Source organism: Streptomyces smaragdinus, assembly GCF_009604385.1.
GTDB lineage: Bacteria > Actinomycetota > Actinomycetes > Streptomycetales > Streptomycetaceae > Streptomyces > Streptomyces smaragdinus.
The window spans coordinates 57,545-112,291 of the sequence record NZ_WEGJ01000020.1 but is presented as its reverse complement, the minus strand read 5'-3'; the positions used below and the strand labels follow the sequence as shown (position 1 = coordinate 112,291).

The following is a 54,747-nucleotide window of genomic DNA, read 5'->3' as shown; positions in this document are numbered from 1 at the left end:
GGGCGGACGCGCGACGGATCGGCGCCCGCCAGCGCGAAGACCTCGCGGGCCAGCCCGTACCAGGTCGTCGCCCCCGCGTTCGTACCGTGATAGGCCCCCGGCGGCGCCGTCCCCGCCACGGCCGCCTGCCCGAGGGCGATCAGCCGCGCGGCGAGGTCCGCCGTCCACGTCGGCTGGCCGTACTGGTCGTCGACCACGTCCACCGTCTCCCGCGTCCCCTCCAGCCGCAGCATCGTCCGGACGAAGTTCCCGCCCCCCGCCCCGTACAGCCACGCCGTCCGTACGACATAACCGCCCGCCGCCAGCACCGCCCGCTCCCCCGCCAGCTTCCCCCGCCCGTACGCCCCGCGCGGGCCCGTCGGCGCGTCCTCCGCGTACGGGGTGTGCGCGTCGCCGGAGAAGACGTAGTCCGTCGAGACCTGCAGCAGCACGGCACCGGTGTCCCGGGCGGCGCGCGCGAGGTTGGCGGCGCCCTGTCCGTTTACCAAAGACGCATCCGCCTCCCGGGTCTCCGCGTCGTCCACGGCCGTCCACGCCGCGCAGTTGACGACGACGGACGGCCGCACGGACCCCACCAGGGCGCCGACCGCCCCCGCGTCCGTGACGTCCAGCTCCGGCCGCGCCACCGCCACCGCCTCCGGCAGCCGCGCCAGCACGTCCGCCGCCAGCATCCCCCCGGCGCCCGTCACCAGCCAGCTCACCGCAGCGGCTCCCACCAGGCGCGGTGCTCGCGGTACCAGTCCACCGTCTCCGCCAGCCCCTCGTCGAAGTCCCGCCGCGGCGCGTAGCCCAGCTCGGCGCGTATCTTGCCGCAGTCCACCGAGTACCGCCGGTCGTGCCCCTTGCGGTCCGGCACGTACCGCACGCGGTCCCAGCCGGCGCCGCAGACCGCGAGCAGCCGCCCGACCAGCTCGCGGTTGGACAGCTCCGTGCCGCCGCCGATGTTGTAGACCTCGCCCGCCCGGCCGCCGGTACGGACCAGTTCGATGCCGCGTATGTGGTCGTCGAGATGCAGCCAGTCGCGGACGTTGCCGCCGTCGCCGTAGAGCGGAATCGTGCCTCCGTCGAGCAGCGCGGTGACGAAGAGGGGGACGGCCTTTTCCGGGTACTGGTGGGGGCCGTAGTTGTTCGAGCAGCGCGTCACGCGGACGTCGAGGCCGTGGGTGCGGTGGTACGAGAGGGCGATCAGGTCGGAGGCGGCCTTGCTGGCGGAGTACGGGGAGTTGGGGGCCAGCGGATGCGTCTCGGGCCAGGAGCCCGCGTCGATGGAGCCGTACACCTCGTCGGTGGAGACGTGCACGAAGACGTCCACCCCCGCGCGGTGCGCGGCGTCGATCAGGGTATGGGTGCCGAGGACGTTGGTGCGTACGAACTCCGCGCCGCCGTCGATGGAGCGGTCGACGTGCGACTCGGCGGCGAAGTGCACCACCTGGTCGTGCTCCGCCGTCAGCTTCCCGACGAGCTCCGCGTCGCAGACGTCCCCCCGCACGAACGCGAACCCGGGCCGGTCGCGTACCGGATCGAGGTTGGCCGGGTTCCCGGCGTACGTCAGCTTGTCGAGCACCGTGATGTCGGTGCCGGGGGCCAGGACCGTACGGACGTAGTGCGAGCCGATGAAGCCGGCGCCGCCCGTGACGAGGATGCGGGTCATGCGATCTGCACCTTGCTGTGGTCGCCGAGCACCAGCCGGTGGGCGGCGGGGTTGCGCGGGGCGGGGGTCACTTCGACGTTGCGGCCGATGAGCGAGGCCTCGACGCGGCGGACGCCGATGACGCGGGAGCCGCCGAGGACGATGGAGTACTCGATCTCGCTGTCCTCGACGTGCACGTCCCCCGCGATGGAGGTGAAGGGACCGACGTACGAGTTGCGGATCACGGTCCCGGCGCCGACGACCGCGGGGCCGACGATACGGCTGCCCGTCACCGTCGCGCCGGGGTCTATCCGTACCCGGCCGATGATCTCGCTGGCCGCGTCGACGGTGCCCTCGACGGCGCGTTCGGCGGACTCCAGCACCGAGCGGTTGACCTCGAGCATGTCGGTGACGCTGCCGGTGTCCTTCCAGTAGCCGCTGATCGTGGTGGAGCGGACGTCGTGGCGGTGGTCGATGAGCCACTGGATGGCGTGGGTGATCTCCAGCTCGCCGCGGGCGGAGGGGCGGATGTTCCGTACGGCCTCGTGGACGGCGGCGGTGAAGAGGTACACGCCGACGAGGGCGAGGTCGCTCTTGGGGTACTCGGGCTTCTCCTCCAGGGCGATCACCCTGCCGCCCGCGTCGAGTTCGGCGACGCCGAAGGCGCGGGGGTCGGAGACCTTCGTGAGGAGGATCTGCGCGGCGGGGCGGTCGGCGCGGAACTGTTCGACGAGGCCGGTGATGCCGCCGACGACGAAGTTGTCGCCGAGGTACATCACGAAGTCATCGTCGCCGAGGAAGTCCCGCGCCACGAGCACCGCGTGCGCCAGGCCCAGGGGCGCGGGCTGCGGGATGTACGTGACGCTCAGCCCGAACGCGGAGCCGTCGCCGACGGCCGCCTCGATCTCGGCGGCCGTCTCGCCGACGACGATGCCGACGTCCGTCACGCCGGCGCGGGCGATGGCCTCGAGGCCGTAGAAGAGGACGGGTTTGTTGGCCACCGGGACCAGTTGCTTGGCCGAGGTGTGCGTGATGGGTCGTAAGCGGGTCCCCGACCCGCCGGCGAGCACAAGAGCCTTCATGTCGTCATCCCCCCCAGGATTCCGGCCGCCGCGGCAGAGCATAGCCGCCTTGTCGGGTATGCGGCCTGGTTCAGTAAAAACGCCCTTGAATCGCCATCACCGGTTCACCTCGGACCGGCTGGGGATCCGCGCAGTACTGGATTGAAGGCTCCCGTCATGAGCTTCCGCGGCTTGCCCGATCCGTCCGCCCGCGTCGTCCACAGGTCTGTGGACCGGTCCCCCGCCGGGATCGCGTACGCGACGGTGTCGTTGTCGAGCCACACCGCCTGGTCGTCCACGCTGCGGCGCTCCGCGAGGGGCGTCTCGCGCATGGTGCGCAGGTCGAGGACGTGTTCGCGCCAGAGGGAGGCCCCGTTCATGACGCGCTTCTTGTACGCGATCCGCGTGCCGTCCGGCGACAGGGAGGGGCACTCGACGTTCTCGTGGAGGGTGGTCATCCTGCGCTCGCGGACGGAGCCCCGCACCAGATACGTCCGCCGGGCGGTGTTGAAGGTCGCGTAGAACGTGTCGTCGTCCTTCGCGAACGTCACGCCCCAGAAGTTCGCGTCGGCCGCCCGTACGCGCTTGCCGTCGCGGACGACGGTGAAGTCCTCGAGGTTCTTGGCGAGCTTCCCGCTGCGGGTGTCGAGGACGGACGTACGGGTGGTGAAGTACGCGCTGGAGTACGACTCCCCGCTGACGAACACCGTCCAGGCGACGAACCGCCCGCTGGGGGAGACCCGGGCGCGGCTCGGGACGCCGGCCAGGTCGTACGTCCGCACGGTGCGCAGCCGGGCGTCGAGGATGCGGGCGCGGTGGGTGGGCTTGAGGATGCCCGCCTCGGTCTGCAGACAGACGCCGGTACCGGCGGCGGCGTGCCACCGCTCGCACCTGACGCCGGACACGGTACGGACGCCGTCCGGGTCGCCGGCCGGTACGGAGACCAGCTCGTCGCGGTGCGGGCCGGGGGCGGTGCTGCGTACGACCATCCGGCCCGCGTCGGTCAGGGCGACGGTCCCCGCGGCGAACGCCGGCCCGCCCGCCCGCGGCCGGTTCGCGTCCTGTGCCCGCCCCACGGCGTACAGCACGAACCCGGCGGCGACACCCCCGAGCACCACCACCGCCACGACCAGCATCACGACACGGCTCCTCACGCCGCCACCCCCCTCAGCACCGCCCCCGCGACCACGGCGGACACCCCCAGCCCCACGGCACACCCGGCGAGCGCCGTCCCATCGCCCCACCAGGTCCAGGCGGCCCCGAACCCGAGCGAACACACGAACCGCGCCAGCGCCCGCCCGGTCCCCACCAGGGCGAGCCCACTCCCCCGCAGCTCCCCCGGCACGACATCGGCCACGGCGGCGGAGAGCACCCCGTCGGTGGCGGCGTAGAAGGCCCCGTGGAGCAGCAGCACGGCGTACACGAACACCACGGTCCCGGGCGCCCACAACAGCAGCCCGTACGCCCCGAGCAGCAGCCCGTGCCCCGCGAGGAAGACCCCCCGCCGCCCCACCCGATCGGCCAGCAGCCCGGCGGGCACGGCGAGCACGAGGAACGTGGCGGCGGTCCCGAGCGGCAGCAACGGAAACCAGCCGTCCCCCACGCCGCCCCGCCGCTGCAGCAGGAGGTACACGAAGGCGTCGCTGACGGTGGTCAGCCCGAGCAGCACCGCGCAGACGGCGAGGGCCCGCAGCCGTGACTGGCGTAGGAGCCCGAGCGCGGTACGCAGATCGACGCGGCGGACGGAGGTTCGTTCGGCCGGGGGACGGACCCTCCCGGGGACGAACAGGACGAGGACCACCACCCCCAACACCGCCACACACCCGCTGACCCCGAAAACCGCGTCATAGCTGTCCGCCGTCCCCGCAAGAATCCCGAACGCCGCCACCGGCCCCAGCAGAGCCCCGCACGTATCCATCGCCCGATGCACCCCGAACGCCCGCCCCTGCCCCCCGACAGGCGACGCGAGGGAGATCAGAGCGTCGCGGGGCGCCGTCCGCAGCCCCTTCCCCGTCCGGTCGAGCGCCAGCACCGCCCCGATCCCGCCCACCGTGTGGACGAGCAGCAGCAGCGGCTTGCACACCGCCGACAGCCCGTACCCCACCCCCGCGACGGCCTTGTGCCCCCGGGCCCGATCCGCGACATGCCCCCCGGCGAGCTGCACGAACGCGCTCACCCCGTTGTAGATCCCGTCCAGCACCCCGAACCCCAGCGGGCTCAGCCCCAGCCCCACCACCAGGTACAACGGCAGCACCGCGGTGACCATCTCCGACGACACATCGGTGATCAGACTGACCGCGCCCAGCGCGAGGACCGCGGGCGCCACCCGCCGCCCGGCCCCGCCGCCCCCACGCGCCGCCGCCCGCTCCTCGAGGTACATGGACCCCCCGCCCATGACAACCGCACACGACGGAGGCCACCCTAGAACACCCGTCCGTGATCACCACCTGAAAACAGAAATTCAGCAAATTGCCAACCCTGACCGCCTTGTCGGCCTATCGTGCGCTTGTACGCTACGAGTCGAACGCGCATCCCTCGCACGAACACCGCAGTCGCGAGGGCGGCACGTCGCCATAGGGGGGTTACGGGCAGTGTTCCGCTGCGCCGTGCCCAAGAGCTGACCGGCTTGAGTGCGGAACCGACCCGGGGGGGTTGTCCGATTTGGGGACTACGCGTATGCATGCGCTCGCGCATGCGGACTTAGCTCTCTTCCACCTGACCGAACGTCTCACCGCCCTCGCCGAGGCCGGCCTGCCGGCGATGCTCCTGCCCGGCGGCGAGGGCGTGGTGTTCACCCGCGCCGCCGTCCGCCCGGGCCGGGCCGGCCCCTGGCGGACGACACCGCGCGGCACGAGCGACCGTTACGCGGCGATCACCGCGCTGGGCGTCGACCGGCTCCCGCCCGGGCGGCAGCGCGAGGTGCTCGGCGGGCGCTCCGCCGAGGAGTTCACCGGCCTGCTGATCGAGCGCCTGCCGGGTGTACGCAACCTCGGCGACGCGGCCCTGATCTGCTGGGCGGCGGCGGAGACCCGCCACCCCAAGCTGTCGGACGCCCTCGACCGGCTGGCGGCGCTGGACGAGCCGGAGGGCCCCCGGTACACCGTCGAGGCGGCGTGGGTGCTCTCCGCGCTGGCGGCGGCCCGCGGCCAGGCGGACGTCGAGGACCGGCTGCGCGCCGCCCGCGACCGGCTGCTGACCGCCCGGATCGCCGGCGGCCCCCTGTTCCCGCACGCCACCGGCCCCGGCCTGCTGCCCCGGTACCGGGAGCACATCGGCTGCTTCGCCGACCAGACGTACCCGCTGCAGGCCCTGGCCCGTACCCACGCGAGCGGCGCCGACCCCGAGGCGCTGGCGGCGGCGAACGCCTGCGCCGCCCGGATCTGCGACCTCCAGGGCGCCGGGGGCCAGTGGTGGTGGCACTACGACGCCCGCCGCGGCACGGTGATCGAGGGCTACCCGGTGTACAGCGTGCACCAGCACGCGATGGCCCCCACCGCCCTCTTCGACCTCACCGACGCCGGCGGCACCGACCACGCCCCCGCGATCCACCGCGGCCTGCGCTGGATGACCGCCCCGCCCGAGCTGGGCGCCGACGCCGAGCCCCTGATCCGCGACGACCTCCACGTCACCTGGCGCAAGGTGTACCGCGGCGACCCGAGGAAGGCCGTCCGCGCCGCCCGCGGCCTGGCCACCCGGGTGTCACCGGGACTGAGACTGCGTCCCCTGGACGCCCTCTACCGCCCCACCTCGATCGACCGTGAGTGCCGCCCGTACGAACTGGGCTGGCTGCTGCACGCCTGGCTCGGGGAGGCCCGCGGATGACGGCCCGCCGCACCCTGTTCGGGGTGGAACTGGACGCGCTCACCATGGACGAGACGGTCGAGCGCTGCGTCACGGCCGCCCGGAACGGCCACACCCTCGAGATAGGCGTCGTCAACGCCGCCAAGCTCGTCAACATGCGCCGCGACCCGAGCCTCGCCGAGGCCGTCCAGGGCTGTGACCTGGTCCTCGCCGACGGCCAGGCGGTCGTCTGGGCGTCCCGGCTGCTGCGCGCGCCGCTGCCCGAACGGGTCGCGGGCATCGACCTGTTCGTACGGCTGCTGCGGGAGGCCGAGAAGCAGGGCCTCAGCGTGTACTTCCTCGGCGCCCGCCGGGAGGTCCTGACCCGCATGCTGCACCGGGTCGCGCGGAAGTTCCCCGCCCTCGCCGTCGCCGGCAGCCGCGACGGCTACTTCGGCGACGACGAACAGCCCGCCGTCGCGGACGCCATCGCGCGCAGCGGCGCACAGCTGCTCTTCCTGGGCATGACCTCGCCCAAGAAGGAGATCTTCACCGCCGGATACGGCCGCCGCTCCGGCGCCCGCGTCATCCACGGGGTTGGCGGCTCGTTCGACATCCTCGCCGGCGTCACCCGCCGCGCACCCGAACGGTGGCAGCGCCTGGGCCTGGAGTGGCTCTACCGGCTGCTGCAGGAACCCCGCCGGCTCGGCCGGCGCTATCTCACGACCAACGCGGTGTTCGTCGGGATGACCCTCCGGGAGCTGTTCCGCCGCAGGCCGCTCACCAGCACCGCGGGCAGGGGGATCTGATGCGCGTCGTAGTCGTCGGACAGGGGTACGTCGGGCTGCCGCTGGCGATCAGAGCGGCCGAGACCGGGCACCGGGTCGTCGGGTACGACGTGGACACCGAGCGGGTGAAGAAGCTCGGCGCCGGTGAGTCGTACGTGGAGGACGTGTCGTCGGAGCGGCTGAAGGCGGCGCTGGAGGCCGGTACGTTCCGGCCGTCGGACTCCGCGCGCGACTGCGGCGGCTTCGACGTCGCCGTCGTCACCGTGCCCACCCCGCTCCACGAGGGGGTGCCCGACCTGCGCTACATCGAGGAGTCCGCGCGGGTCCTGGCCCGCTATCTGCGCCCCGGCGCGACGGTCGTCCTCGAGTCGACCACGTACCCGGGGACCACGCAGGAGCTCTTCGGCCCGCTGCTGGAGGACGGCTCGGGGCTGATCGCGGGCGCCGACTTCCACCTCGGCTACAGCCCCGAGCGGATCGACCCGGGGAACCCGGTGTGGGGCTTCAAGGAGACGCCGAAGGTCGTCTCCGGGATCGACGGCCCGTCGCTGAAGGCCATCCGCGACTTCTACGCCGGGCTGGTCGACACGACCGTGCCCGTCGACTCGCCGAAGGAGGCGGAGCTGGCGAAGCTGCTGGAGAACACCTTCCGGCACGTCAACATCGCGCTGGTCAACGAGATCGCGATGTTCGCCCGCCACCTCGACATCGACGTGTGGCAGGCGATCGACGCGGCGTCCAGCAAGCCGTTCGGCTTCATGAAGTTCACGCCCGGCCCCGGCGTCGGCGGCCACTGCCTGCCCATCGACCCGTCGTACCTCTCCTGGCGGGTGCAGCGTGAACTCGGGCAGAACTTCCGCTTCGTGGAGCTGGCGAACGACATCAACAGCCATATGCCCGAGTACGTCACCCGCCGGCTGATCGAGGCGCTGAACGCCCGCAAGAAGGCCGTCAACGGCTCCCGCGTGCTGCTGCTGGGCCTGGCGTACAAGAAGAACACCGGCGACGCCCGCGAATCGCCCGCCCTGCGGGTGACGCGGCTGCTGCTCGACATGGGCGCGGAGGTACGGGCCGCCGACCCGCACGTGGTCGAGAGCCGCACCCTGGACGCCCGGCTGATCCGCGTCGAGCCCACCCGCGAGGAGCTGGCGGCGGCGGACGCCGTGGTGCTGCTCACCGACCACGACGCGTTCGACTACCGCCTCGTCGCCGAGGCCGCCGGTCTGGTCCTGGACTGCCGGCGGCGGCTGACCGGCCCCGGAATCGAGGTGCTGTAACCCCATGACGAGGATCGTCTGCGTCGCCGGCGCGCGGCCCAACTACATGAAGATCAAACCCGTGCTGGACGCGCTGGAGGCCCGGGGCGCCGAGGTCGTCCTCGTCCACACCGGACAGCACTACGACCCGGCCATGAACGAGGTCTTCTTCCGCGACCTCGGCCTGCGCCCCGCCGACCACTTCCTCGGCGTCGGCTCCGGCAGCCACGCCATCCAGACGGGAAAGGTGATGGCGGCCTTCGAGCCGCTGGTCGCCGAGCTCGCCCCGGACGTCGTCACCGTCGTCGGCGACGTCAACTCCACCGTCGCCTGCGCCCTGGTCACCGCCAAGGCCGGCCCGCTGCTCGCCCACGTCGAGGCGGGACTGCGCAGCCGCGACTGGGGGATGCCGGAGGAGGTCAACCGGGTCACCACCGACCGGATCAGCGACTTCCTCCTCGCCCCGTCCCCGGACGCCGTGGACAACCTGCGGACGGAGGGCTACCGCGAGGACCAGATCCACCTCGTCGGCAACGTCATGATCGACACCCTCCTCGCCAACCTCGACCGGGCCCGCTCGAGCGGCGCGCTCGAACGCTACGGGCTCACCCCGGGCTCGTACGGCCTGGTCACGCTGCACCGGCCGGCCAACGTGGACGACCCGGCCGTGCTCACCGATCTGCTCAAGGCCCTCGGGGAGGTGGCCGCGCACTGCCCGCTCGTGCTGCCCGTCCACCCCCGCGCGGCCGGGCGGCTGGCCGCGATCGGGGTGCCCGGCGGCGTCCGGACCGTGGCACCGGCCGGCTACCTCGACTTCATCGCCCTCCAGTCCGCCGCCCGGATCGTCCTCACGGACTCCGGCGGCGTCCAGGAGGAGACCACCGCCCTGGGGGTCCCGTGTGTGACGCTGCGCGAGAACACCGAACGCCCGATCACCGTCTCGCAGGGCACCAATGTCCTGGCGGGGCGCGATCCCGTACGAATCGTCTCCACCGCCCTCTCGCTGCTGGCCGACCCACCCCCCGCGCGGCGCCCGGACCTGTGGGATGGGCGGGCCGGCGAGCGGATCGCGGACGTGCTGCTGGCCGCCGGGCCGGCGCACCCCCGGCCGACATCGCGCTTAAGCCAAAGGTGACTCGAACAGTTCAACTGATCTCGAATCCACCTATGATGGCCGATGGGGGGAGGCCCATGGACCTTGCCGAAATAGCACGGGTCATGCGGCGACGGTGGCGTGTCCTGGTGCCGTTGCTGCTGCTCACGGGAGTGCTGGTCGGGGGGCTCGGCTATGTGATGCCGACGTCGTACCAGTCACAGAGCACGGTGGCGCTGGTCAACTCGCGCAAGGGATCGGAGGGGGACGGCAATCCGTTCCTGACGATGCCGCCGTCGCTGACGGGCATGGCGGACAATCTGGCGCGCAATCTGAACTCCGACGCCTCCGCCCGGGAGCTGCGGTCGCGGGGCCTGACCCAGTCGTACGAGACGAAGATCGCGGACAACGCGCTGGGTCCGCTGCTGTGGCTCACGGTCACGGGGACGGACGCGGTCGCCGTACGGAAGTCCGGCGAGATCCTCACCGCGTACGCGGCGGAGCGGCTGGAGCAGTTCCAGGCCGATCAGTCGGTGCGGCCGGAGGCGATGATCCGGATGACGACGGTCGTACCGCCGCAGCAGCCGGTGGCGCAGACGAAGACGCGGACGCAGTACATGGTGATGCTGGGGGCGCTGGGATTCGCGGTGAGTCTGGCGGCGGCGTTCTTCGTCGAGGCGCGGCGGAGGCATCAGGCGGCTTCGGTCCCGGAGGTCGCCCTTTCCCACCGCCGTAAGGCCCGAACCCCCGTCGAAGCGCCCGCCCCCGCGCCGGTCGACGACCCCACGATGCAGCTCCCCGCCGCTGCGGTCCCCCAGCCCGACCCGGACGACGGCACCCGCAAGCCGTCCTGGGCCAAGTGACGGTCCCGCGGACCCCCCACGAGGAGTCAGCCCATGGACGGGGTGCGCACCGCACCGCCGCTGTCCCCCGAGGACACCCTCGCCCTGCGACTGCCCCCGGGCCTGCAGGGCTCGGGCCTCGCCGAACCGCCCGGGTCGGGGCTGCCGCACGACCGGCTCGCGGGGAAGGTCTCGCGCGCGGCCCGCTGGAGCCTGGTCAACACCCTGGTCATGCGGCTGGGGAACTTCGCGACGGGCATCGTCCTCGCCCGCTTCGTCCTCGACCCGGCGGCCTGGGGCGTGTACGCCGTCGCGCAGACCGTCCTGATGGTCCTGCTCTCCGCCAACGAGCTCGGCGTCACCCTGGCGATCGTCCGCTGGGACGGCGACGTCCGCCGCTTCGCCCCCACCGTCCTCACCCTCAGCACGGCCTCCAGCTGCACCCTGTACGCGGCCGTCTTCTGCGCCGCCCCGTCGATCGCCGGCCTGCTGGGGTCCCCGAGCGCGGCCGCGGTGCTGCGGGTGATGTGTCTGTGTCTGGTCATCGACGGCCTGTCGCTGGTCCCGGCCGGGGTCATCACGCGCGAGTTCGCGCAGCACAAGCGCCTGGCCATCGACGCGGTGAACTTCCTGCTGGCGACCGGCATCACCCTCGCGCTGGCGTTCCGCGGCTGGGGGGCGATGAGCTTCGCGGTGGGCGCGGTGTGCGGCAATCTGTCGGCGCTCGTGGGCTGCGCGCTGGCCGCGCGGGGGATGCTGCGGTTCGGCTGGGACCGCGAGCAGGCGGGTGCGCTGCTGCGGTTCGGGCTGCCGCTGGCGGGGGCGAGCCTGCTGGCGCTGGGGGTGGTCAACCTCGACGCGATGATCGTGGGGGCGACGCTCGGGCCGGTGGCCCTGGGGCTGTACATGATCGCGTTCAATATGGCGGGCTGGCCGGTACGGATCATCTCGGAGGCCTCCCGCCGCGTGTCGTTCGCGGGCTTCTCGCGGGTCGCGGACTCCCCCCGCGACCTCGTACGGGGCTTCGCCCGCGCCCTGAAGCTGCTGGTCACGGTCACCGTCCCGATCTGCGTGCTGCTCGCGGCCCTCGCCGGGCCCGCGGTGCGGCTGCTGTACGGGGAGAAGTGGGTGCCGGCCGCGCAGGCGCTGCCGTGGCTGATGGCGCTGGGGCTGACGCGGATCGGGAGTGAGCTGGCGTACGACTGTCTGGTCGCCGTGGGCAAGCGGCGGTCGCTGATGGCGCTGCAGGGGCTGTGGCTGGTGACGCTGCTGCCGGTGCTGCTGATCGCGGCGCGGTCGGGGGACATCCGGGAAGTGGCGATGGGGCATGTGGTCGTCGCGGGCGGGGTGGTGGTGCCGGCGTTCCTGTTCGTGCTCCACCGTGCCGGAATTCCGGCGCGGGTGGTGGCGGTGGCGTGCGCGCGGGCGTTCTTCGGCGGGGCGATGACGGCGTGGGTGGTGATCCTGCTGCACCGGCGGATGGGGGACGGGACGGCGGAGGTGGTCATGACGGCGGCGATCGGGGTCATTTCGTACGGGCTGTGCACGGTGCCGGGTAGTGATCTGCTGCCGCGCACGCCGAAGGTGAAGCCGCGGCCACGGCATCGGAAGGCGCGAGGATGAGACGTAAACGGGGCGGGCGTCTGGGGACGCGGGTCAGGGTTGTGCTGCTGGGGGCGGTGCTGGTGCTGGTCGCCTTCTCCTGCTCGGCGGTGACCGGGGAGGCGGAGTGTCTGGGGGGTGTGGGGCTCTGTGATCCGGGGGAGCTGACGCGGTCGCCCGTCGCTTCTCCGTCACCTTCCGGGTCTCCGTCTTTGCCGGCGTCCCCCTTGCGGCCCGGCGAGCGCCGCGGCTCCAAGCGCGTACCGTCCGCCCCCGCCGATCCTGCCGACCGCCCCTCCGTCTGCCCGACGCCCGCCGCCTGCGACTTCCCCGATGCCTCGAACACCGGCCCGCGGACGGCGCTCAAGCAGCAACGCACCGGTGACGCGACGATCCGCGAGAACGGCGCCGTCATCAAGGGCTGGGACATCACCGGCTCCCTCGACATCTACGCGAACGACGTCACCGTCATCGACAGCCGCATCACGTCCACCAACTGGTGGGGCATCAACCTCCGCCCCGGCTACAAGGGCCTCCGTATCCTGCACACGGAGATCACCGCCGTCGCCGGCAAGGGCCCCGACAACGGCGGCGTGGACTACGCGGTGTCGAACATGGGCGGCAGCTCGATCGAGGTCGGCTGGTGCGACGTGTCCGTCTTCGGCGACGCGCTGTCGATGGGCCAGGGGAACCTGCACGACAACTACGTGCACGACATCGTCCCGTTCGTGAACCTCGGCGGTGAATGGCAGCACACCAACACGGTGATCAGCGGCGGCTCCGGCGCCGGAAAGCTGACCATCCGCCACAACACGCTCCTCAACCCCACGCCCATCGACAAGGGCGCCTCCGCCAGCGTCGGCCTCTTCGCCGACACCGGCCCCGTCAGCAACACGACCGTCCACGACAACTACATCGCCGGCGGGGCGTACGCCCTGTACGCCGGGGGTGAGGGTTCGTCGGGGATCGAGGTCACCGACAACGTCTTCGCGACGACGTACCACCCCAAGGGCGGTTACTACGGCGTCGTCGCGTACTGGAACCCGTCCGGCCCCGGCAACGTCTGGCGCGGCAACCGGATGTCCGACGGGAAGCCCGCGAAACCACAGCCGCCCTCGTGATCGGATTCTTCTGATGCCCCGGAACCGCACTCTCCGCAACCGTTTCGTCGATGCGCCCGGCTCGCTCGGGGAGCGCTTCCGCGCTGCCCGCTGGGAGCGTTTCCGTGCCTGCTTCCCGTCCATCGCCGATCTGCGGGTCGTCGATCTCGGGGGGACGGCGGACATGTGGCTGCGGGCGCCGGTGGCGCCGAAGCACGTACATCTGGTGAATCTGGAGGCGCATCCGTCGGATCTGCCGTCGTGGATCACCGGTGCGGTCGCGGACGTCACGGACGGGTCGGTGGTGGAGGGGCTGGGGACGTACGACCTGGTGGTGTCGAACTCGACGATCGAGCACGTGGGGGGCCATGTGCAGCGGCAGCGGTTCGCGGCGGCGATCGATCGGCTGGCGCCGATGCACTGGGTGCAGACGCCGTACCGGTACTTCCCGGTGGAGCCGCATTTCCTGGCGCCGGGGTTCCAGTTCCTGCCCCTCGCGGCGCAGGCGAAGCTCGTACGGCACTGGCCGCTGACGCACAGCCGTCCGTCGGACGCGCGGGAGGGGATGCGGGCGGTGATCGGGATCGAGCTGCTGACGCGGGCGGAGATGCGGTATCTGTTCCCGGCGTCGCGGCTGATCAGCGAGCGGGTGGCGGGGCTGACGAAGTCGCTTACGGCGGTGCGGGGCGAGCGGTGATCCGCGGGACGGTTGTGTCGGTTCGGCTGATCCGGGCGCCGTGGGAGCTGCTGAAGCGGGTCTTCGGGTGGCTGGTGCTGTACGAGGCGTGGAACAAGGTGCGGCTGTCGTGGACGGCGGTGGGGCTGCGGCGGTTCGAGACGCGGGAGGTCGGGCGGCTGGGTGTGTCTCCGCCGCCGCGCGCGCTGGTCGCCACCGTGATCGCCACGTACCGGCGCCCGGAGTCCCTGCGACGGGCAGTGGCGGCGGCGCTGGGGCAGACGGTGGGGGATCAGGTGGTCGTGGTGGTGGACGACGGGGCGGGGCTGCCTGATTTGCCGTCCGACCCGCGGCTGTACGCGGTGTCGCTGTCGCGGAACGTGGGGGTGGCGGGGGTGGTACGGAACGTGGGCGTGCGGCTGTCGCGGTCGCGGTACGTGGCGTTCCTGGACGACGACAACGTCTGGGAGCGGGACCACCTGGAGCGCGCGCTGGCCGCGCTGGAGGCCCCGTCGGGCGGCCCGGACGGGGTGTACACGGCGCTACGCCGGGTCTCGGCCGACGGGACCGAACTGGACGTCCTGTCGGTCCCGTTCTCCCGCCGCGACTCGGCCCACGCCTCGTTCCTGGACACGAACGCGTTCGTGGCCCGCCGCACGCGCGCCCTGCACTTCAGCCGCCTTCGCCGCACACCGTCGGTGCTGCCGCGGGAGGACTGGGAACTGATCCGCCGCTACAGCCGCCGGCATACGGTGCGGCATCTGCCCGTACCGACGGTGCGCTATCTGGCGAACCCGGACAGCTACTACACGACTTGGCTCTGATTTCCGTCCACGAGGGGGGCTCGTACATGCTCGGAAACCTGGTGAACCGCCACGACGCCGGCCGCCTGCTACGCAAGGTGGGCCGCCGCGAACTGAACCCGGTCCTGTCAAAACTCCGCATCCGAGGAAACCGCCGAGTCGTAGAACACTGGGACGCCCGAATCGACCCCTCCCTGACGGAATGGTGGGCGATCCCGGAGGTAATAACCCGCTGGAACCTCCTGATGACGGGCTCACCGTCCACCACATTCCCCGAATACGTGGCATCCAAGTACTTCGCCCCCCGCACCGACCTCCACGGCCTCTCCCTGGGCTGCGGCACGGGCGGCAACGAAGTCCTCTGGGCGGCGACGGGCACATTCTCCCGGCTGGAGGGGGTGGACATCTCCCCGGAACGCATCGAGCAGGCAACCCGCACAGCGGGCTCGGACGTACTCCACTTCCGGGTAGCGGACATCAACGCCCTGACCTCCTCAGGAACCCGCTACGACGTCCTCCTGGGCCTCCAGTCCCTCCACCACTTCGACGACCTCGACCACACGCTCCCGCGCCTTGCCGAACTCCTCACCCCAGACGGCCTCTTCGTGGTGGACGAATTCACGGGCCCAACCCGCTTCCAATGGACCCCAGCCCAACTCGACGCGGCAAACTACCTCCTCACCACCCTCCCGGAATCCCACCGCCGCCTCCCGGACGGCCGCCTCAAAACCCGAGTAATCCGCCCGAGCCTCCTCTCCATGCGCCTGGACGACCCCTCGGAAGCAGTGAACGCCGCGTCCCTCCTCCCAGGCCTACACCGATGCTTCGACGTAGTGGAGGAACGCCCCTACGGCGGCACAATCCTCCACCTCCTCTTCTCAGGCATAGCCCACAACTTCCGCGACTCAACCCCAGAAACCAAGGCCCTCCTGGAAGCCTGCTTCACCTACGAAGACAAGGCCCTCCCCACCCTGGGCCACGACTTCACGTCCTTGGTCTGCCGCCCGCGGGCCTGAACACTCAGGACCCCTCCGCCTGATCTTCGACCTCCCCGACCAGATACTCAGCCTTGTCGAGCAGGACGTCCAGATCCAACGCCTCCGCGGCAATACGCTCTGCCGCAAGCCGAGCCTCACGACGCCTTGCCCGTTCCTCAATCAGCGACATATCCATGTCACGTGCCCCTCTCCACGCCTCGCACCGATTTCCCGGATCCGCCGCCTCCCGCCACGACACGGGTAAACTCAACCGCATGAGTGACACTAGTGACACTTACGGAATCAAGGACGCCAAGGCGATACTGGGCCCGCTGGTGCGGCGCTGCGCGGTAAGCCGGGAACGGATCCTGATCACGGATCACGGCCAGCCGGTGGCGGTCCTGATGAACCCGGCAGAGCTGGCTGACCTCGAGGACGAGCTGGCGCTGACGAAGTACCAACTCGCCAAGGCCAACGGCACCTTGACGACCGATTCCCACGAAGACGTGATCGCCGCGGTGTATGCCGGAGATGCCGCCGAGAACCGTGGCGCCGCATGACCTGGCGGATCGAATACGCCGCCGGCGTCAAACAGCGAATCGTCGACTACCGCAAGACCGACCCGCAGGGCGTTGACCTGATCTTCGACGCGATCAACGCCCTGCGAGCCGAACCGTCGTGATCTTCCATGTGGGCCGGACCCCATGAGCGGTCAGTCGGTGCACGGCGCCGATCGGTCCGCCACATCCTCGAGTTCGTCAATACTCACGGCTGCCGCGGAAGAGCTCGCCTTGTCCCGAGCAACTGCCTCCATCAGCCGCCGGGCATTGGCCGGTGAGCCCAAGAGGTAGACGGTCTCCCGCCAAGCCGCGGAGTCGGCCGTCTGTGCGACATCGGGTTTCGACACGTGTCAGCCCTCCCGCCCGGGCAGCCGCATCCCGCGCGATTCCGCAACCCGCAGGACCGCATGCACTGAGCGCGCCAGCTGCATCCCCGCGTAGCGGACCTCCGTGTAGTGGGAGAGCGGGTCCTCCAGCACCTCCAGGGCCTCCCCCAGGGTGTCGGCGCCGGCCGTCAGCAGCTCCGCCTCCCTCGCGTCCGCCATACGGGAGACGAACCCGCCCCCTTCCCCGGAGATGAGGTAACACGGCCCGCCGTCCTCGGTCACCCATGGCAGCAGGCGCGGCTCGCGGTACGTCATACCGTCACCGCCTTCGCGGCGCCGACCACGTGCCGGTCGAGGTCCACGCCGAAGTCGGCGGCCAGAACGAGGGCGAGCCTGCGGCGGCGGTAGGCCAGTTGGCGGGCTGCGGCGCGGATAAGGTTGGTCATGTCGGTCTGCTCCAATCAGATCGGCCACGCCCCCGGACGTTCGCCCGTCGCGGGGGTCTCGATCGCCCACCGAATGTAGCTCATGACCTGGTGAGCCATATAACAATGTGACTCGGCAGGTGGATATAGGTCTCTAGATGTCACTCCCTGATCAGGCCAGACTGATTCTGATCATCTAGGATTTATCCATGGCTGATGCGCAGGAGTGGCACCCGGACCCGAATTCGCGGATCTACGTGTACGTACAGATCGCGGAGCACATCATCGAGGACATCCGCGCCAAGCGACTGACCGTCGGCTCCCGCCTAGCCTCTGAACCTGACCTCTCCGAGGAGTACGGCGTCGCGATCAACACCCTCCGTCGCGCCATCCGCGAGCTCCGAGAACGCGGCATCGTCGAGACGGTCACGTCAAAGGGCACGTTCGTGATCGCCGACCCCGACACGGTGACCGCCGCCGAGTAGACCCGACGGAGCGTGGAATGACCGACGCTAGGCCCCACGTCCGTACATACACCGCCCCCCGCGGAGTCAAGGCGGGTATCGCGACCGTCCTCGCCACCACCGCGGGCCTCTTCGCCCTGTATCCCGTCCTGCTGGACACGGCAACGGACTTCGGCACCGCCCTCTTCTTCGGCCTGCCCGCCGGCGCCCTCCTCTTCATGATCGTCGTGACCCTCAGAGCCGCGACGATCGTCGGCCAGAGCGGGATAACCATCCGGATGGCGCGCCTCCGGAAGGCAGCATGGCGCGACATCGTCGCCATCGAGGTGGAGCCGTACGACGACGGCCAGGGCCGCACCCGCGACCAGCTGGTGATCTACACGCGCGACGCCCGACGAACCCCGCTCCCGTACGTCACCGAGACGCACGGCCCACTGCAGACCTCGGCCCGGACGATCCGCGAGATCTGGGAACGCCAACGCGGCGAGGACTGGCTCCCCCTGCCGACCGCTGTCGCAACCGGACGCGGAAAAGCCACGCAGAGGCAGAAGTCCGCCGACAAGGCCGTCACCGCACTCCGGCTCCTGAACGCACTCGTACAGATCACCCTCTACGGCATCCTCGTCACCGCCACGATCATGGAGCTGACCGGCTAACACCGGACCACCCACACGACCCGGTGCACAACGGCGTACACAACCCCCGGCGCAAGCCCGACCCAAGCGACGACGCCCCCCACCGCCACACGAACGAGGCCAGGCCTCCGTTCACATCGCCACGGAAGGCTCCTTTCCTCCCGCACGGCCAGTCTCAAACGGCACCGCGGCGGCGGGGTTCAGCGCGCGATCGCGTTCCAGGCAGGCGACCGCGAGCGCGTCCCGGAGGCCCGCCAGCTCGGCGGGTGAGACGAGCACCGCCACCGGCGCACCCTGGTCCGTCAGCGTGATGTGTTCGCGCTGCGCCGCCCGGCGAACCAGCTCGCCCAGCCGGCCCCGCGCATCGGCAATCGGATACGAAGCACTCATGCCCCCAGGCTGCCGTCACCCGCACTTGGGGACATGCCCTTCCGCGATTCCCGTACGGCGAATCCGCCCGCGATGTACGCACCGTCCAGCGGACAGCCGGCGCGAGCAACCCCGTGATGCGGATGTACGGGTGTGATCCGGTCACCGATACCCGACACCGAGCATGTGCGAGCTCGCCGCCAGCAGATCGGGATACGGCTCCGCGAGCCGGGCGGCGCTCAGGGCCGCCCCCAGCATGTCGGTGCCGATCAGCGACTCACCCGTGTGCTGCTCGGCGGCCTTCAGCTGACCCCACGCCGGACCCTCGATCCCGTACACGGTCAGGTCCCGCAGGCCGGCCGCCGTCAGCTCCGCCGTCAGTTCGGTGGCGGTGTGGAAGTACGCGGCGGTGAAGCCCTTGCGGCCCGGGTCGTGGCGGCCGGTGGCGAGGATGTCGCGTACCGCGTCGTGGACCCGGTCCCTCACCAGCCAGGTCGTCGCGGTGTGCTCGAAGAGGGAGGCGTAGCGGTTGATCGCCGCGGCGGCGATGATCCCGCCGGGCCGGACAACGCGCCGGGCCTCGGCCAGGGCGAGGTCGCGGTCGGCGCGGTCGAGCAGGTGGTAGAGGGGCCCCAGGACGAGAGCGACGTCGCACGAACCGTCCGCGGCCGAAAGCCGCCGCGCGTCACCGAGCTCCACCGTCGCGCCGACGCTCTTGGCCTGCTCCACGTGGCGGGGTACGGGGTCGATCAGATGGACCTGGTAGCCGTCCCGGATCAGCCACTCCGCGTGGATACCGGGCCCACCGCCGATGTCGATCACCGTGGCGGGGGCGGGCGGAAGGTGGCGGCGCAGCAGCTCCTGGGTGCGGAGGAGTTCAAGGTGGCCGTCCGCGGATGAGGTGAGGCGCGTGGACTCGTCGATCGACTCGCCGTAGAACTCGAGGATCTCTGCTGCGACTTGGAGTGGGGCTGCCATGGGAGGTGCTCCTCCCTGACCGGTCCACCTGTCCACTTCCCCACCCGAGCGGAGTGTCCCTGATGGTCACGCTGAAGTACGAGCAGATCGCGGACTCGATCCGCGCCCGCATCACGGAGGGCGAGCTGCCGCCCGGCGCGCTGATCCCGTCTCAGCGGGAGCTCTGCGAGCAGTGGGGCGTGTCGCGGGCCACGTCGATAAAGGCCATGGACGTACTCCGGCTCGACGGGTTGATCGACCGCGAGCGCCAGGGTCAGGGGTTCCGGGTCGCCGAGACACCGGTCGCCCGCCCGGCAGGGGGACGCGGCGCAAGCACGTACCGCATCGAGGGCGCGCATCCGTTCCGGCGGGTGGGCCGGCCCGAACGGATGGTCCCGCCGCCGGAGGTGAGGCACGCCCTCCGGCTGGCGGACGAGGCTGTCGCGCTGCGCCGGGACAGGGTTCTCCTCCTCGACGACGGAACCCCTCTGACCTTCGTCAGCGCCTGGTTCCCGGCGGATGTCGCGGATGCCTGCCCCCGGCTGGGGGCTACGGGCCCGCTCGCCGAGGGCACCACCCGCTACGTGGCCCGGCAGACGGAACGCAGCCCCGCACGGGCCGTGGACACGACGACTGTCCGGCTGGCGACGACCGACGAGGCCGGTCATCTGTCGGTCGAACTGCCGTGCCCGGTGGCAGTCAGCATGCACACGACGTACGACGCGGACGGCCGACCACTGGTCTGCGAAATGGGCGTCACATCTGGGCAGTTGTGGGAGCGCGCGGAGGAGTACCCGATGGTTGGGTAGTTCCGAATGAGACTTTCATTGATGCAACTTGCATTGATGCAAGCTTCCTGGGAACCGACGGCGCTGCACGTCGACCCCACATCACCTCACCCCGGCTGCCCCCTGTCAGCCGCCTCGAGCGCCGTGCGGAGGGTCGCCAGCGTGGTCGCGAGGCGTTTGAGGTCGGCGGCGGGGATCGGGGTCGTCAGCGCGGCCAGTTCCTTCTCCAGCGTCGGGCGGGACGACGCGAGGACCGACTCCCCCGCGGGAGTGAGGCGCAGGACCGAGGAGCGGCGGTCCTGGGGGTGGGCCACGCGGACGCACCAGCCCGCTGTCACCAGGCGGTCCACCGCCTTGCTCACCGCGCCCACCGTGATCGCCACCTCCCGCGCGATGTCCAGGACGCGGCAGTCCGCCACCCGGTCGATGATCTCCAGGAACTCGAACTGGCCCAGCGTCACACCGTGTTCCGTGCGGAGGTGGGTGCTCAGGGCGTTGTAGAGCCTGGTCTCCACGCGGACCAGGTCGAGGAAGAGTGGGGTGACGTAGCTCACAGGGACTCCAATAGATTCCTAGGAATCAACTTCCTTGGAAGGTGGTTAGGTGGATCGTAGATGCATTCCGAGGAATACACATCCTCCCACCCGACCCACCCGGAGGCCCACCATGTCCCGCCAGCAGCGCCAGGCCATCGACGTCCTGCTCCGCTCCACCCCCCGCAGCGACACCCCCTTCACCGTCGCCCAGCAGCGCGAAGGCTTCGCCGCCGGCGTCGGGCGTCCCGCGCCGAAGGGCGTCGTCACCCGCGAGCGCACCCTCGGCGGGCGGCCCGCCCTGGATCTCGAGCCGGAAGGCGCCCTCCGGCGGGGGCGGCTGCTCTACTTCCACGGCGGCTGCTACATCATCGGCTCCCCGGAAACGCACGCCGGCCTCGTCGGCGAGTTCGCCGCCCGCGCCGGGATCCGCGCGACCTCGGTCGACTACCGGCTGGCCCCCGAACACCCCTTCCCCGCCGCCGTCGACGACGGCCTCGCCTCCTACCGCGAGCTGCTGGACGGCGGAGAGGACCCGGGCGGGATCGTCCTCGGCGGCGACTCCGCCGGCGGCGGCCTGGCCCTCGCGACCCTGCTCGCCGCCCGGGACGCGGGCCTGCCGCAGCCGGCCGCCGTGGTCCTCTTCTCCCCGTGGGTCGACCTCACCGGCGCCGGGGACAGCATGCGCACCAAGGAGGACGCGGACCCGATCTTCACGGCGGCCGAAATCCACGCGGGCGTGGACCTCTACGTCGGTGACGGCGACCGCCGCCACCCTCTCGTGAGCCCGCTCTTCGCCGACCTGAGCGGCCTGCCCCCGCTGCTCGTACAGGTCGGCGCGAACGAGATGCTGCTCGACGACTCCGTCCGCCTCGCCGGCCGCGCGGGCGCCGACGGCGTCGGCGTCACGCTGGAGATCGGGGCGGAGCTCCCGCACGTCTACCAGCACCACTTCGGGCGCCTCGACGAGGCGGACGCCGCGCTCGACCGCGCCGCCCGGTTCCTCACGGACCGGCTCGGCGCCGGCAGCTGACCTCCGGTCGCGAAATGTCGCGGTCAACGACCGAAATTTTTCGAGCAATTCGACGACTGTCGGTGTGGGAACGATGCCCGATCCGGCAGTCGTCGGCCGCCTCCACATTCATCACGCCAGTAAATCCCCGGCATTCCCGTAAGGAATCCGTCGAGAAACTTTCGTAATTTCGTCGAAACTGTTGACACCAGAACCCAGCCGACCACACTGCTGTCCAAGCGGTGGAACGCGTACCCCACCGGCCGATGTCGTCACGGCGGCCTGCTCCTGCTCCTCCCGTCGCCGCGCACCCGCCGACAGCGGCCGAGTTCCGCCGGCCCCCACGCCGTACGAACGAGGAGGCAGCAGGACCATGAACGTTCGCGCACGACGACCCGGCGACCGCAGACGCGGGCTCGTCAGGACCTTTCTGATCACCGCGATGGCGGCGATGCTCGCCCTGGTCGTCCCGAGCACCGCGTCGGCGGTCAGTCCCGGGACGGGCACCAACAACGGCTACTTCTATTCCTTCTGGACCGACAGCCCGGGCACCGTCTCCATGGACCTGGGCTCCGGCGGCAACTACTCCACCCGGTGGAGCAACACCGGCAACTTCGTCGCCGGAAAGGGCTGGAGCACCGGGGACCGGCGGGCCGTCACGTACTCGGGGAGCTTCAATCCGTCCGGCAACGCGTATCTGACGCTGTACGGGTGGACTCAGGGCCCGCTCATCGAGTACTACATCGTCGACAACTGGGGCACGTACCGGCCCACCGGCACCCGGATGGGGTCGGTGACCAGTGACGGCGGGACGTACGACATTTACAAGACGACCCGCTACAACGCGCCGTCCATCGAGGGCACGAAGACCTTCGACCAGTACTGGTCCGTACGGACCTCCAAGCGCACCGGCGGCACCATCACCGCCGGCAACCACTTCGACGCCTGGGCGCGGGCCGGGATGAACCTGGGCCGTCACAACTACCAGATCCTCGCCACCGAGGGCTACCAGAGCAGCGGCAGCTCGAACATCACCATCGGCTCCGGCGGCACCACCCCGCCCCCGACCGAACCGCCGCCGAGCGGCGGCGGCTGCACCGCGACGCTGTCCGCGGGTTCCAGCTGGAGCGACCGGTACAACCTGAACGTCTCCGTCTCCGGTACGGACAACTGGGTCGTGACGATGAACGTCCCGTCACCGGCGAAGATCATCGCAAGCTGGAACATCGGCGCGCAGTACCCGACCGCCCAGCAACTCGTCGCCAGACCGAACGGCAACGGCAACAACTGGGGTGTGACCATCCAGCACAACGGCAACTGGACCTGGCCGACGGTGTCCTGCAGCACGGGCTGACCCTGCCGCACGGCCCGCTCTTCCCCCTGCGGCTGCCCGGGAATCCGTCCCGGGCAGCCGTAAGCCCGGACACAAGGAGTCACACCCATGCGCGACACCCCCCGGCGGTCGCTACGGCCGCTGATCGCCAAGCTCTCCGTCCTCGCCCTCGCCGCCGCCGGAGCCCTCGCCGTCCCCGCCCTCCCGGCGGAGGGCGCGGCGCAGGCCGCCTGCAACGGGTACGTCGGCCTGACGTTCGACGACGGCCCGTCCAGCACCACGTCGCAGCTGCTGAACGCGCTGCGGTCGAACGGGCTGCGGGCCACGATGTTCAACCAGGGCAACAACGCGGCCGCCAACCCCGCCCAGGTCCGCGCGCAGGTCAGCGCGGGGATGTGGGTCGGCAACCACAGCTACACCCACCCGCACATGACTCAGCTCAGCCAGGCCCAGATGGACTCCGAGATCTCCCGCACCCAGCAGGCGATCAGCAACGGCGGCGGCGGTACGCCGAAGCTGTTCCGTCCGCCGTACGGGGAGACCAACGCGACGCTGCAGGCCGTGGAGGCGAAGTACGGGCTGCGTCAGATCATCTGGGACGTCGACTCCCAGGACTGGAACAACGCGAGCACGGACGCCATCGTCGGCGCCGTGAACCGGATGACGAACGGCCAGATCATCCTCATGCACGACTGGCCCGCCAACACCCTCGCCGCGATCCCGCGCATCGCCCAGACCCTGTCCGCCAAGGGCCTGTGCGCCGGCATGATCTCCCCGTCGACGGGCCGCGCGGTGGCCCCCGACGGCGGCGGCACCACCCCGCCCCCGACGGAACCCCCGCCGACCGGCGGCAGCTGTACGGCGACGCTCTCGGCGGGCTCGAGCTGGACGGACCGCTACAACCTGTCCGTGAACGTCACGGGCTCCTCGAACTGGACCGTCACGATGAACGTCCCCTCCCCCGCGAAGATCATCGCGACGTGGAACATCACGGCCCAGTACCCGAACGCCCAAACCCTGGTGGCCCGCCCCAACGGCAACGGCAACAACTGGGGCGTGACCATCCAGCACAACGGCAACAGAACCTGGCCGACGGTCTCCTGCCGCGCGGGCTGACCCGCTCAACAGGGTGCCCGGGGCCTCAGGGTCCCGGGCATTCGTAGGAGGTGGCCGGAGGAGAGGTGCGAGCCCCCGTGAGCCCCTCAGAAGGTGTACGACAGGGTGTGGCCCAGGAACGGGCCCGGGACGTAGCCCGTGTCGAACGTGAGGTGCTGGCCGTCGCAGACGTCGAGGACGAAGATCCGGGTGCCGATGCGCAGCGTGAGGCGGGTGCAGCGGCCGTCCACGATCGCGCTGTTCATCGAGCCGGTGACCCGGACCAGGCCGGTGTCCGCCGTGCAGGCGCGGTAGTTGAGGGAGACGCCGTACAGGATGACGTCGGGGCCGTAGAAGAGGCACGTCTCCGCGGTGGGGGCGGGCTTCTCGGCCGCCGCGGCCGTGGCGGGGACCGTGAAGAGCGCGGCGGCCGCGAGGAGGGCGGTGGCGGCTGCGGTGAGACGGCGCATGGCGTGGGCTCCTTCGGACGGCGTGCGGGAAATTGCCCTGAGCATGACAGGAACCCGGTAGGGGCGACAGGCCGGGACCGGACATTCCGCCGGGGGCTCAAGACAGCGCCGGGACCATCCGGAACCCCGGCTTCTTGCGTCGTCCGCGGCGCAAGTGGCAGTGTTCGGTCGACCAGACTGACGCACGGGGCGCCGAAGACCGCAGGTGGGGGATGGACGAGCAGGCGTTTGACGCCTTTTACGCCGGGAGCGTGGGGCGGCTCATCGGGCAGCTGTACGCCATGATCGGCGACCGGGCCGAGGCCCAGGACGTCGTCCAGGAAGCGTTCGTACGGGCCTGGGAGCGGCGGGGGCAGCTGGACAAGGACGGTGCCCCCGAGGCGTGGGTACGGACCGTCGCGTACCGGCTCGCGGTCAGCCGCTGGCGCCGGGTACGGACCTCGCTCAGCTTCGCGAAGCGGCAGGGGCCGCCCCCGAACGTACCGCCGCCCGCGGACCATCACGTGCTGCTGGTCGAGGCGCTGAAGCAGATCCCGGCGGCGCAGCGGCGCGTGATCGTGCTGCATCACCTGTGCGATCTGGAGGTCAAGCAGGTCGCCGAGGAGACGGGCTCGCCCGTCGGTACGGTCAAGGCGCAGCTGAGCCGGGGGCGGGCTGCGCTGGCGAAGATTCTCGCCGATACTGAGCTGGATCCGCGGACGGGCGGCCGGGTGTCGGAGGTGGAGCGTGGCTGACGACATCGGCCTGGACGAACGGCTGGCCGGCCTCGCCGCCGAGGGCCGCCGCTCCGCCGTACCGCTGGCCGCCGAGACCATCCGCGCCCGCGGCGACCGGCGCCGCAGGCGCAGGCGGGCGGCGCAGGCGTCGGGCGGGGTGCTGCTGGCCGCCGCGGTGATCGCGGGCGGGCTGACGCTGTTCGGGCGCGGGGAGGAGAAGGCGCCGACGGCCGCGAAGCCGTCCGCGAGCGCGCCCCTGTTCGTACCGCCGACGCCCGGGCCGGGCGAGGAGTACGCCGCCGAGCTCGGATACGTGTACGGGGCGAAGGCGGTGGACGGGGATCGGGTACGGGTCACCGTCAAGCAGCTCGAGGAGAAGAACGGGACGGCCGTGCCCACCGGGGTCGTGCATCAGCTGACCCTGGACTCGTTCACCGCGGTCGAGGTCGAGACGCTGACCGGCGGCAGGCCGGGGGACGCGCGGATCGGGGACGTGGTGGACCTGCTGAAGGGCGGGCCCGAATGGGTGTTCGCCCTGGACTACGACGCCGAGGGGCGGGTCCGGTCGCTGCGTGAGGTGTACTGGCTGACGGTGAAGTAGGCCCGCCAGAAATTTCCTGGGACCGGATGCAACCCGGCGGGCGGTCCGGCGCGTAGAGACCGCGTAACCCGACCACACACCGGTCCCGAGGAGAACAGACCATGCCCGCCTCCCGCCGCAAGGCCACCCTGCGCCTGCTCACCGTCGTCGCCCTCGGTGCCCTCGCCCTGACCGGGTGCGGCGAGAAGGGCGCGGACGACGCGGCCGCCCCCGCGTCCGTCGAGGCCACGGCCACGGCAGACGACGGCGTGGACCCCGCCGCCGCGGACACCGAGGCACCGGAGGAGAAGGCGCCCTTCGCCGGTACGAAGCAGTTCGTGACGATGGAGAAGGCCTGGACCGAGGGCGGCGTGACCAAGGTCTCCGTCCGGCCCGCGCAGAAGCAGAAGGCCGACGGCTTCGAGGCCTGGGAGATCATCCAGGGCACGGGCGAGTTCACCACCGTCCCGCTGGCGGAGGACGCCCGGGTGCTGCTGACGGTCCAGGTGCGCCCGGACAGCGACGAGGCGGGGCGCGGTGAGCCCGTGGAGACGCCGCAGGACGAGTTCGTCACCGACTTCATGGGGCTCGAGGAGCGGCTGCGCGAGAACGTCGGGTTCGACCTGAGCTTCGACGGTGAGGGCCGGGTCACCAAGCTGGAGTCGCTGTACACCCCGTGAGTCCGATGAGCCGAGGAGGTGGGACGTGAATCTGGAGGAGCGGCTCGCCGAACTGGCCGCCGAGGGCCGGCGGTCCGCCGTCCCACTGGCCGCCGAGCGGATCCGGGTACGGGGCGACCGGCGCCGGCGGCGCAAGCGGGCGGCCGCGGCATCCGGCGGGGTGGTGATGGCGGCGGCGGTGGTCGTGGGGGTGCTGTCGGTGGTCCGGATGCCGGAGGGGGCAACCACCGCGGCGAAGCCGACGGTGACGCCGAGCGCCTCGGCCTTCGTGACGCCGGTGCCGGGGCCCGGGGAGGAATACGCGAGCGAACTCGGATTCGTTTACGACGCGGTCGTACGGGGGAAATCCGTTCAGGTCACGGTGGCGGAAGTCCGTTACCGAAAAGGAGTCTTCAGACGCAGCGGAATGGTGCATACGGTGACGCTCCCGCCGGAAATTCCGGTTGAGGCGAAGAATGCGACCGGGGGGCGGGCGCAGGATTTGCGGATGGGTGATTTCGTGAACCTGCTGAAGGGCGGGCCCGAGTGGGTGTTCGCCCTGGATTACGACGCCGAGGGCCGCGTACGGTCGCTGCGCGAGGCGTACTGGCTGACCGTCGAATGATGCTTTGACCTGCCACTATGCACGTGACGAGATCCCGTCGATCTTCATGATCGGTCGGGATCTCCGTCGTTTCCGGGGCGCGTCGAAGGAAAATTGAAAAATACTTGGACCGGATGCAACCCGGCTGGCGGCTCAAGGCGTAGAGAGGGTGTAACCCAAACACGCCGATAAACAGGAGCCGTTGACAATGAACACCTCCCGCCGTCACACCGCCAAGGGCTGGCTCACCGTCATCGCCATCAGCACCCTCGTCCTGACCGGATGCGGCCGGCAGGGCGGCACCGACGCGATGGAGCCCGCCGGCGCGGCAAAGCCGGCCGCTTCCCCCGCCGCAAAGGCGAAGGAGAAGACGGAGCAGACGCCCTCGTCCCCGACCACCGAGCCGACCGCCCGCCCGTCGGCCGCCACGAAGAAGCCCACCGCCAAGCCCACCGCCGAGCCGAGCACCCCGGCCGCCAAGCCGTCCGCCAAGCCGAGCAAGCCCGCCCCCAAAGCCCCCTTCGCCGGCACGGCACCCTTCGTGAACATCAACAGGGCCTGGACCGCCGGTGGCCGCACCTACGTCTCCGTCCGCGTGGCCGAGAAGAAGATCAACACCCGGTTCGACACCTGGGAGATCATCCCCGGCACCGGACCCTTCACGACGGTCCCCCTGGCGAAGAACGCCCGGATCGGGCTGACCGCCCAGGTCCGCGGCGACGTAGCCGGCCACCAGGACTACGAGCTGCTGCCGTACTCGCCGACCCAGTTCGTCACCGTGTTCAACAAGCTGGACCCCGCGTTCTACAACGGCACCGGCTTCGACCTGGTCGTCGACGCCTCGGGCCAGATCACGAGCATGCAGTCACTGTTCCGCCCGTGACCACGAACGTGCGGCCGCGCTGCCCCCGGACACCCCACAGCCGGGGGCCGCGGCGCCGGCCGCACAGGTCATGGACCCCGGGAAGCCTCAGGACCCTCCGGTGCGCGCCTCCGGCGGAATCAGCCGGGTACGGGCGCCGCCACCCGACAGCAGCGCCCGCGCAGCGGCACGGCTGGGCCCCTGCCCCAGGACGGCGCGGGAGGCCTCGCGCAGGAGGACCGCCGCGCGGAACACCGCCGTCGCGGCGGCGGAATGGCGACGGCGGTAGAGGTGGACGCGGTTCAGCGTGAGCAGCGTCCACAGCCGGGGGGAGACCTGGGAGTCGCCGCCCAGATGGGTGGCGGAGGCCGTGGGTTCCAGGCGGGTGCGGAAGCCGCGGTCGCGGGCGCGGAGGCAGAACTCCGTCTCCTCGGAGTAGAGCCAGAAGGACTCGTCCCACGGCCCGCACGCCCGCAGACAGTCCCCGGACACGGCCATCAGGGCGCCCGTCGCCCAGTCCGTGACAGTCGAGCGGGCGTACGCCGAAGGATCCGTCACCAGCTCGCTCAGATACGGGAACCGTCCCGCCCGCCGGTTCCCGATCACCGCCTCCCCCAGCGCCCGGGGGATCGACGACTCCCGCCGCAGCGTCCTGATGAGGGCGCCGTCCGCCTCGTACAGCAACGGCACCGCAATCCCCGTCGAGCCGGACAGCCCGCCGACCAGCCGCTCCCCGCAGCCCTCCGCCAGCCGCAGGTCCGGGTTGCAGATCAGCACCGCCGAGTACTCTCCCGCAGCCGCCAGCGCCGCGTTGATCCCCCCGGCGTACCCGGCGTTACGGCCGGTCTCGACGACCACCGCCTCCGGAGCCCGCTCCCGCAGGACCGCGACCGTATCGTCGGCGGAGGCGTTGTCGGCGACGACCAGCCGCCAGTCCAGCCCCGCCAGCCCCTTGGGGAGGGAGTCGAGGAAGCCGGGGAGAACCTCGGCACTGTTCCAGGTCACCACGACCACGGCGACGGTCATCTCACGGCCTCCACAATAGGTACGGGTCCGTTCACGCGCGCCGCACGATGTCCGCGCGGTCGTCCTGCTTGCCGGCCGGGGGTTCGGGGGTCATCCCCCGGGAAGAGGCAGCGGCAGATCGCCGCACGAACCCCAGACAGCCCCCCGCCGCCCCCAGCAGCACGAAGAACACCCCCGCGAACATCGGAAAGCTCAACGAATCGAACGTCGCACTGATCACCAGCGACACCATCGCCGAAGCGAAGAATGCCTGCCCCAGCTCCCGGTCGTTGTCATCACGCGCCACCCGCCGGATCGCCCCACCACAGTGAATCCCCGCCAGGAACAACCCGGCCAACGCGACCAGCCCGACCACCCCCATCTCGGCCAGGACCAGCAGATACTCGTTGTCGGTGAAGAAGTACCGATCCGGAAAGAACGTCCCGAACCCCCGCCCCAGCACCGGATCCTGCCGGAAGTACACGGCGATCTCCGAGTACTTGACCGTCCGGGCCTGCGTACTGGAGTCCGAGTTCGACAGGAACTCGGAGAACAGCCCGGTGATCGTCCCGATCAGCCCCGGCACGATCACCTTGAACACCCCCACCGCCCCCACCAACACCCCGATGGCCGCCCACCGCCGCCCCGGCTTCCACCGAGGCACCATCACCAGAGCCACCACGGCCGCCCCGATGATCGACGTCCGCGACACGGTCAGCGGCAGCAACCCCCCGAGCAGCACCACCGGCCCCCACCGCCGCGCGGCCGAAGCCCCCCGCCGCACCGGATCGAACGCCTGCTGCACGGCGAACGGCAGCAGCACGGCCAGCATCCCCCCGAACTCCAGCGGATGCGCGGTGAGCGACCGCGGCCGGGTGAACGACCCCCGGTCCATCACGGAGGCCCCCGCGACGGACGTCTGCAGCCCGGGCACGGCGATCAGGTCGGCGATGCTGGTCTCCGTCACGAAGTCGTAGATCCCCAGCGCCGCCACCACCGCCGCCATCACGACCAGCCGCCGCAGCAGCACGTCCAGCCGCTCCCGGTCCCGCATCGCGGTGGCGCCCAGCACGACCAGCGTCACCCACACCACCAGCAGGATGACCGCCCGGTCGGCCCCCGAGATCTCCTCCCCGGCAGCCCCCCGCGTGGCATTGGCGACGAACGACAGCAGCACCGCCAGCGTCAGCACCCCCACGGCGATCGTCGGCGCCCGCGAACCACCGACAGGCACCAGCCGCCCCGACAGCCACCCGGCCAGATACCAGCACAGCCCCACCAGCGCGAAGGCGTTCGCCGGAGTCCCGACGCCCCCGAGCCCCGGCAGCGCGAGGTTCGACGGAATGAACAGGGCGAGCGCCAGATACACGCTGAGGACGTCCGTCGCGTCAAGCTCCCGCCCGAGGAGCACACCCCCACGCCCCGAAGGCCGCCGCAGGGGCCGACCCGAGCGAAAGCGCCCGATCGCCTCCGCCACGAACGCCAGCACGAACCCCGCCGCCCCCGCCGCCAGCACCACCGCCGCCGCGGCCTGGTACCGGGGCTTGGCCTCCGACACCGGCTGCTGCGGGGACACGATGGGCGTGGCCTGCGCGTAGTACCCCTCCGGCACCCGGGCGGCGGACTGCAGGGCCTGCAGCTCCTCCGCCGCGAAGCGGGTGATGATCTCCGTCTCGCGGTAGACGTCAGCCCGGTCGCTGCCGGTGACGGTGAGCGTCAGCAGCGGCCCCTCGGCCTTCTCCGCGAAGCCGACGGTGTACGGGTCGGTGACGCCCATGTCGCGCAGGGTCTTCGCCGAGTCCTGGGACTCGATGGTGCGGATCAGCACCTCCGCCGTACCGATGAGCGAGCCCCCGGCGTCGGCGATGGGGTTGCCGTAGCTGGGGGCGACGCGGGCGGCGGCGCGGGAGTTCAGCAGGGAGACCGAGGACTGGGACTCGTAGTCGAGGGGGACGGTCCGGTACAGCTGGAAGGCGGCCAATACGCCGAGGAGGGCGACGGGGGCGGCGACGTACCAACGGCGTATCAAGACGTAAAAAATATCCCGGATACTCATATGCCCTCCCCCCGAGAGCCCGCCGCCTGCCAGTATCGACGGTGTCGGAAGGGAAGGGGGAGCCCCATGACGCCCGAGATGTTCGCGCGGGCCCTGCTGCGGCGCTGGTACGTGCTCGCGCTCGTCGCGGTGCTGACCGCCGGAGGGGCCTGGCAGGTGCTGCGGCCCGAGCCGCGGTTCGTCAGTTCGGCGGTGCTGCTGGTGAAGTCGCCGGTCACGCAGAACCAGCCGAACCAGCTCACCAACCTCCAGCCCGCCCTGGCCGCCACCTCGTACTCGGTGATCCTCCAGCTCCGCTCCCCCGAGGGCCGCGCCGACCTGCGCCAGGCGGGGGTGAGCGGCACGTACCGCATCTCGCCCCGCAACAGCGGCACCAGCGTCACCCCGCGGTACGTGATCCCGTCCCTGCAGATCGTCGCCGAGCAGCCCGACGGCACCGAGGCGGGGCTGATGGTGCAGCGCATCATGAACGTGTACTCCGCCCGCCTGGAGAAGCTGCAGGCCGACCAGGGCATCGCCCCCGCCGCCCGGCTGACGGCCGCCGTCGTCAGCCGCCCCGGTACGGTCGAGGCCACGGCCACCCCGAGCCGGGCCCTGGCCGGCGTCGGCCTGCTGGGCCTGCTCGGCGGGGTGACCGGGGCGCTGGCGCTGGACTCACGCCGCCGGCGGACGTCAGACGCCACGCCGCGCCCAGGACCGCCACCACAGCCGCTCGCGGACGCGGTCGCGCACCGCTGAGAGCACCAGCGGCTGCAGATACGGCATGACGCCCGCCCCGATCCGCCGCCGCAGCGCGAGCGCCCGGTACTCGGGCAGCCCCTCCACCGACGGCACGCACTCGCGGGCGAAGGCGACGAGCTCGTCCACCGGCACCACACCGGTGCGCCCCCTGTCGTACGCCCGGTAGGCGCGGCGCAGCGCGTACCGGGCGAGGCGGGTGCGTACCAGCGCGGAGAGCCGGTCGGCGTCGGGCAGCCGGTCCCGGCACTTCTCCAGCGTCGAGTCGTACGCCACCAGCCGCTGCCGCAGGTCGTCGAGCTGCCCGCCGAAGTCGACGGTGGACATGTTCTTGCCGTGGACCCGGTAGTACGCCTGGTCGGCGCCGCGCACATAGCCGACGTCGGCGTGCGCGGCGAGCCGCATCCACATCTCGATGTCCCCGGCGTGCGGCAGCTTCGGGTCGTAGCCGCCGACGTGCTGCTGGAGCTTGGTCCGCACGACGACCTCCGGCGACGTGATGCACCCGGTGGCCTCGCGGAAGCGGCGTTCCAGCCACCAGTGGCCGGGGTAGACCACCGAACCGGTCGATTCGGTACGGGCCTTCGGCAGCGGCCCGCCGTGGACGAACCGCAGCGGCCGGCCGTACGCGAAGCCCGCCTCCGGGTGGGCGTCGAGCAGCGCCGCCGCGCGGACGAGGGCGCCCGGGACGAGGCGGTCGTCGGCGGACAGCAGGACGCTGTAGTCGCCGGTCGCCCAGTCCAGGAGGCCCTCGTTGTACGTGGCGATGTGGCCCTGGTTCGTCGCGTGGACCCGCACCTCGATCCGGTCGTCCGCGGCGGCCAGGCGATGCGCCTGGTCCGCCGAGTCGTCCGGGGAGGCGTCGTCGATGATCAGCACCCGGATGTCGGGGCCGGGCTGCTCGTCGAGGACGCTGCGTACGCAGTCGGCCAGGAAGTGGCCGTACTTGTAGCAGGGGATGACGACGCTGACGCTGCTCACTCAGCCTCCCGCCGAGGTGAAGACGGGGCCCACCCAGTAGTTGGTCGCGTTGTAGGTGCCCGTCGGATAGCCGATGTCGGCGCCGTATCGATAGAGCCCGTCAGACGCCGACAGCGGATACGCCAGATGGGGCGCCGAGAAGTACCCGGGATCGACGGAGTAGTGACCGTTCGGGGCGTGGTACGAGACGACGTACTCCGTCCCGGCGGTGACGGCCACGGGATCGTCGAAGGTCAGCGTCTGCCAGCCCGATTCCGTCTCGTCCGTGAACGTCCCGGTGGCCAGCTGCTGCTGACCGTCCACCGCCCACAGCGTCCCCGTGTGCGTCCCGGTGTTCCCGGCGCCCTTGTAGAACGTGACCCCGGTGACCTGACCGTCCACCGCCGACGAGAACCGCGTCCCCAGCTCCAGCGAGTTGGGGTCACCGGTGGCCTCCGCCGTCGTCGGGGTGGCCTGCGCGGGCCACAGCCGGCACGGGCAGTTCAGCGGCGGCGGTGTCGCGCTGGTGGTGAACGTCCAGGTCACCGGGGACGGCATGGCGTTGCCCCAGAGGTCGGCGCCCTGGACGGACACGGTGTACGTGGTGTTCAGCGCCAGCTGGCCCGCCAGGGCGAACGCCGCCGTCCGCGAGTCCCCGTCCAGCGCCACCGTCCCGGGGACGGTGGCCCCGCCGGGACCCGTCACCGTGAAGTCGAGCGACGCGGCGTCCATGCCCTGGCTGAAGGTCGCCGACACGGGTGCCGTGATCGCGACGCCGGTGGCCCCGGAGGACGGCGTGCGGGCGGTGACGGTGGGCGGGGTGGTGCTGGCGGTGCCGGTCTCCAGGATGGCGTCCACCCAGTAGTTGGCGCCGCCGGTGGAGCCGTTGGTGGGGAAGGCGCTGGTGGCGCTGTAGCGGTAGACGCCGTTCGCGCCGTCCGTGCCGGACTGCAGGGCGGTGATCGGGGCCAGGCCCGCGCTCTTGCCGTCGAAGTAGCCGTCGTCGAAGGCGTAGCCGCCGTTCGGGGCGTGGTACGAGGCGATGTACGTCTTCCCGGGCTTGACCGGCACCGGGTTGTCGAACATCAGCGTCTGCCAGCCGCCCGTCGTCTCGCCCGTGAAGGTGCCGGTCGCCAGCCGCTGCTGGGTCGTCGCGTCCCAGATGCTGCCGGTGTGGGTGCCGGTGTTGTACTGCGACTTGTAGAACTTCACGCCGGCGATGGACCCCGGCGTGGACGTACGGATCTTCACCCCGAGCTCGACGGAGCCGCCGTCGCCGCCGTTGGCCTTGACGGGCTCGGCGGACGCGGGCCAGACGGTGCAGGGGCACTGCTGTTCGGTGACGGTGAGCGGGACGGTGGTCGCGGCGCCGATGTTGACGCTGTCGTCCACCGAGCGGACCTTCAGCTGGACGGTGCCGGTGGTCACCGGGGTCCACTTGTAGGTCCAGCTCGTACGGCCCGTCGCCGCGTGCCAGGTGGCGCCGCCGTCGGTGGACACCTCCGTACGGGCGACGACGCCGCCGCCCGTGTCGGTCGCGGTGCCGGTGACGGTGAGCTCCTTGAGCGCGGGGGTCGAGGAGCCGGCGGCGGGGCTGGTGACGGCGACGGTGGGGCCGGTGGTGTCGGTGGACTTGGTGGCCGTGACCAGGCCGGACTGCAGGGTGGTGGGCTGGACGCCCATGTCGGCGAGCACGTTGACCGTCGCCTGCTGCATCCGGTTCTGGGTGTCGACGGTCGACTGGTAGGGGTCGTCCGCCGGGTAGTACGGGCGGTCGGTCAGTCCCCAGGACCACTGGACGGTGCCGGTGCCGAAGACCAGGGCGTTCGAGGTGCGGTCCCGGAAGGCGACCAGATGGTGGGTGGCCTCGCCGTCGCCGTACGAGTTGCCCCAGTCCTTGAGCACGTTGTCGGTGATGCTCTCGGTGGCCTCCGAGAGACGGATCTGGCCCTCGGGGCGGGAGGCGTTCTCGATGTCGCTGTCCCACTCGTAGCCGAGGGTGCCCAGGGGGAACACGGAGGTCCCGCCGGGAGCCAGATTGCGGACGGTCGTGTTGCGCCAGATCCGCATGTCCTTGTACGCGGCGGGCACCTTGATCGCCTGGTATTCGGGGCCGTTCACCTTGAACATCGACCCGGTGAGGATGTTCTCCGGCTGGTACGGGGCCCCCTGGGCGGTGCTCGCCGGGTCCATCCAGGTGCCGGTCCACTCGCTGCTGGGGTCCGGGATGCCGTTGGGGGTGGGGAGGGAGAGCTTGGTCTCCTTGTAGCAGACGAGGGTGCGGTTCGCGGTGTTCGTACCGTCGATGCTGGGCTCGAGGCGGGTCTTCCAGAACACCTCGTTGCCGCTGGCGAAGATCTGGTTCACCCCCGCCTTCCGCGCGTTCAGCACGTTGGTGAACTGCTCCTGCGTCCAGTACTCGTCGTGGCCGGACGACATGTAGATCTTGTGGTTGGTCAGCAGTCCGGGCCGGGTCGCCGTGTCGAGGCCGGAGAGATAGCTGACGTCGTAGCCGTTGCGCTCCAGCCAGGCGAGCATCTCCCACTCGGAGCCGTAGATGCCGTTGTCGCCGCCGACGTCGAGCGGCCGGTTGTAGCTCACTTTGTACGCGCGCCCGTCGGGCGCGGGGCCGTCGCCGTCGTACAGATTGGGGCTGCCCCAGTTGTTGTACGCCTGCCAGGTCTCGTCGGAGGTCTGCACGACGATGTCGGAGTGGCTGGACTCGTCCTTCACGACGAACGGGTACGTCATCACGCCGTTGCCGTCGGCCTGCTCGAAGTTGGCGATGTACAGGCCGCTGAGCGCGGTGGAGGGCACGGCCCAGGTGCCGGTGACGGGCCAGTTGCCGCAGTCCATGAGGCCGACGGAGGCGTCGTGGGTGCAGGACGCGGGGGTGCCGGTGTTGTTGGCCGGATAGAGCTGGTTGTACTGGGCGTCGGTGGACATCCGGCGGGCGCCGTCCGCGTCGTACCAGCCGAGGCGGTAGACGCGGATGCGGTACTGGCTGGGCGACTGCACCTTGAAGCGGACCGTGTCGCCGGCCTCGACGCTCATCTCGGTGGTGAAGCCCGCGATGTCGCCCCAGGCGTTCGGGGAGAACCACTCGTCCCTGGGGGCGCCCGGTTTGGAGTTCTCGCACTGGACCGGGTTGCTGCCCGCCCCGCACGGATCCGCCGCGGCGGCGGGAGCCGCCGGGGTGAGGGCGGCGGCGATCAGGGCCGCGACGAGCGCGGCCCTGCGACCGCGAAGCCATTGTCTGCTGAGCTGTCTCATTGCCGATTACCTTCCGGACGCCGTCAGGCGCCCAATGCGTCCGCGAGTGCGTCCACCACCCGTTGCTGACCGTCCTCGGTGAGCTGCGGGAAGAGCGGGAGCGAGAGGATCTCGCCGGCGGCGCGTTCCGCGTGCGGGAAGGCGCCGGGCCGGTGACCGAGGTGCTGGTAGGCGGGCGTGAGATGGACCGGGGCGGGGTAGTGGACGCCTGCGCCGATGCCGTCCGCGTTGAGTTTTCCGAGGACTTCGTCCCGGTCGGCGTCCGGGAGACGAATGACGTAGAGGTGCCACACGTGGGTATTGCCGGCGACCGTGACCGGGCGGACGACCCGGCCCGCGTCGGCGAGCGGCGCGAGGAGCGCGTCGTAGCGGGCGGCGGCGGCGCGGCGGGCGTCGTTGGCGGCGGTCAGACGGCGGAGCTTCGCGCGCAGGACGACCGCCTGGAGGCCGTCGAGGCGGCTGTTGAAGCCGGGGACGTCGTGGCTGTACTTGCTGACGCCGCCGTGGTTCGCCATGGCCCGTACGAGGTCCGCCCGCACCGGATCGTCGGTGAGGACGGCGCCCGCGTCGCCGTACGCGCCGAGGTTCTTGCCGGGGTAGAAGCTCGTCGCCGCGATGGTCCCCTGACCGGGGGTGCGGCCGTCGCGGGAGGCGCCCTGGCACTGGGCGGCGTCCTCGACGATCCGGACGTGGCCGGGCAGGCCGGCGGCCAGCTCGGCGACGTTCGCGCACTGCCCGTACAGATGGACGGGGATCACGGCGCGGGTGGCCGGGGTGACGGCGGCGAGGGCGGCCGGGACGTCGATCAGGAAGCAGGCCGGTGTGCAGTCGACGAGGACGGGGCGGGCGCCCGTGCGGGCGACGGCGCCGGCGGTGGCGATGAACGTGTTCGCCGGGACGATCACCTCGTCGCCGGGGCCGACGCCGGAGGCGCGCAGGGCCAGTTCGAGGGCGTCGGTGCCGTTGGCGACGCCGACGCAGTGCGTGACGCCGGCGAAGTCGGCGTACTCGCGCTCGAAGGCCCGTACCTCCTCGCCGCCGACGAACGCCGTGTTCGCCAGCACGCGGTCGAAGCCCGCGCGGATCTCGTCCGCGACCTCGGCGTGCGCCGCCTTGAGGTCCACCAGGGGGATCGGGTCGGTCATCTGTACTCTCCCGCCGTTTCTTCGGCCAGCTGTTCCAGTGCCTCGGGGCCCGCCTCGCGCAGCCGCCGCGCGGGGCTGCCGGCCCAGACCTCGCCGGGCGGGACGTCTCCGAGGACGACGCTGCCCATGCCGAGCAGCGACCAGGGGCCGACGGTCGTGTGCTCGCGCACCTGCGCCCCGGACCCCGCGTACACGCCGCGCCCGAGGCGGACGGCGCCGCCGAGGCGGACACCGGAGGCGAGGGTGGCGTAGTCGCCGACCTCGTCGTCGTGGGTGAGGACGCAGTGCGGCATCACCGCGACATGGGCGCCGAGGCGGACGGACGCCGTCAGGACGGTGTGCGCGAGCAGCACGCAGCCGGGGCCGAGGCGGGAGGTCGCGGAGACGACGGCGGTGGGGTCGGCGAGGGTGGCGTAGCGGTCGCCGGGGAGGCCGAGGCGGGCGACGATGCGGGCGCGCACCGCGTAGTCGCGGGGGCTCCCGGCGCAGACGACGAAGTCCACGCCGGTGAGCTCCCGGGCCAGTTCGGTGCCGCCCAGCACGGGCACGCCGTCGACCTCGACGCCGTGCAGCGCCGGATCGTCGTCCAGATGCCCCAGCAGCTCCCGCCCCGCCGCCCTCGCGGCCTGCGCGGCCTCGCGGGCGAAGCCGCCGGCGCCGATGACGACGAGGCCGTTCACCGGGTCACCGCCGCGTCCCGGAGGGCGTCGACGACGCGGTCCTGCTGGGCCTCCGTCATGGTGTGGAAGAGGGGGAGGATGAGGGACCGCCCGCTGATCAGCTCGGTGACGGGCAGCGGGCCCGCCGGGTGACCGGCGTACGCGGGCTCCAGGTGCGCGGCCATGATGCCGCGCCGCGCGGATATCCCGGCGTCGGACAGGACCGCCAGCAGCTCGTCGCGCCCGACGGGGAAGTCCTCCCCCAGCAGCACCCAGTACGACTGGAAGTTGCCCTCCCCGTACGCCGGGTCCCGTACCGGCTCCAGCCCCGGAATGTCCGCGAGGAGCTTCTCGTACCGCGCGGCCAGCTCCCGCCGCCGGGCGACCATCTCGGAGAGCTTCCCCAGCTGTACGAGTCCGACAGCCGCCTGAATATCCGTCATCCGGTAGTTGAACCCGGTCTCCAGATAGGCCTCCAGCACCGGCTTCCCCGCCGCATGCCGCTCGGCCGCGGACACGTTCATCCCGTGCTCCCGCAGCCTCCGCATCCGCGCCGCCCACTGGGCGTCATCGGTGGTGACCATGCCGCCCTCCCCGGTGGTGAGCAGCTTGCGCGGATGAAAGGACCACGCCGCGAGCAGCGCCCCGGAACCCACCGGCCGCCCCCCGGCGGACGTCCCCACCGCACACGCCGCGTCCTCCACCAGCGGCACCCCCCACCGCGCGCACGCCGCCCGCATCCCGTCCGCGTCGGCCGGCACCCCGCCCTGATGCACGAGCAGCACCGCCCGGGTACGGGGCGTCCGCACGGCGTCCACGGTCTGCGGCGTGAGGTTCGCCGTACGCGGATCGACGTCCGCGAACACCGGCACCGCCCCCGTGTACCGCACCGCGTTGGCCGTGGCGACGAACGACAGCGACGGCACGACGACCTCGTCCCCCGCCCCCACCCCCAGCACCGTCAACGCCAGATGCAGCGCCGTGGTGCACGAGCTCACCGCGACCCCGTGCCCGGCCCCGACCCGCGCCGCGAAGGCCCGCTCGAACTCCGCCACCCGGGGCCCCTGCGCCACCCACCCCGACCGCACGGCGTCGGCGGCAGCCTGAGCCTCCTCCTCCCCGAGCCACGGCACCATCACGGGGATCCGCCCGACGTCTGCGGTCACCGCTCCGCCCGCCACCACGCCACCAGATCCGCCAGCCCGTCCCGCAGCCCGATCTCCGCCTTGAACCCCAGCCGCTCCTCCGCCGCCGAGGTGTCCGCGAGCCGCCGCGTCACGGCGTTGACCTTCCGCGCCGGCCCGTGCACGGGCTCCAGGCCCGAGGCCCCCATCGCGTCGAGCAGCGCCTCGGCGAGCTCCACCAGGGACGTCTCGGTGGCGCTGGCCACGTTGAACACCTCGTCGGTGAGCGGGGACCGCGCCGCCAGGATGTTGGCGCGGGCGATGTCCCGTACGTCGACGAAGTCCATCGTCTGCAGCCCGTCGCCCAGGATCAGCGGCGGCTCCCCGGCCTCGATGCGCTCCATCCAGCGGATGAGGACCTCGGTGTAGAGCCCGTGGATGTCCATGCGCGGCCCGTACACGTTGAAGTACCGCAGCGCGACGTAGTCCAGCCCGTACATGGCGTGGAAGCTGCGCAGCATGCCCTCGTTGAAGGCCTTCGCCGCGCCGTAGAAGGTGTCGTTGTTGTACGGGTGGTGCCGCTCGCCGGTGGGAAAGGTGTCGGCCAGGCCGTACACGGACGCCGACGACGAGGCGACGACCTTCGCCACCCCGGCCTCGGCGGCGGCCTCCAGCACGTTGAACGTGCCGTCGACCAGCACCTCGTTCGCCAGCCGGGGCTCCTCCGCGCACTGCGTGATCCGGATCGCCGCCAGATGGAACACCAGGTCGACGTCGGCGGTCATCTCGCGCACCAGCCCGGCGTCGCGGATGTCGCCCTCGACCAGCTCCACCACGCCGCTGTCCATGGCCGCCGCGAGATTGGCCCGCCGCCCGCGCACCAGGTTGTCCAGTACCCGGACCTCCCCCGCGCCGGCCTCGGCCAGCAGGTCGACCACATGCGAGCCGATGGTGCCAGCGCCCCCGGTCACCAGCGCCTTCTTGCCCCGGATCGTGCTCAACGCCGTCCCCCCAGTGGTTCGGTACGCGGTGTCCGGCCGGTGCCGGCCCGCAGTCCTACGACCGCGCCGCGGAACTCCAGGCTCCGTGAGGCGGCCTCGAGAATGTCCAGCACCCGCAGCCCGGCCCGCCCGTCGGTCAGCGCGGGCCGCCGCTCGCGGATCGCGCCGGCGAACTCGTCGACCATGGCCCGCAGCGCCTCCCGCTCCCCCAGCGCGGGCGCGATCATGTCGCCCGTGCGGTACGAGACGAGGGCGTCGCGGCGCTCGTCGGCGCCCAGGTCGTGGGGCGTCGTCAGGTCCACGCCCCGGTCGAAGAGGGCGACGCGCTGGGCGGGGTTCAGGTCGTCCCAGATGAGCGTGCGCCGGGAGCCGCCGACCATGGTCGTGCGGACCTTGGTGGGCGACAGCCAGTTGACGTGCACGTGCGCGATGGCACCCGTGCTGAGCTGCAGCGTCAGATACGCCACGCACGCCTGCCCGGCGCCGATCGGGTCGGCGCCGTGCGCGGCGACGGCGACGGGCCGGACGTCGGCGGGGAGGATGAAGTCGAGGATCGACAGGTCGTGCGGGGCGAGGTCCCACAGGACGTCGATGTCCTTCTGGACGAGGCCCAGGTTGATCCGCACCGAGTCGACGTAGTGGATCTGCCCCAGCTCACCGCCGCGCACCAGCTCGCGGATGCGGGCGACGGCCGGGGTGTAGCAGTACGTGTGGTCGCACATCAGCGTCAGACCGCGCTCGTCGGCCTCCGCCACCAGGCGTTCGCCGTCCTCGAAGGTCGCGGCGAGCGGCTTCTCGACCAGCACGTGCTTCCCGGCCCGCAGGGCGGCCAGCGCCACGTCGAGATGCGTCCCGGCGGGGGTGGCGACGGCGACGGCGTGTACGTCGGGGTCGGCGAGGACCTCGGCGTAGTCGGCGGTCGCCCGGACCGTGGAGTACGAGCCGAGGACGCGGCGGGCACGGTCGATGTCCAGGTCGCACAGCCAGTGCAGGCGGAAGGCCGGGCTGGACTGGAAGTTGCGGACGAGGTTCGGACCCCAGTAGCCGGCGCCGACAACTGCGACGCCTAACCGCTTCTCGTCGTGCGCGGTGCTTTTCGTCATGTCAGTACGCCCCCGTCCCTCGCATGACCGCCGGTCCGGTGCGCAGCAGGATCCGCGCGTCCAGGCCCAGCGACCAGTTGTCCACGTACGACAGGTCCAGTCGTACGGCCTCCACCCACGGCAGGTCGGAGCGTCCGCTGACCTGCCACAGTCCGGTGACGCCCGGTTTCACCAGGAGTCGCCGTCTGACCTCCTGGCCGTAGCGCTCGGCCTCCTCGGGGAGCGAGGGGCGCGGGCCGACCAGGGACATACGGCCCCACAGCACGTTGATCAGCTGGGGGAGTTCGTCGATCGAGTACTTGCGCAGGGCGGCGCCGACCCGGGTGATCCGCGGGTCGTTGCGGACCTTGAAGAGCAGGCCGTCGGCGTTGTGGTTGGCGCTGCGCAGGGCCGCGCGCAGGGCCTCGGCGTCGACGCGCATGGTGCGGAACTTCAGCATCGTGAAGTGCCGTCCGTGCAGGCCCACGCGCTGCTGGCGGAAGAGCGCCGGGCCCCGGCTCTCCAGCCGTACGGCCGCCGCGACGGCGACCATCACCGGGGCCAGGAGCAGCAGCAGGGCCGCCGCGACGAGGCGTTCGGCGAGGTCCTTCAGCAGCCGGGGCAGCCGGGCCACGCGCGCCGCCCGCACCTGGATCAGCGGCACCCCGCCGACCGTCCGCACCGCGAGCCGCGACGCCGCCGCCTCGTGCACCGGCGGGGCGATGAGGAAGTCGGCGCCGGCGTCCGCGGCGCCCCAGTGCAGCCGGCGCAGGGCGGCGGCGTCCAGCCCGGGGACCGGGAGGACGACCAGCGCGCCGGCGCCCACGGTCCGCGCCGCGCCGGGGGCGTCCTCGACGCCGCCCAGCACGGGCAGCCCGAGCCGGCGCACCCGAGGGGCGTGCACCGGATCGCTCAGGCACACCCCGGTGATGCTCGCGCCGTCGAAGCGCGGGCCGCCGAGGGCGGTGACGTAGTCGACGACGCCGTCCGACGTGCCGACCACCACGGCCGTCCCGCCCCGCCGCCGCAGCAGGAAGCGGGCGCCCAGCGACAGCGCGGCGGCCGGGACGGCGGCGAGCACCAGCGCCCGGAACAGCGCCGGATCCCGCAGCAGTCCCCACGCCACCGCGGCGGCGAGCGCGGGCAGCACGGCGGCGCCGCGCACGACGCGCCGGTAGTCGGCGGGCCCGGAGCCGAGCGTGACGCGCTCGTGGGCCCGGTGGCCGTACATGGTCGTGAACCACAGCACCGGCATGACCAGCAGCAGCGGCCACTCCCCCGGCGCCACCAGCGCCGCCCCGGCCACCGCCGCCGCCAGGTCGGCGATCACCAGATCGGGCCGCGACGAACCCCGTGCGGCGGCCCGCCCCGAGGAGGGGTCGGGCTCCCCGGGATCCGGTATGCGTTGCTGGACGTACTCCTGCTCATGCGTGACCGACAAGACGGCCATGCCACCCCCCCGGGTGTCCTCCGCGCGCTCCGGCTCCTTACCACCCGGGCGCCACGCGATCCCTGACTACCGACCGAACTCAGCGGCCCGCGCCCGCAGTTACCCCCCGCGACCGGGTCCGCACCTCACGCCTGCGCCCGACCCGTACACGCCCCCACGGCGAATGCCCAACAGGTCCGGCGTCGTTCAATTTAGACCATCTACGGCTTAGGCGGCAGGGCATACAGTAAAAAATGGATATGATCCCAAAAGCCGATGTGCAACGCCCCGTTGGGCGATAATGACCGCTGTGCCCAGCATCGTGATCCCGGCCCACAACGAGGAACGCACGATCGGCCGGCTCCTGGACGCCCTGCTGTCCGGGCCCGCCCACGGCCTCGACATCGTCGTCGTCTGCAACGGCTGCACGGACGCCACGGCCTCGGTCGCCGCCTCCCGTGACCCGCGGATCAGGGTGGTCGAGACGCCGGTCCCGGGAAAGCACGCGGCGCTGCGGCTGGGCGACGAGCACGCCCGGGGCTTCCCCCGGCTGTACGTGGACGCGGACGTGGTCATCACCGGCGCCGGCGTGCTGGCCCTGTGCGCGGCCCTGTCGGACGCGGTGCCGGCGGCGGCCCCCGAGCGGGAGTTCCCCCTGCGTGACTGCGCCTGGCGGGTGCGGGCGTACTACCGGGTGTGGCAGCGGCTCCCCGAGGTCCGCGAGGGGCTGTTCGGCCGGGGGGTGATCGCCCTGTCAAAGGCCGGTCAGGCCCGGGTCGCGGCGCTCCCGGCGGTGATGGCGGACGACCTCGCGGCGTCGCTCGCGTTCGGCCCCGGGGAGCGCGCGGTGGTGCGGACGGCTCGCGTCGTCATCCGCCCGCCTCGGACCTGGGCGGACCTGATACGGCGGCGGGTGCGGGCGGCCACGTCGACCGCGCAGCTCGAGGGGCACGGGGGGCCGTCGGCCCGTACGGCGGCATCCGACCTGCTGCGGATCGCGGTACGGGACCCCCGGCTGCTGCCCGCGCTGGCGGTGTTCGTGACGGCGGCGTTCGTCTCCCGGCGGCGGGCGGCGAAGGCCATCGCGGCGGGGGACTTCGACACGTGGCTGCGGGACGAAAGCAGCCGTACCGGGTGACCGGACCGCCGCCGCGGGTATGACCCACGGCAACCCCCACAGGCAAGGAGCACGTCCATGGCAACACCCCTCTCCCCCGCCCGTCTGCTCGCCGTCCTGCGCGCCGAGGGCTGCACCGTGCGCGAGATCCGCAGCTGGCGGACGCACGAGCGCGACGACGAGACCGGGCGCGCCTTCGGCCCGGTGCGCGGCGTGATGTGCCACCACACCGGCCCGTACACCACCGAGTCCGGCCTCATCGACATGGTCTACGACGGCCGTACGGGCCTGCCCGGCCCGCTGGCCCACGGCGTCATCGACACGTCGGGGGTCGTCTGGCTGATGTCGTCCGGCCGCGCCAACCACGCGGGCGGCGGCGACCCGGGCGTCCTGTCCGCCGTGACCGGCGAGTCGTACGGGGACTACCCGCCGCCCTCCCACTACCACGAGGGTTCGCCGGGCGCGGCCGACGGCAACGACGCGTTCTACGGCTTCGAGTGCGTCAACCGGGGCGACGGCAAGGACAACTGGCCCCGCGCCCAGTACACGGCGATGATCAGGGCGCACGCCGCGATCTGCCGCGCGTACGGCTGGGGCGCCAAGTCCGTGATCGGGCACAAGGAGTGGTCCGACCAGAAGCCCGACCCGCGCGGCATCGACATGAAGGCGTTCCGCCGGGACGTCGCCGCCTGCCTCGCGCTGCCGGCCGGCGACTGGGACGACATCAGCCCGCTCACGGCGACCGACGCGAAGCGGGTCTGGAACCTGGACTTCGTCCCGGCCCCGGCCGCGAGCACCGAGAACCCCACCTGGGCGCCCGCGAGTTATCTGCGCGACACGCTGCTGCGGGCGCAGGCCATCGAGGCGCGGCTGTCCGCGCTGCCCGACCTGCCCGACGCGCAGGTCGACGCGATCGCCGCGGCCCTCGCCGCGCATCCGACGCTCGCGGACGAGATCGCCGCGAAAGTGGCCGAAAAACTCGCGTCGCGGTCGGGGAACTGAGCGGCCGACCCTGCCGGTCCACCTTGCATCAGCACCCTGATTACCCCTGTTGACCTGCGTTTCCCTTGACGGTTCAGGGGTCACCCTGCGGAACATCCATCACACGACGAGGGGATACCGAACTGCTGTATGGTCTGAACCGCACTGGCGGACCCATGGGGCGGGGGGACGCGATCCGCGCTTCGGCGGACCTGGACCGGGTTTGAAGGAGAAGGCAGTGACCGCACCTCCGCGCGCCCGCGGACGCAGACCCACCGCGTCGACCGCCCTGGGTCTGCTGGCGATATCCCTGTGGTTCCTCGGCTGTTCGCCGGCCTGCGCCGCCGAGCCGATACCCGGGTCCCCGCTGGACGCGTACAACCATCACGTGCCGTACGACAACGGCTCGCACATGATCGCGCGTTACGCAGCGATTGTATCGTACACATTGATGGTCGCCGTCGTGCTCTTCGGGGCCATCCTGCGGCTGCGTTTCCTGCACCGCACCGTCAGACGCGCCACGCTCTACGGCGCCCACATGGTGCTCGCGCTCTCCGCGCTGATCTTCGGCGCCGTGCACGGCTTCACGTTCCTGTACCAGCCGATCTGGAACATCGGCGTCGTCGAGCTGACCGTCCCCTTCACCGCGGACGTCCAGCAGATACCGGTGGGGCTCGGCGTCCTCGGCACCGAGCTCGGCATCGCCGTCGGCTGCTCGGTGTGGCTGCAGCGGCGGCTCGGCTACCGCACCTGGCTGCGCTTCCACCAGCTCGGCTACGCGGTGTTCGCCCTGATCTGGCTGCACGTCTTCACCGTGCACCCCGAACCGCGCGGCTCCAACCTGGTCGCCGGCGCCATCGCGGGCGGGGCCGGGGCGATCCTGCTGGCGTTCCTCGTACGGATCTTCCCGTCCCGGTCGCGGCTGCGGCAGGCGACGTACGAGTACGACATGGACGCGGAGCCCGTGCGATGACCGGCAGGCAGCGGGAGTGGACCGCGCCGCCCCCGACGTACCCCCAGCCGATCCCGCGGCACAACACGCGCCCGCTGCCCCGGACCACCCCCGCGCCGCCGCCGTACCCCGCCGTCCGGCCGACGGTGATCGAGCAGACGGTCCTCCCGCCGCCGCCCGCCCGGCTCCCCGCGCCCGCCGCTCCCCCGGCCGCCCCCGTGCTGCCCGCGCACGCCGTGCCGCCCGCGCGCCAGCCGCTGGTGGCGGAGTCCGAGCCCGTACGGATCAGCGTCGACAACAACCGCTGCCGGATCTACGGCATCTGCCAGCAGGAGGCCCCGGAGGTCTTCCGGATCTCCGGCGGCGGCTCCCTGCACTACACGGGCAAGGTGCCCGCCGACCGTGCCGCGCAGGCCCGGCAGGCCGTGCGCTGCTGCCCCATGCAGGCCATCGCCATCAAGGGCGCCGCCCCGGGCGCCGACGTCGTACCGCACCGCACCCGCAGCGGGTCGGCGACCCGGGACCGGCTGCACCGCATCGTGATCGTCGGCGGCGGCCTCGCGGCCGTCAGCGCCGCGAACCGGCTGCGGGACCGGGGGTTCGACGACGAGGTGGTCATCGTCGGCGAGGAGACCCGGCGCCCGTACAGCAGGCCGCCGCTGTCCAAGCAGTTCCTGGCCGGCGAACTCACCGCCGACCAGCTGACGTTCCGCGCCGAGCGGGCGCTGGACGCGCACTGGCTGACCGGCACCCGGGTCACGGGCATCGACGTCGCGGAGCGCACCCTGGAGCTGCCGGGCGGCGAGTCGCTGCCGTACGACGGGCTGATCGTCGCCACCGGGGTGGACGCGCGGCGGCTGCCCGAGGCGCCGGTGTTCAGCGACCGGGTGCGCACCATCCGTACGCTCGCCGACGCGACCGCCGTACAGGCGTGGGCGCGCGGCGGGGCGGGGCAGCGCCTCGCGATCGTCGGCGGCGGGTTCGTCGGCTGCGAACTGGCGCTCACCGCCCGCACGCTGGGGATGGACGTCACGCTGATCGTGCAGAGCGCGCCGCTGCTCGGCCGGGTGCTGGGCGCGGACGTCGGCGGCGTGGTGAACCGGATCCAGGAGCGGGCGGGCGTCGACGTACGGCTGGGCACGAAGATCGACGGCTGGGCGGACACCACGACCGGGCTGCGGCTGAAGCTCGACGACGGCGACGTCCTGGAGACCGACCTGGCGGTCCTCGGCATCGGCAGCGCGCCGCGCACCGAGTGGCTGCGCGGCAGCGGGCTCGACGTGAAGGACGGGGTGCTGTGCGCGCCGACCTGCCACGTCATCGGCCCGGCGGGGGCGCCGCTGCCGAACGTCGTCGCCGCCGGTGACGTGGCCCGCTGGCCCAACGCCCGCTACGACGACACCCCGCGGCGGGTGGAACACCTCATCAACGCCGTCGAGATGGGCCAGCACGCCGCCGAGTCCCTGCTCCGCGGCCCGCACCGCGCGCGCCCGTTCACCCCGGTGCCGCGCTTCTGGTCCGACCAGCACGGGCACCGGCTGCAGGCGTGCGGCTCGCCCGCGCTCGGCAAGGACGTCGAGATCGTGGAGGGGTCGCTGCGCTCGGAGCGGTTCGTGGCCCGCTACACCCGGGAGACCGGGTACGGGCGGCAGATCGTCGCCGCCGTCGCCTTCGACATGCCGCTCGAGCTGCTCGCGTACCGGGACGACATCGGCCGCACCCTCGGCGCGCGGCCCCGCACCCCGAGGAGACCCCGATGAGCCGACGAGGCCGCCGCCAGAGCGAACCCACCTACGGCGGCGCGCTGCCCTGGCTGCTGGCCCTCCCGGCCCGGATGCGCGTCCGCCCGCTGCTCATCGCGGGCATCCTGGCCCTGGTCATGGGCACGTACGGCCATCTCCTCCTCACCGCGCCCCCGATGCCGCCGCACAAGGCGCCGACGGTGGACCAGGAGATCGCCGAGACCTCGCGTCCGGCGCACCACTAGCCGTTCGCGCGCGGAGCCCGGGGCAGCTCGACCTCCGCCCAGATCGTCTTGCCGTTGCGGTCGTACCGGGTCCCCCAGCGCTGGGCGAGCTGGGCGACCAGGAGCAGGCCGCGGCCGCCCTCGTCGTACGCGCGGGCGCGTTTCATGTACGGGGCGGTGCCGCTGGTGTCGGAGACCTCGCAGAGCAGGCCGCGGTCGAGGATCAGGCGCAGCCGGACGGGGGGTGAGCCGTGGCGGACGGCGTTGGTGACCAGTTCGCTGACGACCAGCTCGACGACGAACGACAGCTCCTCCAGCTCCCACGCGGCGAGCTGCTCCATGGCGTCCTTGCGCGCCTGCGCCACCGCCCCCGGCTCGTGCGGTACGTCCCAGGTCGCGACCCGGTCGGCGGGCAGGGTCCGGGTCCGGGCCAGCAGCACCGCGACGTCGTCGTCGTGCCGCTGCGGGAGTACGGCGGCGATCGCGGCGTCGCAGGCCGCCTGGAGGCCGTCGGCGGGGCGGGCGAGGGCGGCGCGCAGATCACCGAGCTTCGCGTCGAAGCCGCCGGCGCGGCGGGCGACGAGGCCGTCGGTGTAGAGGAACAGGTCGGTGCCCTCGGCCAGTTCCGTCTCCACCGACTCGAACGGCAGGCCGCCGACGCCCAGCGGCGGACCGGCGGGCAGCTCGAGGGTGTCCACGGTGCCGTCGGGGCGGCGCAGCAGCGGCGGGACGTGGCCGGCGCGGGCGGCGGTGAGGCGGCGGGAGACCGGGTCGTACACCGCGTAGAGGCAGGTGGCGCCGATGCCCTCGAAGCGGGTGGTCGTGATGGTCCCGGTGCTGGTCTCTTCCAGCATCCGCAGGACCAGGTCGTCGAGGTGGGTGAGGAGTTCGTCGGGCGGCAGGTCGATGTCGGCGAGGGTGCGTACGGCGGTGCGCAGCCGGCCCATGCCGGCGGAGGCCTTGAGGCCGTGCCCGACGACGTCGCCGATGACCAGTCCGACGCGGGCGCCGGAGAGCGGGATGACGTCGAACCAGTCGCCGCCCATCTCGGCGTATCCGCTGGCGGGCAGATAGGCGGAGGCCGCCTCGACGGCGGTCGGCTGCGGGAGCTGGTGGGGCAGCAGATTGCGCTGGAGGGTGAGGACGGTCTCGCGTTCGCGGGTGTAGCGGCGGGCGTTGTCGACGCTGACGGCCGCCCGGTCGGCGAGCTCCTGGGCCAGGCGCAGATCGTCCGCGGTGAACGGGTCGGGGGCGCGGTGGCGCAGCAGCAGCGCGGTGCCCAGGGCGGCGCCGCGGGCGCGCAGGGGGACGACCAGCACCGAGTGGACGCCGGCGGCCCGCATCCGGGCGGCCTCCGCGGGATTCTGCTCCTCCCACCGGGCGAGGTCCGGGTCGCCGTTGCGGTAGCCGGCGGGGGCGGGGGCCGTCAGCCACTCGGCGGGCCGGGACGACTCGGGGAGGACGACCTCGGCGCCGGGCCCGTCGGCGAACTCGGGGGCGTCGGGCAGGACGGACCGTACGGCCGCGCGGTGCAGTACTACGGGGCCGGCATCGGGGTCGGCATCGGGATCGCCGCCGCCCGTAATACCGGCGAGGAGGTCAACGCAGACGGCGTCGGCAAGGCGGGGGACCAGCAGTTCGGCCAGCTGCTCGGCGGTGCGGGTCATGTCGAGCTCGGTGCCGATCCGGGTGCCGGCCTCCGTGAGCAGGGAGAGGCGGCGGCGGGCCTCGTACTGCTCGGTGCTGTCCAGCGCGGCGAAGCACACGCCGCGCACGGTGCCGTCGGGGTCCCTGAGGGGGGCGAGCTCGATGGCCCACGCGTGCGCGTGCCCTTCCCCCGCGACCCGCAGATGCACCTCGGTGCTGCGCCGCTCCCCGCTTTCCAGCACGCACCGCATCTCCCGCTCGATCAGCTCGCTCGCGGGACCGGGTACGGCCTCGGTGGCCCGCAGCCCGTACAGCTGCTCGCGGGTGAGTCCGACGGCGCGCTCCTCCTGGACGTTGGCGTGGACGTACCGCAGGTCGCTGTCGAACACCGCGAGGATGCAGGGCGCCTGCTCGAAGCTCCACTCGGCGGGAATCACCGGCTCCAGCGGCACGGGCCCGCGGGGCGCGCTCCACACGAGCAGCCAGTCGGTCCCCTCCGCGGTGATCCGCCGCCGCGCGATGAGATCCCCGGTCACGGCGTGCCCGTCCCGGTGCCGCAGGACGACGCGCCCGCTCCAGGACCGCAGATAGGGCGGCCGCTCACTGAGCGGCGACCCCTCGACGAGCAGCTCCCCCACGGCCCGCCCCACCACCTCGTCCCCCCGATACCCGAGCAGCCGCCGGGCCCCGTCACTCCACTCGGTCAGCACCCCGCGCTCGTCGATGGCGGCCGTAACGGCACCCCTCGCACCCCCGTCACCGCCCTGCCCCGGACCCATGCCCCCGACGATCGCCCATCGCGGGGGCTTTGCGGGGCGACGGCGCGGGGGTGATCTGCAGGTTCACACATCCGGTCGACTCCGGGGCGGGAAGTCGGCGCGGTTGGAAGGACGGGAGGCGTATAACCGGCGAAGAGATGCCTTTACGCGCATCCGGACGAGATCGAGACCAGGGGGTACGAATGGGTGGCAGTGTCGGCTGGGAGGAGATGAAGCGCCAGGTCCGGGAGCGCCGCGAAGCGGCTGGGCTCCCGGTGCGGTCGGCGACGGAGAAGCAGGCCGCCATGGACCGCCTGATGGCCGAAGTCCGGGCCTGCCGCCCGGCGGAACTCCCCCTGACGGACGCGGGCCGGAAAAGTCCGGGGGGCGGTGTCGATTCCCGTGTGGTTCGTTCGACGTCAGGGTGTGCGGCACCTCCGCCGCGCTCGGACTGATGAGGGACACATGGAGCAATTGCTGCGGGTCATGAACTTCTGCCTCTCCGGCGACGGGATCGGCGCCGGCTTCAGCGACCGGCAGAGCCTGGAGAGCCCCTTCGGCTGCGACCGGCCCGAGCGGCTGTTCTCGTGGGCCGGGGCCACCGCGAGCTGGCCCAACCGGACCGAGACCGGGGGGACGCGGGGGCTCGACGACTACTTCACCCGGGACTTCCTCAACGGGATCGGGGCCGAGATCATGGGGCGGAACAAGTTCGGGCCCCAGCGCGGGCCCTGGACGGATCTGGAGTGGCAGGGGTGGTGGGGCGACGAGCCGCCCTTCCGTACGCCGGTGTTCGTCATGACGCATCATCCGCGGCCGTCGTTCAGCCTCTCCGACACCACGTTCCACTTCGTCTCCGGCGAGCCCGCCGACATCCTCGCGCGGGCCCGCGAGGCGGCGGACGGCAAGGACGTACGGCTCGGCGGCGGTGTCTCCACCGTCCGGCAGTTCCTCGACGCGGGGCTCATCGACACGCTCCACGTGGCCGTCGCGCCCGTGAAGCTCGGCGAGGGGCTGCGGCTGTGGGAGTCGCCGGAGGAGCTGACCGACCGGTACCACCTGGAGGTCGTGCCCAGTCCCAGCGGCGTGACGCATCACCTCTTCTGGCGGAAGTAGTCCTCCGCGCGAGGATCGCTTGAACGCGTTCAAAACCTGTGTCAGGCTGTCCCCCGTCGGTGGCGGCCCGGGCTGTACGGACAGCCCGGGCATGCCCCGGACGGGAGGGGGAGACGGATGGCAGGGGTACGCCCGCTGGGCGCGTTGGGGCCGGTCGCGGGGGTGAAGCCGCGGGGTCCGCGGTGGGTCGCCGCGCTGTGGACCGCCGCCGTGGGCTTCGGGGTGGAGGGGGTGGTCACCGTTGTTGTGCTGATCATGCTCACCCCGCATTACGAGCCCGCTCCCGGCAACTACGGACTCGGCGTTGCTCTGGCCATGTTCGTCGGCCCAATAGCATGCACGATCGCGGCGGTGACGGTGACCTGGCCCGTGCTGCTGCTCTCCCGCTGGTCCGCGCGGCGCCGACCGCGGCCGGAGACCTGGTGGTGGTGCTCGGCGACCTGCGTGCTGATGGCGGCGGCGGGGTCGTTGACGCTCGGTGTCGTTTGCCCGCTCCTGCTCGGCGTGCGTCCGGACGCGGTCGTCGTCGTTGGGTTGTGGCTGAGCCTCGTGGTGTTTGCCTCCCCCGCGACACTGCTGGCCCGCGCGGCGCTGAACCGCCACCGGCACGTGGCGTCGCTGACACTCGGCGCCGCGGCGGTACTGATCCCCTCAATCGTCCTGCAGGGCGCCGGGCTCTATGCGGTGGGTTTGCTGCGTGTGTACGAGTACCCGAAGGTCGACCAGGGCTTCATGCTCGGCACCTGGTCCGACGACAACGGCGGCCTCCTCACCTTCACCGCCGACGGCAAGGTCACGGCCGACGGCGTCGCCGAGTACGACTTCGAGAGCTTCGGCGAGAAGTCGGGCGAATGCGACGGCACCGGCACCTGGACGTTCGCGGTGTCGGACACCGAAGGCGCCCAGGGCGTCGCGCTGAACATCCCCGGCTGCTCGTACGTCACCGACGTCTGGACCGTCGGCGGCTCCCAGGACCACCCGACCGTCCACCAGTGGATGGGCGACCCCGACATCGGCTGGTACGGACTGGACCGCGACCGGTGAGGGCCGGCGGCAAGACGTGGGCGCGGACCGGACTGCGGTACGGGGGCGCGCTCCTCGCGTCGTGGGCGGTGCTGTGCGTCGAGGCGCTGACGGCCCTCGTCGTGTGGGTCACCGTCAGCCTGCGGTACGAGCCCCCGCCCGGGAACTACGCGGTCGGCGGGATCTTCTACCTCATCGCCGTCCCCCTCGCCGGCGCCCTCGTCACCGGAACGGTGGTCCTGGCGGCCGTCCGCCTCTCGCGCTGGTCCGCGCACCGGCGGCTGCGGCGCGAGACCTGGCGGTGGCTGGCCGCCACCACCCTCCTCGTCGTCACCGCCGTGGTCGTGGCGTTCGGCGTCGTACTGCCCCTGCCGGTCGGCGAGTCACCGGCCTGGGCCGGCGTCGGCTGGACCTGGCTCGGGTCCGCCGCGGCCGTCCTCCCCGCCGCGCTCGTCGCCCGCGCCGCCCTGAACGAGCGGTGGGTGGCGACCGGCGCGAGCACCGGCGGCGCGGTGGCCCTCCTCGTCGCCACCGTGGTGACAGGCGTCGCGCTCTACGCCACCGACGTGCTCACGGCGTGGGAGGCACCGCAGCTCACCGGTGCGGAGCTGGCCGGCACCTGGTCCGACGGCGACGGCGGCGTCCTGACCCTCACCGCCGACGGCACTCTCACCGCGAAGGGTGTCGCGGAGTACGACTCCGCCGAGCGGACCGGACGGTGCGACGGTACCGGCACCTGGCGCGACGCCGGGAAGTCCGGCGACCTCCAGGCCCTCGACCTGAGCATCCCCGGCTGCCGGCTCGGCGACTGGACCGTCGCCGGTACACGGGACGAGCCGACGGTGCACGTGTGGACGGGCGGCTACACCGGCGAGTGGTACATCCTGCACCGCGACCGGTGAAACGAACGCAAGTGCCGATACTCAGGTGTTGGCCCCCACAACCTAGGTACTCTCGCGTCACATAGCTGTTGACTCCGAGCGCGCGGGAGCACACATGAGCACATTCGAGCAAGAGTGGTCACAGTTAGTCGCACAGGCGCACGCCGGCCAGTCCACCCGGATGCAGCTCAACACCCTCCACGACCCCACCGGCCCGCCCCCCGTCCTCGCGGCCCCCGCAGGCTCCCCCGCCTGGCCGGACCTCAAGCACGACTACCCCACGATGAACCTCGCCGCCGGGCAGTCTGACCTGATAGCCGAGACCGTCGGCCCCAAGTCCGAGAGCGCGGCCACGGACACCTCCGCCGCCGCGAGCGAGATGGACGGCTGGGACGTCGGCGCCGTCCTCGCCCGGCTCGCCACCGAATGGCGCTCCGCCCTCGCCGGGTTACGCCGCGACCTCGAGTCCAACGCCACCGGACTGCGCGGCACCGTCACCCACCAACGCCGGACCGACGGCGACGTCGGCGCGAGCCTCAAAGGCGGACCCCGTGGGTGACTTCCGTACCCTCATGCACCAGTCGACCTCGGAGGTCACCGCCGCCCACGGCTCGTGGCTGGCGCTGTCGAAGACCTGCGGCGGTCAGCAGGAGGTCCACCGCGGCCAGGTCACCGGGCCCCTGCGCGAGATGGGCTGGAAGGGCGAGGCCGCGTACGCGGGCATGGCGAGGATGGACCGGACGGAGTCCGAGCTGGGCGTGGCCGGCAGCCAGGCGCTCGCGATATCCGTCGTACTGGACAACCTCCGCCTCGGCATGGAGACCGCGAAGAGGAATCTCCACGCCGCCGTCAAGGACGCCGAGGCCGACGGCTGCTACACCGTCACCGCCGACGGCACCGTCACCGCCCGCCCCCTGACGCAGGCCGAACGCCACGACCCCGACGTCACCCGCCGGGTCACCCGGGTCCGCGCCGAGCACCAGGCCCGTATCGACGCCGCCGTCCAGCAGGCCGACCGGGCCGGGAAGGAAGCGGCCACCCTGCTGCGGCGCTTCGTCCCCGCCCGGCTGACGGACCCCGGCGACGCACAGGCCGACGCCCGGCTCGTCCTCCAGTCCGACCAGGGCATGTGCCCGGTCGACAACGGCCTCCCCGACGGCAGCGACCCCAAGGCGTCCGCCGCCTGGTGGCAGGGCCTCTCCCAGGACGACCGCGCGATGTACCTCGCCGCCTACCCCGAGGACGTCGGCCGCCTCAACGGCCTCCCGGTCACCGTCCGGGACGACGCCAACCGCGCCGTGCTCGACACCTGGATCGCGTCCCGTACGGCCAGGGGCGAGAGCCCGTCGACCGGCACCCTCCACAACCTCCTCGCCCTGCGCGACCGCATGGACGTGGCCGACGCCGGCCCCGCCCGCTACCGCATCCACCTGATCGCCCTCGACCCCTCCCGCGACGGCAAGGCGATCGCCTCCGTCGGCGACCCCGACACCGTGGAGCACACCTCGGTCTTTGTCCCCGGCACCGGCGCCGACCTCGGCGACATGAGCGGCAGCCTCAGCCGTACGGACGACATCGTCCGCGCGAGCGAGGCGTACGGCGGCGAGGGGAACGTCGCGGGGGTCATCTGGCTCGGGTACGACGCCCCCGACGAGATCGTCCCGGACGCCGCCGACCAGAAGTACGCCCGCGACGCCGGCCCCGCGCTCCGGGAGTTCTTCGGCGGTATGGAGGCCTCCCACCAGGGCGGCGAGCGGCACATCACGGCGGTCGGCCACAGCTACGGCTCCACGGTCGTCGGCGCGGGCGCCATGGACGGCGGCGGGCTGCCGGGGGTC

The 54,747-nt window shown here is 72.0% G+C and carries 57 protein-coding genes (2 of these 57 only partly in view); 34 read left to right on the top strand and 23 right to left on the bottom strand.

Going from position 1 to position 54,747, the window contains the following annotated elements:
* From rfbD to SRB5_RS22805, 5 genes are all read right to left on the bottom strand, one after another.
* Positions 1-671, bottom strand: partial view of a dTDP-4-dehydrorhamnose reductase gene (gene rfbD / locus SRB5_RS22825; RefSeq protein WP_153455046.1) — the 5' portion only. Its footprint begins 214 nt before the window's first position; the window shows 671 of its 885 coding nt (coding positions 1-671); it begins with the start codon at positions 669-671; its stop codon lies beyond the left edge, outside the window.
* A 26-nt stretch (positions 672-697) separates the two neighbouring features.
* Positions 698-1,651, bottom strand: coding sequence for a dTDP-glucose 4,6-dehydratase (gene rfbB, locus SRB5_RS22820; RefSeq protein ID WP_153455010.1), 954 nt, complete (start codon positions 1,649-1,651; stop codon positions 698-700).
* Entirely contained in the window at positions 1,648-2,712 is a 1,065-nt protein-coding gene (locus tag SRB5_RS22815) for a glucose-1-phosphate thymidylyltransferase (protein ID WP_153455008.1), read from the bottom strand. Before SRB5_RS22815 ends, rfbB begins: the two co-directional genes overlap by 4 nt.
* A 104-nt stretch (positions 2,713-2,816) precedes the next feature.
* Complete coding sequence (locus SRB5_RS22810; protein WP_153455044.1) at positions 2,817-3,827, bottom strand: TolB family protein; 1,011 nt, start codon at positions 3,825-3,827, stop codon at positions 2,817-2,819.
* A 14-nt stretch (positions 3,828-3,841) separates the two neighbouring features.
* Entirely contained in the window at positions 3,842-5,071 is a 1,230-nt protein-coding gene (locus SRB5_RS22805; RefSeq protein ID WP_153455006.1) for an MFS transporter, read from the bottom strand.
* Positions 5,072-5,367: 296 nt separating this feature from the next.
* Here SRB5_RS22805 and SRB5_RS22800 point away from each other — a divergent pair, with 296 nt between their 5' ends.
* The 10 genes from SRB5_RS22800 to SRB5_RS22755 are packed head-to-tail and all read left to right on the top strand — an operon-like array spanning position 5,368 to position 15,647.
* Entirely contained in the window at positions 5,368-6,513 is a 1,146-nt protein-coding gene (locus SRB5_RS22800; RefSeq protein ID WP_228390332.1) for a hypothetical protein, read from the top strand.
* The gene (locus SRB5_RS22795; protein WP_153455002.1) at positions 6,510-7,280 is read left to right on the top strand and encodes a WecB/TagA/CpsF family glycosyltransferase; all 771 of its coding nucleotides are present in this window, start codon (positions 6,510-6,512) and stop codon (positions 7,278-7,280) included. The genes SRB5_RS22800 and SRB5_RS22795 overlap by 4 nt, the downstream gene beginning before the upstream one ends.
* Positions 7,280-8,536: a nucleotide sugar dehydrogenase gene (locus tag SRB5_RS22790; protein WP_153455000.1), complete on the top strand. Its 1,257-nt coding sequence runs from the start codon at positions 7,280-7,282 to the stop codon at positions 8,534-8,536. Before SRB5_RS22795 ends, SRB5_RS22790 begins: the two co-directional genes overlap by 1 nt.
* A 4-nt stretch (positions 8,537-8,540) precedes the next feature.
* Positions 8,541-9,650: a non-hydrolyzing UDP-N-acetylglucosamine 2-epimerase gene (gene wecB / locus SRB5_RS22785; RefSeq protein ID WP_153454998.1), complete on the top strand. Its 1,110-nt coding sequence runs from the start codon at positions 8,541-8,543 to the stop codon at positions 9,648-9,650.
* A gap of 56 nt (positions 9,651-9,706) precedes the next feature.
* A complete protein-coding gene (locus SRB5_RS22780; protein ID WP_153454996.1) occupies positions 9,707-10,471 on the top strand; it encodes a YveK family protein in 765 nt (254 codons plus the stop codon).
* 33 nt (positions 10,472-10,504) lie between these two features.
* A complete protein-coding gene (locus tag SRB5_RS22775; RefSeq protein WP_153454994.1) occupies positions 10,505-12,073 on the top strand; it encodes a lipopolysaccharide biosynthesis protein in 1,569 nt (522 codons plus the stop codon).
* Positions 12,070-13,173 carry a right-handed parallel beta-helix repeat-containing protein gene (locus SRB5_RS22770; RefSeq protein WP_153454992.1) on the top strand — a complete coding sequence of 368 codons (1,104 nt, stop codon included), beginning with the start codon at positions 12,070-12,072 and terminating at the stop codon, positions 13,171-13,173. The genes SRB5_RS22775 and SRB5_RS22770 overlap by 4 nt, the downstream gene beginning before the upstream one ends.
* A gap of 13 nt (positions 13,174-13,186) precedes the next feature.
* Positions 13,187-13,849: a class I SAM-dependent methyltransferase gene (locus SRB5_RS22765; protein ID WP_153454990.1), complete on the top strand. Its 663-nt coding sequence runs from the start codon at positions 13,187-13,189 to the stop codon at positions 13,847-13,849.
* Positions 13,850-13,863: 14 nt separating this feature from the next.
* Entirely contained in the window at positions 13,864-14,652 is a 789-nt protein-coding gene (locus SRB5_RS22760; protein WP_323378311.1) for a glycosyltransferase family 2 protein, read from the top strand.
* A 26-nt stretch (positions 14,653-14,678) separates the two neighbouring features.
* On the top strand, positions 14,679-15,647 hold the full coding sequence (locus tag SRB5_RS22755; RefSeq protein WP_153454988.1) for a class I SAM-dependent methyltransferase: 969 nt from the start codon (positions 14,679-14,681) through the stop codon (positions 15,645-15,647).
* A 4-nt stretch (positions 15,648-15,651) separates the two neighbouring features.
* Here the strand turns inward: SRB5_RS22755 and SRB5_RS22750 are convergent, their stop codons facing one another.
* Positions 15,652-15,804, bottom strand: a complete 153-nt coding sequence (locus SRB5_RS22750; RefSeq protein ID WP_153454986.1) for a hypothetical protein — start codon at positions 15,802-15,804, stop codon at positions 15,652-15,654.
* A 79-nt stretch (positions 15,805-15,883) separates the two neighbouring features.
* Between SRB5_RS22750 and SRB5_RS22745 the strand changes: the two genes are divergently transcribed.
* Together SRB5_RS22745 and SRB5_RS37200 are read left to right on the top strand one after the other, a co-directional pair.
* Positions 15,884-16,168, top strand: a complete 285-nt coding sequence (locus tag SRB5_RS22745; RefSeq protein WP_153454984.1) for a type II toxin-antitoxin system Phd/YefM family antitoxin — start codon at positions 15,884-15,886, stop codon at positions 16,166-16,168.
* On the top strand, positions 16,165-16,290 hold the full coding sequence (locus SRB5_RS37200; protein ID WP_267132604.1) for a hypothetical protein: 126 nt from the start codon (positions 16,165-16,167) through the stop codon (positions 16,288-16,290). The genes SRB5_RS22745 and SRB5_RS37200 overlap by 4 nt, the downstream gene beginning before the upstream one ends.
* Before the next feature lie 228 nt (positions 16,291-16,518).
* Here SRB5_RS37200 and SRB5_RS22740 read toward each other — a convergent pair whose 3' ends face one another.
* Complete coding sequence (locus SRB5_RS22740; RefSeq protein WP_153454982.1) at positions 16,519-16,809, bottom strand: hypothetical protein; 291 nt, start codon at positions 16,807-16,809, stop codon at positions 16,519-16,521.
* Positions 16,806-16,940, bottom strand: coding sequence for a hypothetical protein (locus SRB5_RS37195; RefSeq protein WP_267132607.1), 135 nt, complete (start codon positions 16,938-16,940; stop codon positions 16,806-16,808). Before SRB5_RS37195 ends, SRB5_RS22740 begins: the two co-directional genes overlap by 4 nt.
* Positions 16,941-17,128: 188 nt before the next feature.
* On the opposite strand from SRB5_RS37195, the gene SRB5_RS22735 reads away from it, so the two are divergent.
* A complete protein-coding gene (locus tag SRB5_RS22735) occupies positions 17,129-17,404 on the top strand; it encodes a winged helix-turn-helix domain-containing protein (protein WP_153454979.1) in 276 nt (91 codons plus the stop codon).
* 17 nt (positions 17,405-17,421) lie between these two features.
* Positions 17,422-18,039, top strand: coding sequence for a hypothetical protein (locus SRB5_RS22730; protein WP_153454977.1), 618 nt, complete (start codon positions 17,422-17,424; stop codon positions 18,037-18,039).
* 111 nt (positions 18,040-18,150) lie between these two features.
* Here the strand turns inward: SRB5_RS22730 and SRB5_RS22725 are convergent, their stop codons facing one another.
* A complete protein-coding gene (locus SRB5_RS22725) occupies positions 18,151-18,408 on the bottom strand; it encodes a type II toxin-antitoxin system Phd/YefM family antitoxin (protein ID WP_153454975.1) in 258 nt (85 codons plus the stop codon).
* Between the two features lie 141 nt (positions 18,409-18,549).
* Complete coding sequence (locus SRB5_RS22720; protein ID WP_153454973.1) at positions 18,550-19,365, bottom strand: class I SAM-dependent methyltransferase; 816 nt, start codon at positions 19,363-19,365, stop codon at positions 18,550-18,552.
* Between the two features lie 62 nt (positions 19,366-19,427).
* Here SRB5_RS22720 and SRB5_RS22715 point away from each other — a divergent pair, with 62 nt between their 5' ends.
* On the top strand, positions 19,428-20,153 hold the full coding sequence (locus SRB5_RS22715; protein WP_153454971.1) for a GntR family transcriptional regulator: 726 nt from the start codon (positions 19,428-19,430) through the stop codon (positions 20,151-20,153).
* Positions 20,154-20,239: 86 nt separating this feature from the next.
* Here SRB5_RS22715 and SRB5_RS22710 read toward each other — a convergent pair whose 3' ends face one another.
* Positions 20,240-20,686 carry a MarR family winged helix-turn-helix transcriptional regulator gene (locus tag SRB5_RS22710; protein ID WP_323378309.1) on the bottom strand — a complete coding sequence of 149 codons (447 nt, stop codon included), beginning with the start codon at positions 20,684-20,686 and terminating at the stop codon, positions 20,240-20,242.
* 112 nt (positions 20,687-20,798) lie between these two features.
* Here SRB5_RS22710 and SRB5_RS22705 point away from each other — a divergent pair, with 112 nt between their 5' ends.
* The 3 genes from SRB5_RS22705 to SRB5_RS22695 all read left to right on the top strand — a co-directional run bounded on the left by SRB5_RS22705 (position 20,799) and on the right by SRB5_RS22695 (position 24,126).
* Entirely contained in the window at positions 20,799-21,698 is a 900-nt protein-coding gene (locus SRB5_RS22705; RefSeq protein ID WP_153454969.1) for an alpha/beta hydrolase, read from the top strand.
* Between the two features lie 352 nt (positions 21,699-22,050).
* On the top strand, positions 22,051-23,031 hold the full coding sequence (locus SRB5_RS22700) for a glycoside hydrolase family 11 protein (RefSeq protein ID WP_153454967.1): 981 nt from the start codon (positions 22,051-22,053) through the stop codon (positions 23,029-23,031).
* Between the two features lie 87 nt (positions 23,032-23,118).
* Positions 23,119-24,126, top strand: coding sequence for a polysaccharide deacetylase family protein (locus SRB5_RS22695; protein WP_153454965.1), 1,008 nt, complete (start codon positions 23,119-23,121; stop codon positions 24,124-24,126).
* 86 nt (positions 24,127-24,212) lie between these two features.
* Here SRB5_RS22695 and SRB5_RS22690 read toward each other — a convergent pair whose 3' ends face one another.
* Positions 24,213-24,575, bottom strand: coding sequence for a hypothetical protein (locus tag SRB5_RS22690; protein ID WP_153454963.1), 363 nt, complete (start codon positions 24,573-24,575; stop codon positions 24,213-24,215).
* A gap of 212 nt (positions 24,576-24,787) precedes the next feature.
* Here SRB5_RS22690 and SRB5_RS22685 point away from each other — a divergent pair, with 212 nt between their 5' ends.
* From SRB5_RS22685 to SRB5_RS22665, 5 genes are all read left to right on the top strand, one after another.
* Positions 24,788-25,309, top strand: a complete 522-nt coding sequence (locus SRB5_RS22685; RefSeq protein ID WP_153454961.1) for a SigE family RNA polymerase sigma factor — start codon at positions 24,788-24,790, stop codon at positions 25,307-25,309.
* Complete coding sequence (locus SRB5_RS22680) at positions 25,302-25,892, top strand: hypothetical protein (protein ID WP_323378308.1); 591 nt, start codon at positions 25,302-25,304, stop codon at positions 25,890-25,892. The genes SRB5_RS22685 and SRB5_RS22680 overlap by 8 nt, the downstream gene beginning before the upstream one ends.
* Before the next feature lie 101 nt (positions 25,893-25,993).
* Complete coding sequence (locus SRB5_RS22675; protein WP_153454957.1) at positions 25,994-26,551, top strand: hypothetical protein; 558 nt, start codon at positions 25,994-25,996, stop codon at positions 26,549-26,551.
* 25 nt (positions 26,552-26,576) lie between these two features.
* Positions 26,577-27,155, top strand: coding sequence for a hypothetical protein (locus SRB5_RS22670; protein WP_323378307.1), 579 nt, complete (start codon positions 26,577-26,579; stop codon positions 27,153-27,155).
* A 187-nt stretch (positions 27,156-27,342) separates the two neighbouring features.
* Positions 27,343-28,017, top strand: a complete 675-nt coding sequence (locus SRB5_RS22665; RefSeq protein WP_153454955.1) for a hypothetical protein — start codon at positions 27,343-27,345, stop codon at positions 28,015-28,017.
* Positions 28,018-28,104: 87 nt separating this feature from the next.
* On the opposite strand, the gene SRB5_RS22660 is transcribed toward SRB5_RS22665, so the two are convergent.
* Positions 28,105-29,022 (bottom strand): glycosyltransferase family 2 protein, encoded by a 918-nt coding sequence (locus SRB5_RS22660; protein WP_153454953.1) that lies wholly within the window; start codon positions 29,020-29,022, stop codon positions 28,105-28,107.
* A 31-nt stretch (positions 29,023-29,053) separates the two neighbouring features.
* Entirely contained in the window at positions 29,054-31,030 is a 1,977-nt protein-coding gene (locus SRB5_RS22655; RefSeq protein WP_228390330.1) for an O-antigen ligase family protein, read from the bottom strand.
* A gap of 93 nt (positions 31,031-31,123) precedes the next feature.
* Here SRB5_RS22655 and SRB5_RS22650 point away from each other — a divergent pair, with 93 nt between their 5' ends.
* Positions 31,124-31,795 carry a hypothetical protein gene (locus SRB5_RS22650; protein WP_194293001.1) on the top strand — a complete coding sequence of 224 codons (672 nt, stop codon included), beginning with the start codon at positions 31,124-31,126 and terminating at the stop codon, positions 31,793-31,795.
* Here the strand turns inward: SRB5_RS22650 and SRB5_RS22645 are convergent.
* From SRB5_RS22645 to SRB5_RS22610, 8 genes are read right to left on the bottom strand one after another with little or no spacing between them, the layout of a single operon-like run.
* Positions 31,730-32,776, bottom strand: coding sequence for a glycosyltransferase (locus SRB5_RS22645; RefSeq protein WP_323378306.1), 1,047 nt, complete (start codon positions 32,774-32,776; stop codon positions 31,730-31,732). The genes SRB5_RS22650 and SRB5_RS22645 overlap by 66 nt on opposite strands.
* Positions 32,777-36,028 (bottom strand): N,N-dimethylformamidase beta subunit family domain-containing protein, encoded by a 3,252-nt coding sequence (locus SRB5_RS37190; RefSeq protein WP_153454949.1) that lies wholly within the window; start codon positions 36,026-36,028, stop codon positions 32,777-32,779.
* 23 nt (positions 36,029-36,051) lie between these two features.
* A complete protein-coding gene (locus tag SRB5_RS22635; protein WP_153454947.1) occupies positions 36,052-37,173 on the bottom strand; it encodes a DegT/DnrJ/EryC1/StrS family aminotransferase in 1,122 nt (373 codons plus the stop codon).
* Complete coding sequence (locus SRB5_RS22630; RefSeq protein WP_323378305.1) at positions 37,170-37,853, bottom strand: acetyltransferase; 684 nt, start codon at positions 37,851-37,853, stop codon at positions 37,170-37,172. Before SRB5_RS22630 ends, SRB5_RS22635 begins: the two co-directional genes overlap by 4 nt.
* Positions 37,850-38,998 (bottom strand): DegT/DnrJ/EryC1/StrS family aminotransferase, encoded by a 1,149-nt coding sequence (locus tag SRB5_RS36645; RefSeq protein WP_323378304.1) that lies wholly within the window; start codon positions 38,996-38,998, stop codon positions 37,850-37,852. The genes SRB5_RS22630 and SRB5_RS36645 overlap by 4 nt, the downstream gene beginning before the upstream one ends.
* Entirely contained in the window at positions 38,995-39,957 is a 963-nt protein-coding gene (locus SRB5_RS22620) for an NAD-dependent epimerase/dehydratase family protein (protein WP_153454945.1), read from the bottom strand. Before SRB5_RS22620 ends, SRB5_RS36645 begins: the two co-directional genes overlap by 4 nt.
* On the bottom strand, positions 39,954-41,060 hold the full coding sequence (locus tag SRB5_RS22615) for a Gfo/Idh/MocA family protein (RefSeq protein WP_153454943.1): 1,107 nt from the start codon (positions 41,058-41,060) through the stop codon (positions 39,954-39,956). Before SRB5_RS22615 ends, SRB5_RS22620 begins: the two co-directional genes overlap by 4 nt.
* Position 41,061: 1 nt before the next feature.
* Positions 41,062-42,489, bottom strand: coding sequence for an exopolysaccharide biosynthesis polyprenyl glycosylphosphotransferase (locus tag SRB5_RS22610; RefSeq protein ID WP_153454940.1), 1,428 nt, complete (start codon positions 42,487-42,489; stop codon positions 41,062-41,064).
* Positions 42,490-42,769: 280 nt separating this feature from the next.
* Here SRB5_RS22610 and SRB5_RS22605 point away from each other — a divergent pair, with 280 nt between their 5' ends.
* From SRB5_RS22605 to SRB5_RS22585, 5 genes are all read left to right on the top strand, one after another.
* A complete protein-coding gene (locus tag SRB5_RS22605) occupies positions 42,770-43,606 on the top strand; it encodes a glycosyltransferase (protein WP_153454938.1) in 837 nt (278 codons plus the stop codon).
* A gap of 57 nt (positions 43,607-43,663) precedes the next feature.
* Positions 43,664-44,587, top strand: a complete 924-nt coding sequence (locus SRB5_RS22600) for a peptidoglycan recognition protein family protein (protein ID WP_153454937.1) — start codon at positions 43,664-43,666, stop codon at positions 44,585-44,587.
* Positions 44,588-44,804: 217 nt separating this feature from the next.
* Positions 44,805-45,539: a ferric reductase-like transmembrane domain-containing protein gene (locus SRB5_RS22595; protein ID WP_153454935.1), complete on the top strand. Its 735-nt coding sequence runs from the start codon at positions 44,805-44,807 to the stop codon at positions 45,537-45,539.
* On the top strand, positions 45,536-47,278 hold the full coding sequence (locus SRB5_RS22590) for an FAD-dependent oxidoreductase (protein WP_153454933.1): 1,743 nt from the start codon (positions 45,536-45,538) through the stop codon (positions 47,276-47,278). The genes SRB5_RS22595 and SRB5_RS22590 overlap by 4 nt, the downstream gene beginning before the upstream one ends.
* Positions 47,275-47,505, top strand: coding sequence for a hypothetical protein (locus SRB5_RS22585; protein WP_153454930.1), 231 nt, complete (start codon positions 47,275-47,277; stop codon positions 47,503-47,505). Before SRB5_RS22590 ends, SRB5_RS22585 begins: the two co-directional genes overlap by 4 nt.
* Here SRB5_RS22585 and SRB5_RS22580 read toward each other — a convergent pair.
* Complete coding sequence (locus tag SRB5_RS22580) at positions 47,502-49,910, bottom strand: SpoIIE family protein phosphatase (protein WP_153454928.1); 2,409 nt, start codon at positions 49,908-49,910, stop codon at positions 47,502-47,504. The genes SRB5_RS22585 and SRB5_RS22580 overlap by 4 nt on opposite strands.
* A 444-nt stretch (positions 49,911-50,354) precedes the next feature.
* Between SRB5_RS22580 and SRB5_RS22570 the strand changes: the two genes are divergently transcribed.
* The 5 genes from SRB5_RS22570 to SRB5_RS22550 all read left to right on the top strand — a co-directional run.
* Entirely contained in the window at positions 50,355-51,005 is a 651-nt protein-coding gene (locus tag SRB5_RS22570) for a dihydrofolate reductase family protein (RefSeq protein ID WP_153454926.1), read from the top strand.
* Positions 51,006-51,122: 117 nt separating this feature from the next.
* The gene (locus SRB5_RS22565) at positions 51,123-52,049 is read left to right on the top strand and encodes a hypothetical protein (protein ID WP_153454924.1); all 927 of its coding nucleotides are present in this window, start codon (positions 51,123-51,125) and stop codon (positions 52,047-52,049) included.
* Positions 52,046-52,930 carry a hypothetical protein gene (locus SRB5_RS22560; protein WP_153454922.1) on the top strand — a complete coding sequence of 295 codons (885 nt, stop codon included), beginning with the start codon at positions 52,046-52,048 and terminating at the stop codon, positions 52,928-52,930. Before SRB5_RS22565 ends, SRB5_RS22560 begins: the two co-directional genes overlap by 4 nt.
* A gap of 94 nt (positions 52,931-53,024) precedes the next feature.
* Positions 53,025-53,468, top strand: a complete 444-nt coding sequence (locus SRB5_RS22555; protein WP_153454920.1) for a hypothetical protein — start codon at positions 53,025-53,027, stop codon at positions 53,466-53,468.
* 13 nt (positions 53,469-53,481) lie between these two features.
* A protein-coding gene (locus SRB5_RS22550) for an alpha/beta hydrolase (protein ID WP_194293000.1) crosses the window boundary here: on the top strand, positions 53,482-54,747 show its 5' portion. It continues 303 nt past the right edge of the window; 1,266 of the gene's 1,569 nt are visible here — the first part of the coding sequence; its start codon is at positions 53,482-53,484; its stop codon lies off the right edge, out of view.

Excerpts from the sequence above, each read along its gene's own strand:
- SRB5_RS37190 (WP_153454949.1), bottom strand. The coding sequence starts at position 36,028 with ATGAGACAGCTCAGCAGACAATGGCTTCGCGGTCGCAGGGCCGCGCTC.
- SRB5_RS22590 (WP_153454933.1), top strand. The coding sequence starts at position 45,536 with ATGACCGGCAGGCAGCGGGAGTGGACCGCGCCGCCCCCGACGTACCCC.
- SRB5_RS22585 (WP_153454930.1), top strand. The coding sequence starts at position 47,275 with ATGAGCCGACGAGGCCGCCGCCAGAGCGAACCCACCTACGGCGGCGCG.
- rfbB (WP_153455010.1), bottom strand. The coding sequence starts at position 1,651 with ATGACCCGCATCCTCGTCACGGGCGGCGCCGGCTTCATCGGCTCGCAC.
- SRB5_RS22615 (WP_153454943.1), bottom strand. The coding sequence starts at position 41,060 with ATGACGAAAAGCACCGCGCACGACGAGAAGCGGTTAGGCGTCGCAGTT.
- SRB5_RS22800 (WP_228390332.1), top strand. The coding sequence starts at position 5,368 with ATGCATGCGCTCGCGCATGCGGACTTAGCTCTCTTCCACCTGACCGAA.
- SRB5_RS22805 (WP_153455006.1), bottom strand. The coding sequence starts at position 5,071 with ATGTACCTCGAGGAGCGGGCGGCGGCGCGTGGGGGCGGCGGGGCCGGG.
- SRB5_RS22775 (WP_153454994.1), top strand. The coding sequence starts at position 10,505 with ATGGACGGGGTGCGCACCGCACCGCCGCTGTCCCCCGAGGACACCCTC.
- SRB5_RS22705 (WP_153454969.1), top strand. The coding sequence starts at position 20,799 with ATGTCCCGCCAGCAGCGCCAGGCCATCGACGTCCTGCTCCGCTCCACC.
- SRB5_RS22570 (WP_153454926.1), top strand. The coding sequence starts at position 50,355 with ATGGAGCAATTGCTGCGGGTCATGAACTTCTGCCTCTCCGGCGACGGG.
- SRB5_RS22765 (WP_153454990.1), top strand. The coding sequence starts at position 13,187 with ATGCCCCGGAACCGCACTCTCCGCAACCGTTTCGTCGATGCGCCCGGC.
- SRB5_RS22685 (WP_153454961.1), top strand. The coding sequence starts at position 24,788 with ATGGACGAGCAGGCGTTTGACGCCTTTTACGCCGGGAGCGTGGGGCGG.
- SRB5_RS22720 (WP_153454973.1), bottom strand. The coding sequence starts at position 19,365 with ATGGCAGCCCCACTCCAAGTCGCAGCAGAGATCCTCGAGTTCTACGGC.
- SRB5_RS22605 (WP_153454938.1), top strand. The coding sequence starts at position 42,770 with ATGACCGCTGTGCCCAGCATCGTGATCCCGGCCCACAACGAGGAACGC.
- SRB5_RS37195 (WP_267132607.1), bottom strand. The coding sequence starts at position 16,940 with ATGACCAACCTTATCCGCGCCGCAGCCCGCCAACTGGCCTACCGCCGC.
- SRB5_RS22665 (WP_153454955.1), top strand. The coding sequence starts at position 27,343 with ATGAACACCTCCCGCCGTCACACCGCCAAGGGCTGGCTCACCGTCATC.
- SRB5_RS22650 (WP_194293001.1), top strand. The coding sequence starts at position 31,124 with ATGACGCCCGAGATGTTCGCGCGGGCCCTGCTGCGGCGCTGGTACGTG.
- SRB5_RS22745 (WP_153454984.1), top strand. The coding sequence starts at position 15,884 with ATGAGTGACACTAGTGACACTTACGGAATCAAGGACGCCAAGGCGATA.
- SRB5_RS22600 (WP_153454937.1), top strand. The coding sequence starts at position 43,664 with ATGGCAACACCCCTCTCCCCCGCCCGTCTGCTCGCCGTCCTGCGCGCC.
- SRB5_RS22555 (WP_153454920.1), top strand. The coding sequence starts at position 53,025 with ATGAGCACATTCGAGCAAGAGTGGTCACAGTTAGTCGCACAGGCGCAC.
- SRB5_RS22740 (WP_153454982.1), bottom strand. The coding sequence starts at position 16,809 with ATGACGTACCGCGAGCCGCGCCTGCTGCCATGGGTGACCGAGGACGGC.
- SRB5_RS22635 (WP_153454947.1), bottom strand. The coding sequence starts at position 37,173 with ATGACCGACCCGATCCCCCTGGTGGACCTCAAGGCGGCGCACGCCGAG.
- SRB5_RS22565 (WP_153454924.1), top strand. The coding sequence starts at position 51,123 with ATGGCAGGGGTACGCCCGCTGGGCGCGTTGGGGCCGGTCGCGGGGGTG.
- wecB (WP_153454998.1), top strand. The coding sequence starts at position 8,541 with ATGACGAGGATCGTCTGCGTCGCCGGCGCGCGGCCCAACTACATGAAG.
- SRB5_RS22695 (WP_153454965.1), top strand. The coding sequence starts at position 23,119 with ATGCGCGACACCCCCCGGCGGTCGCTACGGCCGCTGATCGCCAAGCTC.
- SRB5_RS22790 (WP_153455000.1), top strand. The coding sequence starts at position 7,280 with ATGCGCGTCGTAGTCGTCGGACAGGGGTACGTCGGGCTGCCGCTGGCG.
- SRB5_RS22795 (WP_153455002.1), top strand. The coding sequence starts at position 6,510 with ATGACGGCCCGCCGCACCCTGTTCGGGGTGGAACTGGACGCGCTCACC.
- SRB5_RS22690 (WP_153454963.1), bottom strand. The coding sequence starts at position 24,575 with ATGCGCCGTCTCACCGCAGCCGCCACCGCCCTCCTCGCGGCCGCCGCG.
- SRB5_RS22715 (WP_153454971.1), top strand. The coding sequence starts at position 19,428 with ATGGTCACGCTGAAGTACGAGCAGATCGCGGACTCGATCCGCGCCCGC.
- SRB5_RS22815 (WP_153455008.1), bottom strand. The coding sequence starts at position 2,712 with ATGAAGGCTCTTGTGCTCGCCGGCGGGTCGGGGACCCGCTTACGACCC.
- SRB5_RS22780 (WP_153454996.1), top strand. The coding sequence starts at position 9,707 with ATGGACCTTGCCGAAATAGCACGGGTCATGCGGCGACGGTGGCGTGTC.
- SRB5_RS22675 (WP_153454957.1), top strand. The coding sequence starts at position 25,994 with ATGCCCGCCTCCCGCCGCAAGGCCACCCTGCGCCTGCTCACCGTCGTC.
- SRB5_RS22755 (WP_153454988.1), top strand. The coding sequence starts at position 14,679 with ATGCTCGGAAACCTGGTGAACCGCCACGACGCCGGCCGCCTGCTACGC.
- SRB5_RS22750 (WP_153454986.1), bottom strand. The coding sequence starts at position 15,804 with ATGGATATGTCGCTGATTGAGGAACGGGCAAGGCGTCGTGAGGCTCGG.
- SRB5_RS37200 (WP_267132604.1), top strand. The coding sequence starts at position 16,165 with ATGACCTGGCGGATCGAATACGCCGCCGGCGTCAAACAGCGAATCGTC.
- SRB5_RS22735 (WP_153454979.1), top strand. The coding sequence starts at position 17,129 with ATGGCTGATGCGCAGGAGTGGCACCCGGACCCGAATTCGCGGATCTAC.
- SRB5_RS22580 (WP_153454928.1), bottom strand. The coding sequence starts at position 49,910 with ATGGGTCCGGGGCAGGGCGGTGACGGGGGTGCGAGGGGTGCCGTTACG.
- SRB5_RS22660 (WP_153454953.1), bottom strand. The coding sequence starts at position 29,022 with ATGACCGTCGCCGTGGTCGTGGTGACCTGGAACAGTGCCGAGGTTCTC.
- SRB5_RS22610 (WP_153454940.1), bottom strand. The coding sequence starts at position 42,489 with ATGGCCGTCTTGTCGGTCACGCATGAGCAGGAGTACGTCCAGCAACGC.
- SRB5_RS22810 (WP_153455044.1), bottom strand. The coding sequence starts at position 3,827 with ATGCTGGTCGTGGCGGTGGTGGTGCTCGGGGGTGTCGCCGCCGGGTTC.
- SRB5_RS22700 (WP_153454967.1), top strand. The coding sequence starts at position 22,051 with ATGAACGTTCGCGCACGACGACCCGGCGACCGCAGACGCGGGCTCGTC.
- SRB5_RS22730 (WP_153454977.1), top strand. The coding sequence starts at position 17,422 with ATGACCGACGCTAGGCCCCACGTCCGTACATACACCGCCCCCCGCGGA.
- SRB5_RS22770 (WP_153454992.1), top strand. The coding sequence starts at position 12,070 with ATGAGACGTAAACGGGGCGGGCGTCTGGGGACGCGGGTCAGGGTTGTG.
- SRB5_RS22725 (WP_153454975.1), bottom strand. The coding sequence starts at position 18,408 with ATGAGTGCTTCGTATCCGATTGCCGATGCGCGGGGCCGGCTGGGCGAG.